Below are 55,566 nucleotides of genomic sequence, written 5' to 3' on the forward strand. Positions count from 1 at the left end.
CGTTTTTTGGTTACTTTTTGTCGCGTTTGACAAAAAGTGACTCGCCGTAAGGGCGAAAAGGTGAGTCAGCGTCGCCATCGCAAATGGACTGTTCGTTGGCTCAAAACAGACGAGTACTGCTTATTGGATGTGGGTATGACTCACCCACATGGGTTACAAATCAGTTCACGCACATAGGTAACAGTTTTTAACTGGCAGGCTCTGCTGCGAACCACGCGGGCGCGGCGCGGTCTGCATAAGCGAAGCGCAGCTTCATACCTTCGCAGGTGGGTTTGCCCCCGCGCTTGTGTCATCATGCTCCGACCGCCGGTGAGTCCTTCTAAAGCCTTCTATGAACAAACCATACGCATTGCTGCTTGCCTTCGCCCTGCTCCAGGGCTGCCAGAGCCTGGCCCCGCAAAAGGCCGAGCCTCTCGTCCCCGAGGCCGGAAAAAGCGAGGCCCAGAAGCCCGTGGTGTATGGCTCGTTCAAGCAGGACACACTCTATAGCCTGCTGGTCGCAGAGCTGGCCGGCCAGCGCAACCGCTTCGACATCGCCCTGGCCAACTACACCGACCAGGCGGCAAAAACCCAGGACCCCGGGGTTTCCGAGCGCGCCTACCGCATTGCCGAATACCTCGGTGCCGACGAGCCGTCGCTGGACAATGCCCTGGTCTGGGCCCGCAACGACCCGCAGAACCTCGATGCCCAGCGCGCCGCTGCCATCCAGTTGGCCCGCGCCGGCCGCTACGATGACTCCATGGCCTACATGGAAAAGGTGCTGCAGGGCCAAGGCGACACCCATTTCGACTTCCTCGCCCTGTCCGCCGCCGAAACCGACCAGAGCACCCGCGACGGCCTGCTGCAAAGCTTCGAGCGCCTGCTGGTGAAATACCCCGACAACGGCCAGCTTGTGTTCGGCAAGGCCCTGCTGCTGAACCAGGACGGCAAGGCCGAAGAGGCGCTGGAGCTGCTCGAGTCGCACCCGGCGCAAAACGGCGAAATTGCCCCGATCCTGCTGCGCGCCCGCCTGCTGCAGGCCCTGGACCGCGGCCCGGAAGCACTGCCCCTGTTGCGCGGGGCGATCCGCGACAACCCGGACGACAAGCGCCTGCGCCTGACCTACGCCCGCACCCTGGTAGAACAGGATCGCATCGCCGACGCCAAGGGCGAGTTCCTGAGCCTGGTCCAGCAATACCCCGACGACGACGAACTGCGCTACTCCCTGGCCCTGGTGTGCCTGGAGAACAAGGACTGGGATGAAGCCGAAGGCTACCTGCAAGAGCTGATCGAGCGTGACAGCAACGTCGACGCCGCACACCTGAACCTGGGCCGCATCCGCGAAGAACGCCACGACCCCGCAGGCGCCCTGCGCGAGTATGCCCTGGTGGGCCCCGGCCCAGACTACCTGCCGGCACAACTGCGCCAGGCCGACATCCTGATTGCCAACGGCCGTGGTACCGACGCCTCACGCCTGCTCGCCGAGGCCCGCGAAGCCCAGCCGGACATTGCCATCCAGCTGTACCTGATCGAATCGGAAAGCTACAGCAACAACAACAAGGACGCCCAGGCCAGCCAGGTGCTGCAGCAAGCCATCCAGCGCTACCCGGACGACCTCAACCTGTTGTACACCCGCGCCATGCTGTCCGAAAAACGCGACGACCTAGCGCAAATGGAAAAAGACCTGCGCGCCATCATCGCCCGCGAGCCTGAGAACGCCATGGCCTTGAACGCCCTGGGCTACACCCTGGCCGACCGCACCACCCGCTACGACGAAGCCAAGGCACTGATCGACAAGGCCCACCAGCTGACTCCGGACGACCCGGCAGTGCTCGACAGCCTGGGTTGGGTCAACTATCGCCTGGGCAACCTCGACGAGGCTGAAACCTACCTTCGCCAAGCCTTTGCCAACTTCCCCGACCACGAAGTGGCTGCCCATCTGGGCGAAGTGCTGTGGGCCAACGGCAAGCGCCGCGAAGCCCGCCAGGTATGGGCCAAAGGCTTTGCAGCCCAGGCCGACAGCCCCATCCTGCGCAAGACCGTTCTGCGCCTGACCGGATCCGAGACCCTTTAACGCCATGTTCCTGCGCCATTGCATTAGCTTCACCCTGATCGCCCTTCTGGCCGGCTGCGCCGGCTTCGGTAGCCGCGAGGCCCTGCAAGGCCACGGCGACCCGCAACAGTGGCGCGCCCATAAAGAGCAGCTGAGCAGCCTTGACGGTTGGCAGATCAACGGCAAAGTCGGTATCCGCGCCCCCCGCGACTCCGGCAGCGGCACGCTGTTCTGGCTGCAACGCCAGGACTACTACGACATTCGCCTGGCCGGCCCGCTGGGCCGTGGCGCCGCTCGCCTGACCGGGCGCCCCGGCGGCGTGGTGCTGGAAGTGGCCAACCAGGGCCGTTTCGAGGCCAGCAACCCGGAAGCGCTGCTGGAAGAACAACTCGGCTGGCAGCTGCCCGTGTCGCACCTGGTGTGGTGGGTTCGCGGCCTGCCCGCCCCCGACAGCAAGAGCAAGCTGACCCTGGACGGCGACAGCCGCCTGGCCAGCCTTGATCAGGATGGCTGGCAGGTACAGTACCTGAGCTATACCGAACAGAACGGCTACTGGTTGCCCGAACGCCTGAAGCTGCACGGCAAGGACCTGGACGTGACCCTGGTGGTCAAGGACTGGCAACCACGCCAGCTGGGGCACTGATTTCATGCATACCCTCACCCTGCCCGCCCCGGCCAAGCTCAACCTGTGGCTGCACATCATCGGCCGCCGCGCAGACGGTTATCACGAGCTGGAAACCGTGTTCCAGTTTCTCGACCATGGGGACGAACTGAGTTTCGCCGTACGTGACGATGGTGTTATCCGCCTGCACACCGAGATAGAAGCCGTACCGCACGACAGCAACCTGATCGTGCGTGCCGCGCGCAAGCTGCAGGAACAGTCCGGCAGCCCGCTGGGCGCCGACATCTGGCTGACCAAGGTACTGCCCATGGGCGGCGGTATTGGCGGCGGCAGCTCGGATGCCGCCACCACACTGCTGGCCCTCGCCCACCTGTGGCAGCTGGACTGGGACGAAGACCGCCTGGCCACACTGGGCCTTGGCCTGGGTGCCGACGTACCGGTATTCGTGCGCGGCCATGCGGCGTTTGCCCAGGGTGTGGGCGAGCTGCTGACCCCGGTCGACCCGGAAGAGCCTTGGTATGTCGTGCTGGTGCCGCAAGTGTCTGTCAGCACAGTAGAAATTTTTTCACATCCACAGTTGACACGTGATTCACTCCCCCTTAAGATGCGCCCCGTTCCCAAGGGAAACAGTCGAAATGACTGCCAACCGGTGGTAGAGCAGAATTACCCGGAAGTTCGCAATGCGTTGAATTCACTGGGGAAATTCACTGAGGCTCGACTAACCGGCACTGGAAGTTGTGTGTTTGGGGCCTTCCCAAGCAAAGCCGAAGCTGATAAAGTTCTGGCCCTTCTTTCAGCGACCCAAACAGGGTTTGTGGCGAAAGGAAGCAATATTTCGATGTTGCATCGCAAGCTGCAAAGTCTGGTCAAGAAGTCGAGCGCATAAGCGTTCGCAGCAACAGATACAGGGGCGTCGCCAAGCGGTAAGGCAGCAGGTTTTGATCCTGCCATGCGTTGGTTCGAATCCAGCCGCCCCTGCCATTTTCCTTATACTCATCCAGGTATACCCTCAGCCTTCAGGTACTGCGCGTGTCCAAGATGATGGTCTTTACGGGGAACGCTAACCCCGATCTGGCTCGGCGTGTCGTACGTCAGCTGCATATCCCTCTCGGTGACGTCTCTGTCGGTAAATTCTCCGACGGCGAGATCAGCACTGAGATCAATGAAAATGTCCGCGGTAAAGACGTCTTCATTATTCAGCCGACTTGTGCCCCGACCAACGATAACCTGATGGAACTGGTAGTGATGGCCGACGCCTTCCGCCGCTCCTCAGCATCCCGAATCACCGCCGTGATTCCTTACTTCGGATATGCCCGCCAGGACCGCCGTCCGCGTTCGGCACGTGTAGCCATCAGCGCCAAAGTTGTCGCTGACATGCTCACTGTCGTAGGTATCGACCGTGTTCTCACCGTCGACCTGCACGCTGACCAGATCCAAGGCTTCTTCGATATCCCCGTCGACAACATCTACGGCTCGCCCGTACTGGTCGACGACATCGAAGACCAGCGTTTCGAGAACCTGATGATTGTCTCCCCGGACATCGGTGGCGTCGTGCGTGCACGTGCAGTCGCCAAGTCCCTGGGCGTCGACCTGGGTATCATCGATAAACGCCGCGAAAAGGCTAACCACTCCGAGGTTATGCACATCATCGGCGACGTCGAAGGGCGCACCTGCATCCTGGTAGACGACATGGTCGACACCGCCGGCACCCTGTGCCACGCGGCCAAGGCCCTGAAAGAACACGGCGCTGCCAAGGTTTACGCCTACTGCACGCACCCTGTCCTGTCGGGCCGCGCGATCGAGAACATCGAGAAGTCGGTACTGGACGAGCTGGTGGTGACCAACACCGTTCCGCTGTCCGCCGCTGCTCAAGCCTGTGACCGTATCCGCCAGCTGGATATCGCACCGGTTGTCGCTGAAGCGGTACGCCGCATCAGCAACGAAGAATCGATCAGCGCGATGTTCCGCTAAGCGGAACACGTGTTGATGTGAAGCGCCCCGCCCCAACCTGTGTTGGGGCGGGGCTTTTTTGCCATCCCCGTCTGGCGCTGGTCGCAAACGCCATTCGGGAGGCTATTTTGGAGAAGTAAAATGACTGATTTCATCCTGAACGCCCAAGCGCGTACTGACCTGGGGAAAGGTGCGAGCCGCCGCCTGCGTCACTCCGCCAGCATCCCTGCCGTAGTTTACGGTGGCGATAAAGAAGCCCAATCCCTGACCATCGTGGCCAAGGAAATCGCCAAACTGTTCGAAAACGAAGCTGCCTTCAGCCACGTTATCGAACTGAACGTCGACGGCGCCAAGCAAAACGTCATCGTCAAGGCCATGCAGCGCCACCCGGCCAAAGGCTTCATCATGCACGCCGACTTCGTTCGCGTCGTTGCTGGCCAGAAGCTGACTGCCGTTGTTCCAGTGCACTTCATCAACGAAGAAGCCCCGGTCAAGAAAGGCGGCGAGATCTCGCACGTTGAATCGCAGATCGAAGTTTCCTGCGAAGCCAAAGACCTGCCTGAGTTCATCGAAGTCGACCTGGCCAACGCTGAAATCGGCACCATCATCCACCTGTCGGACCTGAAAGCTCCGAAAGGCGTAGAGTTCGTAGCTCTGGCCCACGGTGATGACAAAGCTGTTGCCAACGTTCACGCTCCACGCGTTGCTCCAGAAGCAGAAGGCGCTGCCGAGTAATCCACTCGCACGCCGGCGTTGATCGGGTTACAGTGCCGCGCGCCCTGTAACCCACCAACTCCAAGGAAGAGCCCCTGACGTGACCGCCATCCAGTTGATCGTTGGCCTGGGTAACCCCGGCCCCGAATACGAACAGACCCGGCATAACGCAGGGGCTCTTTTCGTTGAACGCATTGCCAGCGCCCAGCGTGTTTCGCTGACCGCTGACAAAAAATATTTCGGCCTGACGGCTAAGTTCAGCCATCAGGGCAACGACGTTCGTTTGTTGATCCCCACCACCTACATGAACCGTAGCGGCCAGTCCGTGGCGGCTCTGGCCAATTTCTTCCGCATCAAGCCGGAAGCAATCCTGGTGGCGCACGACGAACTCGACCTGCCTCCGGGTGTTGCCAAGCTCAAGCGCGGCGGCGGCCATGGTGGGCACAACGGCCTGCGCGACATCATCGCGCAGCTCGGCAACCAGAACGACTTCCACCGCCTGCGGCTTGGCATTGGCCACCCGGGCGACGCCAAACTGGTCTCCAACTTCGTCCTGGGCCGCGCGCCGCGCGCCGAGCAGGAGAAGCTCGACGCCAGCATCGATTTTGCCCTCGGCGTGCTGCCGGACGTGCTTGCCGGCGACTTCGCCAAGGCGATGCGCGAGCTGCACAGCCAGAAGGCCTGATTTCCTAGAGAGGGGAATACCCATGGGTTTCAATTGCGGCATCGTCGGCCTGCCCAACGTCGGCAAGTCCACCCTGTTCAACGCCCTGACCAAGTCTGGCATCGCGGCGGAGAACTTCCCTTTCTGCACCATCGAGCCAAACAGCGGCATCGTGCCGATGCCCGATGCTCGTTTGGCTGCGCTGGCTGAAATCGTCAAGCCAAACCGTATCCTGCCGACCACCATGGAATTCGTCGACATCGCCGGCCTGGTGGCGGGCGCATCGAAAGGCGAAGGCCTGGGCAACAAATTCCTCGCCAACATCCGCGAGACCGACGCCATTGCCCACGTGGTGCGCTGCTTCGAAGACGAGAACGTGATCCACGTTTCCAACAGCGTCGACCCCAAGCGTGACATCGAGATCATCGACCTCGAACTGATCTTCGCCGACCTCGACAGCTGCGAAAAGCAACTGCAGAAGGTTGCCCGCAACGCCAAGGGTGGCGACAAGGAAGCCCTGGCGCAAAAGGCCATCCTGGAAAAGCTGATCCCGCACTTCACCGAAGGCAAGCCTGCGCGCAGCCTGATGAAGAACATGGCTGACGACGAAAAAGCCGTCATCCGTGGCTTCCACCTGCTGACCAGCAAGCCGGTGATGTACATCGCCAACGTTGCCGAAGACGGTTTCGACAACAACCCGCACCTGGACGTGGTCAAGGCCATCGCCGAAGAAGAAGGCGCGGTCGTGGTGCCGGTGTGCAACAAGATCGAAGCTGAAATCGCCGAGCTGGACGATGGCGAAGAGAAGGATATGTTCCTCGAGGCCCTGGGCCTGGAAGAGCCTGGCCTGAACCGCGTGATCCGCGCCGGTTACGAGCTGCTGAACCTGCAAACCTACTTCACTGCCGGCGTGCAGGAAGTACGTGCCTGGACCGTACGCGTGGGTGCCACCGCGCCACAAGCCGCAGGCGTGATCCACACCGACTTCGAAAAAGGCTTCATCCGCGCCGAAGTGGTGGCCTATGACGACTTCATCCAGTTCAAGGGTGAAGGCGGTGCCAAGGAAGCCGGTAAATGGCGCCTGGAAGGCAAGGACTACATCGTCAAAGATGGCGATGTGATGCACTTCCGCTTCAACGTCTAAGCGGTAGCCTGCAGTAACCACAAACCCCTTGAGGCCTGCGCTTCAAGGGGTTTTGTTTTTTGCTGCTTTACAAGGCATGTACCCGACCTTGTAGGAGCGGCCTTGCGTCGCGATGGGCTGCGCAGCAGCCCCGGCAATATGCGCATCTGTGCAGAAAACCGGGGGCTGCTGCGCAGCCCATCGCGACGCAAGGCCGCTCCTACAGGGATCGCATTATGTCGAAAGGTCAGAAGTCCCCACGCAAGCTCAGCATGTAGCTACGCGGCGTGCCGTACGTGGTGCCACGCGTCCAGTAGCCTGTAGAGTCGAAGTACTTACGGTCCAGCAAGTTCTCTACATCCACCCCCACTGTCCAGTGCTGGTCGAGCTTGTACGCCGCTCGTGCATCGAATACCGCCCGGCCACTATTGCTCACGCCGTTGTAGGCGTCGTAATAGTGAGACTGCGCCGACACACCACCACCGACACTGAAGCGGTTCCACTGCCCTGGCAGGGTGTAGTTGGTGTTGACCCGCAACAGGTGCTTGGGTGTTTGCGCCGAGATCGGACCGCCAGTCTCCGACTGGGTGGTGTTGAAGGTGTAGCCCGCCGCCACTTGCAGGCCCGGCAGCAGCTCGCCGCTGGCCTCCGCCTCAAAGCCCTTGCTGCGGCTGATGCCGTCGCTGTTCACGTAGCAACGGCCGGCCACGTCGGTCGGGCAGTTGCCATCGTTCTCGTAGTCGCGGGCGGCGACGTCCTTCTGCTCGATGTAGAACAGCGCAAAGGACAGGTTCAGGCGCTTGTCGAACAACTCGCCCTTGATGCCTGTTTCGTAATTGGAGCCGATGGCGGGGTCGAGCATCTTGCCACCGGCACTGCGATAGCCGGCCTGGGGCATGAAGATGTCGGCATAGCTGGCGTACAGCGACCAGTTGCTGTTCAGGTCATAGATGGCACCGACAAAGGGCGTGAACTCGTGCGCCTGTTCATTGGTGCTTTTCAGGTCGTCACTCCAGGACTCGGTCTTGTACCAGCTCAGGCGCCCACCCAGTACCAGGCTCAGGTCCTCTGTCATGTGCAGGCGGGCATTGAGGTAGGTACCGTAACGGGTATCGAAGGTGTCGTCCTTGTAGTCCCAGCCCTGTCGGGAAGGCTCGGGGACGATACTGTGGTCCGGGTCGAACACGTTGAGCGGGATGGGTGTGTCCAGCCTGACCGTGGCGTCCTTGTCATTCATCTTGCGCCTGGACCAGTTGGCCCCCAGCGACAGCTGATGGCTCAGGCCAAAGGCTTCGAATTCACCATCCAGGTGGCCGTCCACGGCGTTGGCGGTGACATCGAACTTGTGAAAGCTGGTGTCGTTGATCATCGGCCCGGTGGGGCTGCCGTACTCCAGCGTATCTTCCGCGCTCCACTCGATGGCACTGCGGTTGTAGCTGCTTTCAGCGTGCGACAACGCCAGCTTGCCAGTCCAGTTGTCGTTGAAACGGTGGTTCAGGTCCGCGAACACTTCATCAGTGCGGGTTTGCAGCGTGGCCCAGTCCTGGCCCAGGAAGGTGGAACGCTTGAGGTGCGGGTTGCTGCCATCGGGGTTGGTCGGCAGGCCCAGCACGCTGTAGCCGTCGATGCGCGAAGTCTGCCGGCGCAAACCCAGGGCAACGGTGGTGGCATCGCTGAGGTCGCTTTCGACAATGCCGTACAGCAACGGCCGCTTGGACTTGCTGACATCGGTGAAGTAACCACGGTCCTCGTAGGACGCTACCACGCGGCCGCGTAACGAGCCTTCAGGGTTCAGCCTGCCGCTGGCATCCAGGTCCAGGCGGTAATTGTCCCAGGAACCTGCGCGAGTGGTCACGGAGAAACGCGGCTCGCTGGTCGGGCGCTTGCGCACCAGGTTGACCGCCCCGCCCGGGTTGCCCGCCCCCACCAGCAGGCCAGACGCGCCCCGCAGTACCTCGACGCGGTCGAACACCGCCATGTCGGGGATCATCCAGCCGGTGTAGGCATAGGCCTGCCCCGCCACGCCGTCGACCATGTAGCTGTCGTCGGTGATGTCGAACCCCCGGGAGCTGAAGTGGTGGTTGCCATAGCCGCGGTTGGCGCGGGTGATGCCGGGGGTCTGGGCCATCACCTGGTCCAGCGACACCAGGTTCTTGTCGTCCATCAGCTTACGTGTGACCACGGTCACCGACTGGGGGGTACGTCGTAGCGACTGAGGCGTCTTGCCTATGGTCACGGCACCGGTGGTGTAGGAGCCAGAACCCTCGGTGGTTTCACCCAGGCCGACACTGTTGATATTGGTGGCCCCCAGCTCCAGCGCGCCCTTGGCGTCGACCGCCGGCACCACGCTGAAGGTGCCGCTGCCGGTGACGATCAGCTGCAGCCCGCTGCCCGCCAGCGCCTGTTGCACGGCTTGCAGCGCGCTCATCTCACCCTGGATGGCAGGGGCCTGTTTGCCGACGACCAAGGCAGGGTCCAGCGACATCACCTGCCCGCCCTGACGGGCGATGGCGTTGAGGGTTTGCGCCAGGCTGGCGGCGGGGAGGTCGAAACGCTGCAGCTGTTGCTGTGCGAAACCTTCTGCCCGAACAAAGGCCGTGGGGGCGGCGGCCAAGGTGATGGCAAGGGCGAGGGGCCAGGGTTTGAACACGTGGATACTCCTGAATTTTTACTGTTGTCAGGAGAGAGGTGGAACAATCGAAAAAAACCGGACACGCATGATAAAAATTTTCATTCGAAAACCATCCTCAACACAGATGCCGGCCCTGTGGGAGCGGGCGTGCCCGCGAAGCAGGCGCCGCGGTGGATGGCACGGGCTTCGCCCGTGTTCGCGGGCACGCCCGCTCCCACAAGGTCCTGTATGACGCCATCAACGGGCTTCGATCAGGGTCATCCACGCGCCGTAGCGTTCCACGCGGATCGGCATCGTCTCTTCTAGGGCAGCCAAGGTGCGCTCGCTATCATCCAGCGGGAATACGCCCTGCACCCGCAGGTTGCGCACCTGCGGGCTGACACGGATAAGCCCCGGGCGATACGGGCGCAGGGCCTCGATAACCGACGCCAATGGTTCGTCCAGCACGCTGAGATGGCCCTGCACCCAGTCGGCACGGTAAGCCTGGCCAGCCGCCAATGGCTCGATGCTTTGCGCATGCAGCAACGCCGCCTGGCCCTCCCCCAGCTCCAGCCCGGAACCACTGGGCAGAGATACGCGCACAGCATGCTCCAGCACCACCACGCGGGTTGTGCCTACCAGTTGCTCGACCAGAAAACGCGTGCCCAGGGCGCGTATATCACCTTGGTCGCTACGCACGATAAACGGCCGTGCCGGGTCGGCTGCCACCTGCACTACCAGCCCTCCCCTGTGCAGGCGCAACAGGCGACGGCTGTCGGAGAAGGCGAGGTCGACCGCACTGCCTGCGTTCAGGGTCAGCCGGCTGCCGTCAGCCAGCGTAAAGCTACGACGCTCGCCAGTGCCGGTATGCAAATCGGCAGTTAATGCCTGGCCGGTATCGCTACGGGCGGCAAACCACAGGCTGCCAGCCAGCAGGGAAAAACCGCCCAGTGCCCGTAGCACGTCACGCCTGCCCACTTCCGGCTGTAGCAAGGTGTCGCGCAAGGCTCCGGGGGCGCGGCGCACCACCTCAAAGTGGCCACCAAGGCCACGCTGCAACTGCTCCCAGGCCAGGGCATTGGCCGGGTCATGCCCCAGCCACTGCTGGAACTGTGCCTGTTGCCGGGCGTCGTCACGCCCGGAACGCAAGCGCACCATCCAGGCGATGGCCTGTTCGGCGGCCGGGCCGAGTACGGGCCGGCTCATGGTTGCGCCCCGCTCAGGTAGCACTGGCGCAGGGCCTGGGTCATGTAGCGGCCAACCGTACGTTCGCACACCTCCAGGCGCCGGCCTATTTCCGCATAGGTCAGGCCATCGAGCTGGCTCATGAGAAAGGCCTTCTTCACCACCAGCGGTAGCCCGGCCAGGCTACGGTCGATGGCGTGCAAGGCCTCCAGCAGCAGGTGGGTTTCTTCCGGCGAGGGTGCCAATGCCTCCGGCAGCAGCATCAACCGGTCAAGGTAAGCCTGCTCAAGGCGACGGCGGCGGTGGCGGTCGGAGATCAGCCGGCGGGCAATGGTAGAGAGGTAGGCACGCGGCTGCTCGATGGTCGCCGGGTCGACCCGGGCGGCGAGCAACTGGCAGAACGTTTCGGCTGCCGTGTCCTCGGCATCCGGGCGGTTACTCAGCTGCCGTTGCACGTGCCGCAGTAGCCAGCGGTGGTGGTCGCTGAAGAAGAAGCCCAGCTTGCTGGTGTTGGGTGCTGACACGGGCAGGACCAGATGTTAATGAGAATTTGTCGCATTTTATAGATAGCGCACGGGAAGCGCTACAGTCGGCATGCGCAATGCGTCCCCCTGTGCCGGCCTCTTCGCGGGCACGCCCGCTCCCACAGGTACTGCACAGTTTTCGAATAGGGAGGGGATCAGAAGCGTTCTTCGACGACCTTGAACGGGTAGGCCACAGCCTTGTACTTGCCGATCTTGCCGCGCTTGGGCAGCTTCACCAGCTGGTCGCGGGTAATATCCTTGTAGGGAATGCGGCTGAGCAGATGGGTGATGATGTTCAGCCGGGCACGCCGCTTGTCGTTGGAGTGCGCCATGAACCAGGGCGCCCACGCTGTATCCGAGGCCTGGAACATGTCGTCGCGCGCCTGGGTGTAGTCATCCCAGCGGGTGTACGACTTGAGGTCCATCGGCGACAGCTTCCACAGTTTGCGGCCGTCGTTGATACGGTCCTGCAGGCGCCGCGTCTGCTCTTCGGCGCTGACTTCGAGCCAGTATTTGAGCAGGATGATGCCCGATTCGACCATGACCTTTTCGAACACCGGCACACCGGCCAGGAACTTGTCCACTTGCTCGCCAGAGCAAAAGCCCATGACCCGCTCGACCCCTGCCCGGTTGTACCAGCTGCGATCGAAGATCACCACTTCGCCCGCCGCTGGCAGATGGCCCAGGTAACGCTGCAGGTACATCTGGGTCTTTTCCCGCTCGGTCGGTGCGGGCAGCGCCACTACACGAAACACGCGTGGGCTGACGCGTTCGGTAATGGCCTTGATGGTGCCACCCTTGCCGGCGCCATCGCGGCCTTCGAAAACAATGCAGACCTTCAGGCCCTTGGCCACCACCCACTCCTGCAGCTTCACCAGCTCGACATGCAGGTGCTTGAGCGCTTTTTCGTAAGCCTTGCCGCCCAGCTTTTCGGGCTGGTCCTGGGTAGGTTTCTTCCTGGACGGCTTCGACATGACACTCTCCTGAAGGCGAATGAAGAGTCAGTATGGTCGATTCATGACGGTTTGCCGGTTCGCTTGCCAGTTGGGCTGGGGCTGCACCGCAGCCCCGATGAAATCGCTATTTGGCCAGCTTGTTGTAGCTGGTCATCAGGTTGCGGTAGTCCGGGATATGGTTGGAGAACAGGGTCCCCAGCCCTTCGATGTCATTGCGCCAGTCACGGTGCAGCTCGCACGCCACGCCGAACCAGGTCATCAGTTGCGCACCGGCAGCCTCCATGCGCCGCCATGCGGAGTCGCGGGTCAGTTCGTTGAAGGTGCCGGAGGCGTCGGTCACGACGAACACTTCGAAGCCCTCCTCCAGTGCCGACAGTGCCGGGAACGCCACGCACACTTCAGTCACTACACCGGCAATCAACAGCTGCTTCTTGCCGGTGGCTTTTACCGCCTTGACGAAGTCTTCGTTGTCCCAGGCGTTGATGTTGCCGGGGCGGGCAATGTAGGGGGCGTCCGGGAACTGCTCTTTCAGCTCGGGCACCAGCGGGCCGTTGGGGCCGGTCTCGAAGCTGGTGGTGAGGATGGTCGGCAGCTTGAAGTACTTGGCCAGGTCGGACAGCGCCAGGACATTGTTCTTGAAGCGGTCGGGGTCGATGTCCCTTACCAGCGAGAGCAGGCCAGTCTGGTGGTCGACCAGCAGTACGGCGGCGTTGTTCTTGTCCAGACGCTTGTATTGGAAGGCCATGGCGGATCTCCTTGCTTCAGCGGGTTGGGTGTATCAGCGTAGGCAAGGATGGAGGCCGGCAGGGGCCGTCGGTCGGGTTCGGCCGGGTCAGTATTCCCGCCGTTTGCGAAATGCCCAGCGCCCCACCAGCACGGTGAACGTCGCCACCAGTGCCACCAGCACCCAGAAGCCATGGGGGTTTTCCGACAGGGGGACGCCGCCGACGTTCATGCCGAAGAAGCCGGCGATGATGTTGATCGGCAGCGCCAGCACGGTGACCACGGTGAGGGTGAACAGGGTGCGGTTGGTCTGCTCGTTGACCTTGGCGGCGATTTCTTCCTGCAGCAGCTTGATCCGCTCGCCCAGGGCGGTGAGGTCGCTGATGACCAGGGTGAACTCCTCGGTGGCCGCGCGCAGTTGGCGTATGTCCTGTTCCTGCAACCACTCGGGCGGCCGGTTGAGCAGGCGCAGCAAGGCGCCCGGTTCCAGTGCCAGCAGCCGCTGCAACCGCACCAGCACCCGTCGCATGCTGCCCAGTTCGGCACGGTTGTCGCTCAGGCGCTGAGACAACAACTGGTCTTCGATACGGTCGACGCTGGTGGTGGTTTCGCGCACGATCTGGGTCAGTACGTCGCCTTGGTCGCGCAGCAGGTGGACCAGCAGCTCGATGGACGAATGGAAGCGCTCGCCATGCTTCACCGACGAGCGCAGCTTATCCACAGAGTGCAACGGCTGTAATCGCGCGCTTATCAGCAACTGGCTGCTGGCACAGGCCCACAGCGTAGAGATATCCGACGACACCAGGCCAAAATTGAATACCACGTCGTTGACCACTGCCAGCAGTGCCGAGTCGGCGTGCTCGATGCGGGTCGAGCGAGAGCCTTCGTGCAGGGTTTCGAAGAAGGCGTCGGGCAATTGCAGGTGGGTTCGCAGCCACCGCTCGCAGGCCGCGTGGGCCAGGTTCAGGTGCACCCACAGAAACTCACCGGGCTCCAGCGGCTGGCCGAGCATGCGCAGCAACTGCGCCGAGTCGATTTCACGCCCGGGCTGGCCGGGGCGAAAGGCGAAGGCGTAGAGCAGGCCGAACAGGTCGTGGTCCTGTGGCAGGTGTAGCGCGGGATGGCCCATTCGAACTCGCAATGAGGCACGGGGAGATGGCAGAAATGTTGCTGAATATTCGTTGCAGTCGGATGACAGCTGACTTCACCGGCACTGCCAACACAACCCGTGCGAGTTCGCAGCGCGCTTACCTGACGACCCGCCGATACTGCTGTTTGGGGCTTCGAGGTGATTGTGGGTCCGTCATCTCGATCAATCCGGCAGCAAGCGCGGGGCTCAAATAACTCTTGCGGAAGGTGGCGTGATGAGAGAGACCTAATTGATGCATCAGTTCGCTGGTCTTGAATGCGGCACCAGCTGGCATCACGCTCAACAAGCGCGCTACTTGGTCGGTTACTTGGTCGGTTACTTGGTCGGTTACTTGGTCATTTTCTGCCGCATCGGTGAGCGCCCGCAGCAAAGCTGTGAGCATGTAATCGACAAACGGGGTAGCTTCTGCCGCCTGGTCGGCCGCGGCCAGCGCAGCGTAGTAAGCGTCCTGATGCTCACGGATAACTGTTTCGACCGGCAGATACGCCAATACCGGCCGCCACTGACTAAGCAGCAACGTCTGCCACAACCGCCCCATCCGTCCATTACCGTCAGCAAACGGGTGGATGAACTCAAATTCGTAGTGGAATACACAACTGCTGATCAGAGGGTGCCAATTGTTGTTGCCCAGCCAATGCAATAAATCCTGCATCAAGGTTGCTACGCGGCTGGCAGGTGGCGCCATATGCAGCAGGCGCGAGCCCCTGTAGATGCCCACGCCGCCCTGCCGGTAGCGCCCTGAGTCATCAATCAGTCCACGCATAAGCATTCCGTGGGCAGAAAGCAGATCGCTCTGGGAATCGGCACACCAGCCAGGCATCGCATCATAGGTTGCGAATGCGTTGCGCACCTCCTGAATCTCCCGCGGCAGACCCAAAACCCGCTTGCCATCCAGCAAGGCAGTTACCTGCTCTACGCTGAGCGTGTTGTTCTCTATCGCAAGCGATGCCTGGATGGTGCGAATGCGGTTACCTCGGCGCAACTGTGGGGTCAGCGCAGCATCTCGATGGGCAGCCAAAAACCCCACTTGCTCACTGATTTCGGCAACCAGAGCCAGAATGTGGGGTGTCACCGTAAATGGTGGTTGGTAGATACTCATTGCCTGCGGTCCCCGGGAATCAGCCGCCACCTTAATCCACAGATCGCGCGAGGGTAAAGGAAGCACGAAGATCACTTCACAAATTCCTGAACTGATTATTTGCCTCCAGCGATTTGTTGCCTTGCCAACCACCTCCAGAATCGCTTCACCATAATCACAAAAACCGTGAGGCCACTCCCGTGGACCAGACACTCCAGGTGCGGCAAGCCGCCGCCGACCTCGTTGCCGCGTTTGCCAGCAACGATACCGCCCGCTATTTCGCCTGCTTCAGCGAAGACGCCACCTTCCTCTTCCACACTTTGCCGCAACCACTGCTGTCGCGCCGCGCCTACGAAGACCTCTGGGCCCAATGGCAGGCCGAAGGTTTTGCCGTGCTTGCCTGCGAATCAGGCAATGCCCACGTAAGCCTGCAAGGTGAAGTGGCGATCTTCATGCACGACGTGGCCACACACATTCGTATCGCCGGTGAAGAACTGCAATTGAGCGAGCGCGAGACCATCGTCTTCCGCCGCCATGGCGACCAGTGGCTGGCCTGCCATGAGCACCTGTCGGTCGTCTCGCCGGCCTGATCACCTTTTTACGCGGCCCTGCCGCCCTGCCATCGCACCCACAAGAAGGCCCGCGCACTGCGCCGGCTACAACAACCGCGCTGGAGCATCACCATGAGCCACTCGACCGGTATCGAGACCAACGGCGTAGAACAGATCCCCGCCGATCAACGCGACGCCTCCCCACTGGACCTGTTCCGCCTGATTTTCGGCGGTGCCAATACCTTCGCCACGGCCGTGCTGGGCAGTTTCCCGGTGCTGTTCGGGCTGTCGTTCCAGGCAGGCGTGTGGGCGATTCTGCTCGGCGTCGGCGTGGGCGCGCTGATTCTTGCGCCGATGGGCCTGTTCGGGGCGCTGAACGGCACCAACAACGCGGTGTCGTCGGGCGCACACTTTGGCGTGCACGGGCGTATCGTCGGCTCGTTCCTGTCGCTGCTCACGGCGGTGGCGTTCTTCTCGCTGTCGGTGTGGAGCTCGGGGGATGCCCTGGTCGGCGGCGCCAAGCGCCTGGCTGGCCTGCCGGAAACCGACCTCACCCTGGGCCTGGCCTACGGCCTGTTCGCCGTGCTGGTGCTGGTGGTGTGCATCTTCGGCTTCCGCTTCATGCTGTGGGTCAACAAGATTGCCGTGTGGGCTTCGAGCCTGCTGTTCCTGCTGGGCATCGTTGCCTTTGCCGGGCCATTCGACGCCGGCTATGCCGGTAGCGTCAACCTGGGCCAGGCGGGCTTCTGGGCGGCGTTCGTCGGCGCGGCGATCCTGGCCATGAGCAACCCGGTGTCGTTTGGCGCCTTCCTGGGCGACTGGTCGCGCTACATCCCGCGTGAAACACCCAAGGCGCGCATCATGCTGGCGGTGATCGCTGCCCAGGGTGCAACGCTGATTCCGTTCCTGTTCGGCCTGTGCACCGCCACCCTGGTAGCAACCCAGGCACCGGACTACATCGCTGCCAACAACTATGTGGGCGGCTTGCTGGCAGTGGCACCAAGCTGGTTCTTCCTGCCGGTTTGCCTGATTGCGGTGATCGGCGGCATGTCCACCGGCACCACAGCGCTGTATGGCACCGGCCTGGACATGTCCAGCGTGTTCCCGCGCCTGCTCAGCCGCGCCGGCGCCACGTTGCTGATCGGTGTGCTGGCGATCGGTTTCATCTTCATCGGCCGCTTTACCTTCAACCTGGTACAGAGCGTGTCGACCTTTGCAGTGCTCATCATCACCTGCACCAGCCCCTGGATGGTGATCATGATCCTCGGCCTGATCACCCGCCGCGGCTTCTACCACGCCGATGACCTGCAGGTATTCACCCGCGGCCAGCGTGGGGGCCACTACTGGTTCCTGCATGGCTGGAACTGGCGCGGCATGGGGGCGTGGATCCCCAGCGCGGCGGTTGGCCTGTGCTTCGTCAACCTGCCAGGGCAGTTCGTCGGCCCGCTGGGCGACCTGGCCGGTGGCATCGACCTGAGCCTGCCGGTCACCCTTGGCCTGGCTGGCGTGCTGTACCTGCTGCTGCTGAACCTGTTCCCTGAACCTGCTGGCGTGTATGGCCCTCAAGGGCCGCGTTGGGTGCGCTGCAAAAGCACTGCGCACACGCCGGTAACCACTGCCGAAATGGCCTGACTGGAAACCGACCATGACCACTTCCCACTACATCGCCGGCCGCTGGGTCGAAGGCCAAGGCAGCGACTGCATCAGCGTCAATGACCCTGCGCTCGGGCAACCGTTCACCGAGTTCATGGCGGCCAGCGTTGCCCAGGTCGACCAGGCCGTGGCCGCCGCCCGCGGCGCCCTGTCCGCCTGGAAAAGCACCAGCGCCAGTGAGCGCGCCGCTTACCTGCGCGGCTTTGCCGAACAGCTAGGGCAGCGCCGTGAAGCGTTGATCAGCCTGCAAATGCGCAACAACGGCAAGCCACGTCATGAGGCCGAGATCGACCTCGACGATGCCATCGCCACCTTCAGCTACTACGCCGAGATGGCAGAACAGCTGCCATCGAAGAACCGCGATGTGCCGCTGGCCGTGCCAGGCTTCACGGCCCGCACCCGCCTGGAGCCAGTGGGTGTGGTCGGCCTGATCGTGCCGTGGAACTTCCCGCTGGTGACCAGCGCCTGGAAGCTCGCGCCAGCCCTGGCCGCCGGCTGCACCGTGGTGCTCAAGCCATCGGAAGTCACCCCACTGATCGAGCAGGCCTACGGCCAGATCGCCGATGCCCTGGGCCTGCCGGCTGGCGTGCTGAACATCGTCAACGGCAAGGCCGAGACCGGTGCCGCCCTGAGCAGCCACAATGGCCTGGACAAGCTGTCGTTCACCGGCAGCAACAGCGTAGGCAGCCAGGTGATGCGCAGCGCGTCGGCGCAATGCCGACCGGTGACGCTGGAGCTGGGTGGCAAGTCGGCGATCGTGGTATTCGATGATTGCGATGTGGACCAGGCGGTGGAGTGGATCGTTGCCGGCATCACCTGGAACGCCGGGCAGATGTGCTCGGCCACTTCGCGGCTGCTGGTGCAGGACGGTATCGCCGATGCGCTGCTGCCGCGCTTGCAGGCGGCCCTGGAAAACCTGCGGGTGGGCAACCCGCTGACCGAAGAAGCCGATATGGGTCCGCTGACCAGCCAGGCGCAATGGCTGAAGGTGGCCAGTTACTTTGCCACCGCGCGCGAAGAAGGTTTGCAGTGCCTGGCCGGTGGCAAGGCGCTTGACCGTGACGGCTGGTTCGTCAGCCCGACGCTGTATACCGATGTGCCGAAACACAGCCGCCTGTGGACCGAGGAAATCTTTGGCCCAGTGCTGTGCGCTCGCCGGTTTACCAGTGAGGAACAGGCAATTGCCGAGGCCAACGACAGCCGCTTCGGGCTGGTAGCTACCGTCTGCTCCGCTGACCTGGAACGTGCCGAGCGCGTGGCCGATGCGCTGGAGGTTGGCCATGTGTGGATCAACTCGGTACAGGCGGTGTTTGTCGAAACCTCGTGGGGCGGCACCAAAGGCAGCGGGATCGGTCGTGAGCTGGGGCCCTGGGGGTTGTCGGCCTACCAGTCGGTCAAGCATGTGACGCGGTGCCTCGGCTGATATCGCAAGGGGCCGCGTTGCGGCCCATTCGCGGGTAAATCGGACCGCGAAGAGGCCGGCACAAGCAGAACAAAACTGCGCCCCGCGTGACTTTCCCCTTCCCCCGCAAAGTCCCACTTCCTGGTACCCCCACAATCACAACACCAGGCCGGACCACCCATGCACCCTCAACGCACCGCCTTGCACAACGAACTGCACGCCCGCCCGTCGCTGTACTTCGACGGCCCGGCGCACGTCTTCCACCTGGCCCTGCTCGGCGGTGATGCCGCGTGCGCTGCACTGCTGCAACGCTGCTGCCCGGATGCTCTGGACAGTGCCGCGGCCCAAGGCATCACCCGCCTGGACGGCCACCCGTTCAAGTGGGAACGACACACCGAGTTCTTTACCCTGACCCTGGTAGTGCCGTGCAGTAGCACCGGGACAGACTGGCAAACCCTGCCGCCTGTGCTGGCCGAAGCGATTGCCCCGCAGGCGGCGCAGGTAATCAACGCCGTGCAGGTGCTGGTACGTGACGAACAGGATCTGGACCTGGCCCATTACGGCTTCAAGGACCCGTGCGGCTCGTGCGTTGGCGGTGGCGATGCGGTGGTGTGGAGCGACTTCCGCCTGACTGACGATGGCACCAGCCGTTTCCTGTTCATCAACCGTCGCCTCAATGCCTACCGCCAGGGCCGCATGATCCGTCGCCTGCTGGAGATCGAGACGTACCGCATGATGGCCTCGTTGACCCTGACCACAGCCAAGGCCCTGAGCCAGGAACTCGATACCTTCGACAAGACCTTGGTCAGCCTTTCCGAGCGCAGTGCCGGGGGCGATGGGCATGATTCCAAAGGGCTGCTGGAGGCCATCGCCCACCTGTCACGCCAGGTGGTCAGCCGCACGGTGAAAAACCGCCACCGCTTCGGCGCCACGCAAGCCTATGCGCAACTGGTGTTCGAACGCCTGGGCGAGCTGCGCGAAAGCCACGTAGGCGACTGCCAGCGCCTGGGGGTGTTCATCGAGCGCCGGTTCAAACCCACTGTGCGCTATTGCGCAGCAACCGAGCAGCGGCTTGAGCAATTGGCGAAGAACGTGGCGAACCTGGGCGACCTGTTGCAAGCGCGGGTACAGGTAGAGATGGAAGAACAGAACGCCGAGATCCTGCGCAGCCTCAATACCCGGGCCGACGCCCAGGTGAAGATCCAGCGGGCGGTGGAAGGGCTGTCGATCATCGCCATCACCTACTACCTGCTGAACTTGTTCAAGCTGCTGTATGGCGGACTGAATGTGCTGGGCTTGGGGCTGACAGCGCGGGATGGGCTGTTGGCCATGGCGCCGCCTGTACTGTTGGTGTTGCTGGTGATCCTGCTGCGGATCAGGCAGGCCAAGCAGCATTGAATTCGGGGGCGCTTTGCGCCCCCGCTCTTCACACCGACTCGTCAGTGGGGCGAGAGCCCTCCTGGACCAGCACCATACTTTGCGGCGAAGACAGCGGGATGCCCTCGTCGCGCAACCGCCCAAGAATGGTGAACAGCAAGTCACTACGGGTACCCGAAACCTGCCGCGGCCCCGCTACATAACCACTGACCCCAATCACCATCCCACTGCTGGTCAGGTCCTTGAACGACACCGAAGTAGCCGGCGCATCCAGAATCGCCTCATGCTCGTGGTACGCCGCCAGCAACAGCTCACGCACACGGTTGGCATCGGTCTCCAGCGGCAGTGTCAGGGTAATGCCGACCACGCCCAGCGCATTGCCCATGGTCACGTTGCGCACGTTCTGCGAAATGAACTGCGAGTTGGGCACGATCACCGTCGAACGGTCAGACATCTGGATCTCGGTGGCGCGCACGTTGATGCGGCGGATATCACCCTCCACGCCCGCCAGGCTGACCCAGTCGCCCACCTTCACCGGGCGTTCGGTCAGCAGGATCAGGCCGGAGATGAAGTTCTGCACGATCTGCTGCAAGCCAAAACCGATACCTACCGAAAGCGCACTTACCACCCAGGTCAGGCTGGTGAGGTTGATGCGCAAGGTCGACATCACCAGCATGGCCAGGAACAGGAAGCCCAGGTAACCCACCAGGGTCACCAGCGAGGCGCGCATGCCGGCGTCCATGTCGGTTTCCGGCAGCAGGCGATCGCTCAGCCAGCGCTTGACCACGCGAATGGCGAACAAGCCACCGAAGAAAATCCCCAGCGCCAGCAGGATGTCCTGCGGCACGATGTTCAGGTTGCCCAGCAACTTGCCGCCAGTACCATCCCAGTCACCCAGGCTCAGCAGCAACTCGCTTGGGCTGGTACCCGACGGCATCAACACCAGCAACAGCGCCAGGAACAGCACGATAGTGCGGCCGATGCCGGCCAGGATAGTGCTGGCCTGGGCCTGGTGACGAGGCGCCAGTCCCAGGGTGGCGGCCAGCGCCAGCCCGCCGGGCTGACGTGGCGACAGCAGGGTTTCGCACAGGTCGCCGAAGAAGGTCGTCAACAAGTAGGCACAGGTGACCACCAGGCTCACCCACAGCAGCTTGGCTGTAAGGAAATAGGCGAGTGTCAGGTAACCGGTGAGCAGCGCCAGCAGGATCAACGCCAACCAGATGACCATCACGAACGGGATCAGCCCGGCCAGGCCCGTGGGGCGCTCCAGTTCATGCTTGCGCAGCGTGTGACGGTAACGCAGCAGCGCGCCGGCAAAAATGCACGCCACCACCAGCGCGGTCAGGCCATTGACGGCCACGGTCAGCGCCAGGCTGGCGCCGATCACGCTGTTCATGCGCTCCATGGTCATCATGACCATCAGCGCCAATGCCAGCACCTTGGGGAACCAGCCCAGCGCACTGGCGACTTCGTCATGGATCGCCGGCAGCCGCCAGGACGGGCGCTGCAGCATCAGCATGGCGCGGCCAAGGCCGGTGATGAAGGCGCTGAACACCACCAGGGTGAGAATGTGGTTGGTGAGGCTGGCGATATCGGCGCCCAACTCGGCGCTGCTCTCCAGCCCCCAGCGCAGCAGCGACACAGAGCCAGCAATGGTGCCCAGGGTTGCCAGGCTGACGCCCAGGGCCAAGGCGCTGCGGCGCAGTCGGCCCTCGGGCAACCAGCCGACCATGGCATTGGCCAGCAACCGCTCGAGTACGCGCCGCACCAAGGTCCAGACCAGAATCGCCGCCACCAGGCTGGTGAGGAACAGCCAGCGGTTCTCGGCGCTGAAGGCACTGCCGATGGCATCGGCAGCCTCGCCGCGCAGGTCACGCAGGCGCGCCACGTCGTCCTGGGTGGGGCGAATGATGCTTTGCCAGAACGCCGGGCTCAGTGGCGAAGCCGCGCGGCTGGTGATCTGCGAGTTGAACTGGCTGCGGCGCAGGTTGACGATTTGCGTGGACAGGTCCCGGGCCGACTGGGTCAGCTTGGTGGCCTGATCCTGCTGGGCTACCAGGGCCTTTTTCTCGGCCTCCAGCGCTTTGCGTTGCTGGGTCAGGGTGGCGGCCTCGTCCGGCTGGACCGGGCCGATGACCTTCAGCTTGTCGTCGAGCTTGCCTACGTCAGCGGTGCGCTGTGCACTCAGTGCATCCGCCTGGCGTTGCACCTGCATGGCGGCCAGGCGCAGTTGCGACAGCAGGTCGTCGTTGGCTTCGCTGGTGACGCCCTGGCGGATCAGGTCCAGCCGGTCACTCAGTTGTTCAATGCTGGCGTTTTCATCCAGCGCTGGCGCTTCGGCAGCTGCCAGGTTGGACAATGCCGTGGTCGGGGCCGACCAGGCCGGGCTGGCAAGCGCCAACATCAGGACCATAAGGCCTGCGCAATAGCGGGCAAGGCTGACACGCCTCATCGAAGTTTCCTCTTTACAACTCGATTTGGCGGGGGATTCTACGCGGCTTCAGGCAATCAGGAGAGTGCCGTTTCTCGCTTCAGCAGCTGCTGCTTGCGCTCGACACCCCAGCGATAGCCGCTGATGTCGCCGTCGCGGCGCACTACCCGATGACAAGGGATGGCCACGGCGATGTGATTGGCAGCGCAGGCCATGGCCACCGCGCGCACTGCCTTGGGCGCGCCGATGCGCTCGGCGATGTCGGTGTAACTGACCCGGGTGCCTGCCGGCACCTCGCGCAGGGCCTGCCACACCCGCTCCTGGAACGCTGTGCCCTGCACATCCAGCGGCAAGGCCAGGCCCAGCGCCGGGGCCTCGACGAAACCCACCACTTCGGCAACCCGTTGCTCGTAGCCGCTGTCGCCGCCAATCAGGCGGGCTTTGGGGAACTGGTCTTGCAGTTCTTGCAGCAGGGCTTCGGGGTCGTCGCCCAGCAGAATGGCGCAAATACCCTTCTCGCTCTGGGCCACCAGAATCGCGCCCAACGAACACTGGCCTACAGCAAAGTGGATGGTTGCCCCTGTGCCACCGGAGCGGTACTGCCGGGGTCGCATGCCCAGCCGCTGGTCGGCGCTTTCGTAAAAACGGCTGTTGGAGTTGTAGCCAGCGTCGTAGATGGCGTCGGTGACTGAGCGCTGGCCGTCATCCAGGTGCGCACGCAAGCGCCGGGCGCGAAAGGCGGTGGCGTAGGCCTTGGGGGTAACACCGGTTTCAGCCTTGAACAGGCGGTGCAGGTGGAAGGGGCTCACGGCCAGCTGGGCGCTGAGCTGGTCGAGGCTAGGCGCAGGGTCGCTGGTTTCGATAAGGCGGCACGCACGGGTGACCAGTTGGCTATGGCGGGTGGTGCTGGCCTTGGCGATACAGCGTTTACAGGCACGGTAACCGGCCGCTTCGGCGGCAACGGGGGTGTCGAAGAATTCGACGTTGCTGCGCTTGGCCATCCGCGATTTGCAGCCGGGGTGGCAGTAGACGCCGGTGGTGCGCACGGCGTAGACGAAGTGGCCGGTGGCGGTGGTGTCGCGGGACTCTACGGCTTGCCAGCGCTGGTCAGGGGTGGTGTAACGGGTCATGGGTCAGCATCCAGATAAGTTGTCGCCTGTACTGGCCTATTCGCGGGCACGCCCGCTCCCACAGAGATTGCACAATGTCCGCGCCCTGTGGAGTACCTGTGGGAGCGGGCTTGCCCGCGAATAGGCCGGTACAGGCAATGCAAGTGCCTCAGGCCCGCCACAGGTACCAGGCCGCCACCGTGCGGTAAGGCCGCCAGCCGCCACCCAGCGAGCGCATCTGCGCCGGGGTCGGCGCCTTGTCCAGCCCCTTCAGCCGCCGATACCCTTCGCGCACGCCAAAGTCGTCCACCGGCAGAATGTCCGAGCGCTCCAGGCAATAGATCAACAGCATCTCCACCGTCCACCGCCCTACCCCGCGCAAGGCTACCAGGCGCTCGATCAAGGCTTCATCGGCCATGGCCAAAGCCTCTTCCCGCGTTGGCACCCTACCCTCCAGCCGCGCCTGGGCAATGCCCTGCACCGTGGCCAGCTTGCTTGCCGAGAAACCACAGGCACGCAGGGACTCCGGGCTGGCTGCCAACAACTGCTCCGGCGACGGAAATTCAGCCTGTGGGAACAGCGCCAGCAAGCGACCAAGGATCGCCTCGGCGGCACGGGCATGCAGTTGCTGATAGGCAATGGCCCTGACCAACGCCTCGTAAGGCTCACGCCCCGGCGTGGCCTGGTGCAGGCAGGGCCCAACGGCAGCAATGTGCCGCGACCAGTCCGGATCCAGCGCGGCTAGGTAATCGGTAGCCTCGCGGTAGGCCTGTGGCGAAAGGTCGGCAAGAATCATGGCGGCTCCATCACGTTTATTGCAGGTGCAGCTTAGCGCAGCCGTTCATCGGACAAACGCCGGTTCTTGCGCGGCTAATTCCTGGCATACCATTGCCCGACGCCGGTGTACCCGCATAGAATTGAGAAATATTCGCAATCGCACACTACACGGAACCGGGCCTTCGCCAAGATGCAGATCAACGACACGCTCAAGCCGACCGAGGTCGCTCTGCTGTATCAGGCCCACCATGGCTGGCTCCGTGGCTGGTTGCGCAACCGCGTCGGCTGCAGCGAACAAGCCGCCGACCTGGCCCAGGATACCTTTGTGCGGGTGTTGCGGGCCCGCCAGGTGTCGCCGCTGAAAGAGCCGCGCGCCTACCTTAGCAGCATCGCCCGTGGCTTGATGATTGACCAGTTCCGCCGTGGTGCGCTGGAGCGGGCCTACCAGGAAAGCCTTGCCCACCTGCCCGAAGCCGAGGTGCCCAGCGAAGAGCACCGGCTGGTCATTCTTGATGCACTGGACCGTCTTGACCGTGCCCTTCACCAGTTGAAACCACGTGCACGCCAAGCGTTTCTGCTGGCCCAACTGGACGGTTTGAGCATTGTGCAGATCGCCCAGCAGCTGGATGTGTCCCGCGCCACCATCGAGCGCGACCTGGCCAAGGCGTTGGGCGCCTGCTACCGGTTGCGCTATGCCGACGCCTGACATCACGCCGGCGCAGGCGCAGGTCGACCAGGCCATCGACTGGCTGGTAAAACTGCGCTTTGACCGCCCCAGCGCGCGTACCGAGCAACAATTCCAGCAGTGGCTGGCCAGCCACCCACACAACCCGCTGGCCTGGCAACGTGTCAGCCACCTCAGCGACGAAATGGCCGGGCTGCCCAGGGACCTCAGCCGGCGCACCCTGGCCGGCAGCCAGCGCCAACAGGTCAGCCGCCGCGACCACCTCAAACTGCTGGGCGTTCTGGCCATTGGCGGCAGCCTGGGCTGGGCCGCGCGCGAGCCATTGGGCCTGCCGCAGTTGCTGGCCGACAGCAGCACCGCCACCGGTGAACGGCGCCAGTGGCAAGGCAGTGACGGCAGCCGTATCCAGCTCAACACCGCCAGCGCCATCGATCTGCACTACAGTGCCGAGCAACGCCAACTGGAGCTGCTACAGGGCGAAGTCAGCCTGGACAGCAACCCGAATGACAACCGCCCCTTCCGCATCAACACCCGCGTCGGCCCGCTGACCACCCTGGGCAGCCAACTGTTGCTGCGCGAAAACAATCAGGGGCTGCTGCTGTCAGTGCGTCGTGGCGAAGTAACACTGTTCCCCTCCTCTGCCGGTGCGCGGCTGATAGAGCAAGGCGAAACCCTGCAGGTCGCGGCAAACGGCAGTGTCCAGGCGGTGACTTTGCACAGCGACCCCTGGGGTTGGACCGACGGTGTGCTCAGCGTACAGCAGATGCCATTGGCCGAGTTTGTCGCCGAACTCGCCCGCTACCGCCCGGGCCTGTTGCGCTGCGCCCCTGAGGTAGCGAACCTGAAGGTGTCGGGCACCTTCCAATTGGCCGACACCGGGCAGATCCTGCAATTGCTCACGCGCAGCCTGCCCGTGCGGGTCGATTACAGGACGCGCTATTGGGTAAACATCGGCGCAGCCTGAAGCGCGATCACTCCGCTACCGCACGCATCCGCCCCGCACGCCGGTACGACTGGCGGGCAAAGCACACGAACAGCCCTGCCATCAACGCCAGGGCCATGGGCAGGCCGTGCGGCGCAACATCCATCGCCGCGCCACTTAGCAGCGGCCCGATCAGGCTGCCCACACCCCACAGCAACCCCACGCTGGCGTTGGCAGTAACCAGGTCCTGGCCCTTGAAGCGCTGCCCGATCAGCACCAGCGCCAAGGTATAGATACCGCCGGCCACCGCGCCCAGCACCACCAGTAGCGGCCACAGCAGCCAGGTCATGTTCAGCAGCCAAGGCAGGCCGATGCCAATCGCCATCGCCACCAGCCCGCACACCAGGTGCAGCCCGGTGCGCTCAACCCGGTCGGCCAACCAGCCCAGCGGCAACTGGAACAGCATGTCGCCGGCAAACACTACGGTCACCATCAGCGCGGCCACGCCCACGGCAAAACCATGGCTGGTGGCATACACCGGCAGCAGCGACAGCACCACGGCATCGAAGAACGAGAAGAACAGCACCGCCACGCACAACGCCGGCGCCACACGGAAGAACCCGGCCAGGCCGAAGCTCTTCTCCCCCTCTTCATGCTCGACATGGTCGTTGGGTACGGTCAGCACGATGCACAGCAGCGCCAGGCCATAGCAGGCAGTGACCACCCCGGTGATCCACGGGCTGTCAGCCCCCAGCACCGCCAGCATGGCCGGGCCAAGCACCTGGAAGCCGGTGAAACTGGTGGCATACAGGGCCATGATCTTGCCGCGGTTGTGCTCCGGGCACAGTTCGTTGACCCACGACTCGCCGAGGATGATGGCGATGCCCATGCCAAGCCCCAGGCCCAGGCGCAGCAGCGCCAGCAGCCACAGCGAGCCGAACGCCGACTCGAGCAAGGCAATGCTGACCGTGCACAGGCTGAAGCACAGCAAGTAGATGGTACGCCGGGTGAGGTGACGGCAGCAGGCATCGACCAGAAACGCCGAGAGCATCATGCCTGCGGCCGGGATGGCCGAAATGATGCCGATTTCCAGGGTGCCGGCCCCGGCCTCATGCAGGCGCAACGAAACCAGCGGCAGGCTGGCCCCCAGGCTGAAACCCACGACCGAAACGGCGAACAACAGGCCCGCCAGCAAACGCATGTTCATGTACCACTCCTTGCAAACCGAAAAGACGTGCAGACACAGGCGCGCACGCCGGGGTGGCGAGCGACGCAAAAGCGCAGATCAGTTCAGGCGAGGTGTGGCGAGAAGGTAAAGGCGAACAGCACGCTGCGACGGCGCTTGAGCACCGTGTCGCTCGGCCACGCACGGCGCAGGGCCTGGAGGGCAGGCTGGCGGGCGTGTGGGAGGGACTGGGTACGGCGCATTGCGTTGGCTACTTTGTGGGCGGTTGAAAAAGAGGCGGCACTCTAGGCCAACGGTGATCAGGTCGTCAATTGTCGGGGCTGCAAGGCAGCCCCGGCTTTATCAGCGCTTGCCGGTACTCGGCAAGAACACCGCCAACAACCCGAACAACGGCAGGAACGAGCACACCCCATACACATATTCGATGCCACGCAGGTCTGCCACATACCCCAGCAGCGCCGCGCCGATGCCGCCAAAACCGAACATCAGCCCGAAGAAGATCCCGGCGATCATGCCCACACTGCCCGGTACCAGCTCTTGCGCATACACAACGATCGCGGAGAACGCCGAAGCCAGGATAAAGCCGATTACCACGCTCAGCACGGTGGTCCAGAACAGGTCGGCATACGGCAACGCCAAGGTGAACGGCGTCACCCCCAGGATCGAGAACCAGATTACCGCCTTGCGCCCGATGCGGTCACCGATCGGCCCACCAAAGAAGGTACCCGCCGCCACCGCCCCCAGGAACAGGAACAGGTGCAACTGCGAGCTGGCCACCGACACATCAAACTTCTCGATCAGGTAGAAGGTGAAGTAGCTGGTGAAGCTGGCCATGTAGAAGTACTTGGAGAACACCAGCAGGCCCAGCACGATCAGCGCCGCGATGACCCGATTGCGCGAGATGCCATGGGTGGCCTGCACCGCCTTGCGCGCCTTCGCCTGGTTGAGGTGTTCCTTGTACCAGCCACGCAGCATCAGGGTGACGCCCAGGAAGAACAGCGCGGCCAGGCCGAACCAGGCTACGTGGGTCTGGCCGAACGGGATGACGATGGCCGCCGCCAGCAACGGGCCCAGGGCCGAGCCGGTATTGCCGCCCACCTGAAACGTGGACTGTGCAAGGCCGAAGCGCCCGCCCGAGGCCAGGCGTGCAATGCGCGAGGTTTCCGGGTGGAACGTCGACGAGCCGATCCCCACCAGCGCCGAGGCCAGCAAGATCATCGGGAAGCTGCCCACAAAGGCAAGCATCACGATGCCCACCAGCGTGCACACGGTGCCCATCGGCAACAGGTTCGGTGTGGGCCGGCGGTCGGTAAAGAAGCCGACCCAAGGTTGCAGCAGCGACGCGGTGATCTGGAACGTCAGGGTGATCAGGCCGATCTGCGCAAAGCTCAAGTTGTAATTGGCCTTGAGCATCGGGTAGATCGCCGGCAGCACCGACTGGATCAGGTCGTTGATCAGGTGCGCCAGGGCACAGAAACCAATAATACGCATCACCAGCGGCGTGGCTTGGTTTGCCGTTGCGCTGGTGGTTGCGGTGGAGGCACTACTGATGGCCATTTGCCTAAATCTCCGTGCTCAGGTTTGGGATCCGATTATCAGGAAACAAATAGATACATAGCTACCTTTTTTATCCCTCTGTCGCGACGTACTTGAAAATGGTTCTCAATATAATTAGCATCCTTGACTCAAACCCCTGTCATCGTTGGGCGAAACGGCCCCTATCGTGAGCAGACCGACCCCATGAGCCCGATGCCCGCCATGCAGTTGCAGCCAGACCCACAGCAGGAAGCGCTGGAGTGGTTTTCGCTATTGCGCCAACCCGGCTGTGACGAAGCCCAGCGCCAGGCATTCGCGGCCTGGTGCCAGGTACCAGAAAACGCTCACGCCTATGCCGAGCTGGAGACCTTCTGGCAGCAACTGCAACCACCACCCGCGCGCCCGCGCCCACGGCAAGTCACCGTGCGCCGCAGCCACCTGGGCAAATGGCTGGCACTTGTGTTCCTGCTCGTGTTGGGCGCTGCAGCCTACCTGTACTGGCCGCTGATGCAGCGCCTGGCCAGCGAGCTGCACACCGACGTGGGCGAGCGCCGCAGCACCCGCCTGGCAGATGGCACCACGCTGAACATGGACAGCGCCAGCGCCATGAACGTCGACCTGCGTGGCCGCACCCGCCAGTTGCACCTGGTGCAGGGCCAGGTGTTTCTGGAAGTGGTGCTAGACGGGCGGGCCATGGAAGTGGACGTGGGCAACGCACGTATCCAGGTGTTCGGCACCCGTCTGCAGGTCGCCCGCCATGCAGGTCATGATGAACTGGTGGTACTCAGTGGCAAGGCCATGGTCACCCAAGGGGGTGATCAGCGCATGGTCTCTGCAGGTGAGCGGGTCACCTTTGATGACACGCGTATCGACCCGGTACAGAAGGCTGACCTGAAAACCGCCGACAGCTGGCGCAACGGTCGCCTGAAAGCCATCGACATGCCATTGGGGCAAGTGCTGGAACGCCTTGCCGGCTACCAAGGGCAGCGCGTGTGGATGATGGATGATCAAATGGCCCATCGGCGGATAAGCGGTGATTTCAACCTCGATCAGCCTGAGCAAAGCCTGCAATCCCTGGCTGCGGCCCAGCATCTGCAGTTGCAGGGCGTGCTCGGGCACTGGCTTGTGGTGCGCTGAAACCGCGCCCGGCCGCTAAGTTTTTGAAAGCGTGCAAATTTTTTTTGAAATGAGTGTTGACAGGGGGGCCGTTCAAGAGAATAATGCGCGCCATCGGCTACATAGCTCAGTTGGTTAGAGCATAGCATTCATAATGCTGGGGTCCGGGGTTCAAGTCCCTGTGTAGCCACCAAACAAGACGAAGGGCTTACCGCAAGGTAAGCCCTTTTTCTTTGCCTGCGATAAATCCAGAAGATACTGCGCCCCTGTAGGAGCGGCCTTGCGTCGCGACAGGGCCGCAAAGCGGCCCCGGCAATTCATGCATGATGCAGAAATTCTGGGGCCGCTCTGCGGCCCTATCGCGACACAAGGCCGCTCCTACAAGGACCGCACGAAGGCCGGGATCAGAACTCCCACTTCGAACTCAGCATGAAGTTGCGCGGCTCGCCATACGACGCACTGTTGAAGTTGTCATCGAATGAGCTGAAGTACTTCTTGTCGAACAGGTTGTTCACGGTGGCAGTCGCCGACCACTGCCGGGTGAACTGGTAGCGGGCCATCAGGCCAACCGTGGCATAGTCCCCTTGCTTGATCTTCACAGGGTTACTGACCTGCCACGGTGTGGCGGTAAAGTGCATGCCGCTCTGCCAATTCACACCACCGCCAAGGGTCAGCCGCTCCAGGTCACCGGTCAGCTGGTAAGTGGTCCACAGCTTGAACATGTCCATCGGGATGGTGGTCTTGACCCGCTCACCGTCGTTGTCCTTTACCCTGGAATGGGTATAGCTGGCTGCCAGGTTCCAGCCCGGCGCCAGCTCCCCGATCAGCTCCATGTCGATACCGCGGGTGGTGGTCTTTTCCGCACGATAAGCGGTAATCAGGCCATCGCTGCCGGCCACGGTCCCGTCGGCGACGGCATCATTGTCCAGCTTGACTTCATACAGCGCAATGGCGGTGTTCAATCGCCCACCAAAGTACTCGCTCTTCAGGCCGACTTCGTAGTTGTCACCTTCGCGCGGCTCCAGCAACTTCCCGGCCTGGCTACGATAAGGCTGCGGCTTGAAGATGCTGGTATAGCTGGCATAAACCGAGTGCACATCGTTCAGGTCGTAGACCACGCCAGCATAGGGTGTCACTTCACCAGTGGCCTTGACCGAGTCGTCAGTGTCGTAGGGTTGCAGGCTGGCGACGTGGTAGTGGAACAGGGCGTCGTACTGGTAGTTGCTGACCCGTGCACCCAGAATTACCGACAGGTCATCCGTCGGTTTGAGGCGCGTGGCCAGGTAGGCGCCGGTCTGGCGCTGGTCGATATCGTCGTCCTCACGGTTGAAGTTGTAGGACGGCGTCGGGCCTTGGTTATCCCAGGTCCAGATGTTCACCGGCACACCGCTGACACCATTGTTGCTACTGCCGTTGGCCAGCAAGTTGCCAAAGCCGTTGCGGCGGTTCTCGTAGCTTTGGTAATTGAAGCCCATCACCAACTCGTGTTCACGCCCCAGCAACTGGAACGGGCCACTGAGCATCAGATCGACACCGCGCTGCTTCTGCGTGTTGTCACCCTTGGTGGCGGTGTAGCGCAAGCCATCGCCCGTGGCCGGGTTGACCACGCCTGTGGTGGTACCAACGATGACCGAGTCGTAGTCTCGGGTGCCGTACAGGTAATTGGCGGCGAGCTTGAGTGACCAGCCTTCGCCCAACCGCTGCTCAAGCGAGGTGAAGGTGTTCACCGACTCCTGATGGTTGCTGCTATCGCGGCTGGCACCGTTGTACGAGCGCGGCATGCGGTACTGGAAACCACGCCCCGAGCCATCGGTGGCCACAACCGGCAAGCCGGTGGTGGAGAAACCACGCGGGTCGCTGTCCAGGTACTCCACGCCCAGGGTAAACAGCGTGTCCGGCGACAGGTCCATCTCGCTGACGCCGTACACGATAGTCTTCTGTTGCTGCAGGTGGTCGGTGAAACTGTTGCCCTGCTGGTACGCCGCTACTGCACGGCCGCGCACGGCACCGTTGTCGGTCAACGGGCCGGACACATCCACTTCAGTGCGGTACAGGTCCCAGGAACCCAGCCCACCACTGATGTAGCCCCTGAAATGGTCCGTGGGTTTCTTGCGCACCAGGTTTACCGTGCCGGACGGGTCGCCCGCCCCCGTCAACAAGCCGGTAGCCCCCCGCACCACTTCGACCCGGTCGTAGATCGCCATGTCCGAAAGCGCCTGGGGCAGCGCCTGGCTGAATGCGAACGTGGTGGTGGGCATGCCGTCGTACTGGTAGCTGTCGATCGCCAGGCCGCGCGAGAACACATACAGGCGATCACTGCCCGGGCTCTGCACATTGACCCCCGGCGTTTGCTCAAGTACCTGCCCGATGCTGCGCAGGTTCTGGTCTTCCATCCGCTGGCGGGTCATTACACTGACCGACTGCGGCGTCTCGCGCAGGCTGAGGTTGAGCTTGGTAGCAGCGTTGGTGATACCCGTGGTATACGAACCCGTGCCCTCGGTAGTGCTGCCCAGCAACTGGCTGTTGATGGTGGTCGCGCCCAGTTCCAACGCCCCTTCATTGCCCGGCACGCTGACCAGCACGAAGCCGTCGTCACTCCCCTGCGCCTGCATGCCCTGCCCGCCCAGCAGCATGGCGAAGCCTTCATTCACACCATAACTGCCCTGTAAGCCCGCACTATGCCGCCCAGCCACTTGTGTGGCGTCGAACGAAATCGCCACGCCTGCTTGCCGTGCGAAGCTGCTGAGCACATCACCCAAGGCGCCGGCCGGGATGTCATAGCGCTGAACCTGCTGCTGGGCCAGCGCCAGCGGTGCCAGCAGCAGCGGCAGGCTGCCCAGCCCCAGGTGAAGACCTAATGCCAGTGCATTGCGAGGCGTGAAAGGAATGCGCGCGCGCAGTGTAGAAAGCATGTTCCCGATACTCCGTTATGTTGGCTTACGACAAGGACGCACGGAAATCGGGAACTGGAAGCAGGTGGGAATCTTTTTTATCTGAGCTCGGATTCGGGCAGGTAGCGCACCCGCGTGATCCAGGGCGTGTAGTGATCGATGCCCAGCGGCAGGCTGCGTGCCAACAGGCGCAATGCACGCTCGCTATCGTCGGCCGGCAACACGGCGGTCACGCGGATGTTTGCCAGGGCCTTGCGGTCGAACAGCAGGTAGCCCGAATGATTACGACCCAGCTGTTCGAGCACTTCGACCAACGGCCGCTCACGCACCACCAGCTGGTGTCGCGCCCAGGCCTGCTCCACACTCCTGCCGTCGATGGCCTGCACCTCGCCTGGCCCCGTCGCGTCGAAGTACAGTTCCTGGCCTGCCGACACCACCCGCCGCTGGCCATGGCTGTCGACTTCAGTGCTGGACTCGACCATTGCCAGGCGCGAACCTTCGGCCAGTTGCTCCACCACAAAGCGTGTGCCCAATGCCCGCACACTGCCATGCTCGGTCACCACCTTGAACGGGCGCCCGGCGTCCTTGGCCACATCCACCAGGATTTCCCCGCGCAGCAGGTGAACCGTGCGCGTACGCTCATCGAAGTCCAGGTCGACGGCGGACCCACCGTCCAGCCGCAGCAGGCTGCCATCGGGCAACTGCCGCGTGGCCCATTCGCCGCTGCCGGTGCGGATATCGGCCAGCAGGTACACCGGCCCCTGCTGCACGAGCATCCCTAATGGCAGGGCCAGCACGGCAGCCAGCGCGAGCGCCTTCAGGGCGTGGGCCGAACGCCGCTGTTGCTTGAGCGCCCGCAGCGCGCTGCAAGCCGGGGCCTGCTTGAGTAACTGCAAGGGCGCCAAGGTTTCCTGCATGCGCTGGAAGGCGTCCAGGTGTTCGCTGTCCTGCGCCAACCAGGCACGAAACGCTTCACGGTCGCGGCCGCTGGGCTGGTCGTCCAGGCGTACCAGCCATTCGGCGGCTTCATGGAGGACTTCCGGGCTCACAGGCAAGCCTCGGCAGCGGCGTGGCATGCCAGCAGCGCCTGCACCAGGTAGCCCTGCACGCTTTTGGTGGACACTTGCAGGTGCTCGGCGATTTCGCTGTGGCTCAGCCCCTCGAGGTGGCGCAGCACAAACGCCTGGCGTACCCGCGGCTGCATGCGCGATAAGGCACGGTCGATCTGCTCCAGGGCTTGTACGGCGGCGTGAACCTGCTCGGGGGAAGGCGCTTGCTCCATCTGCTGCACATGCAATGCCAACGCTTCGCGATAGGCCTGCTCCAGCTTGTGCCGACGGCCGCGGTCGATCAGCAGGCGCCGCGCCACCGTGGCCAGCAAGGCCCGTGGCTCGCGGGGGGCAACGTAGCTGCCAGCACTGAGTAAGCGGACGAACGTGTCCTGAGCCATGTCTGCCGCGTGCTGCGGGCAGTTCAGGCGTTGGCGCAACCACACCAGCAACCAACTGTGATAGCCCTTGTATAAAGCGTCCAGGCTGTCGGCAACGGCGGCTGGAGTTGTTTTCATCGCGAGGCTTCGCAAATGGGAATTATTCTATTCTAAATGGCCATCACCCCGTCATGCAATCGACACTTCACCGTATCCCGCTTACCGCTACCGCAAGGCCAAGCCCGATCAGCGCCAGGCCGATGGCACGGTCCACCAGCAATTGCCGTTCGATCATGGCCTTGCGCAATGCAGTACTGGAGAAAAACACTGCCACCAGGCTGAACCACAGCCAATGGGCAAAGGACATGAACGCGCCATAGGCGAAATCCAGCGCCAGCGGGCTGCCAGGCTGGACTACCTGGGTGAAGGCACTGATGACAAACAGCATGGTCTTGGGGTTGAGGGCATTGGTCAGAAAGCCCGTGCGCAGGGCCTGCAGCACACCTGCAGCCGAGGGGCCAACCCCGTCAAGGCTGATACGCCGGGTATTGGTCAGTGACTGGTAGCCCAGATAGATCAGGTAGCCAGCACCCAGTACTTTCATGGTGAGGAACAATGGCGGGTTCTGACTGATGATCACGGCAATGCCCAGGACCGTGTACAGCACATGCACCTGCACCCCCAGCGCAATACCCACAGCAGCGGCGAGACCGGCCTTGCGGCCCTGTGCATAACTGCTGCGGGTGACCATGGCGAAATCGGCACCCGGGCTGATGACGGCGAGCAGGGTGAACAGGGCGACGGCGATGAGTTCGGACATGGGGTGGGTCTCGATAGGCGATGGAAATGCACAGACCAGTGGATTATCTAGCGCTTATGGGTGGGGAAAAATCGATTTATAGTGAGGGATATCTGATAGTTTTTCTCACAGAGGTATAGCGCCTGTGCTGGCCTCTTCGCGGGCACGCCCGCTCCCACAGGGATCTCGGCAAACCTGAGAAAAGCGCACTACCTGTGGGAGCGGGCGTGCCCGCGAAGAGGCCGGCACAGGTTAAAAGGGATGCCATGAAACTGCCGCCACTCAACGCCTTCCGCTACTTCGACATCGCCGCCCAGACCGAAAGCTTCGTGCGCGCCGCCGAGCACCTGCACGTCACCCACGGCGCTGTCAGCCGCCAGGTACGCCTGCTCGAAGAGCACCTCGGCGTGGCGCTATTCGAACGCCGCAACCGGGCCATTTTCCTCACCCCTGCCGGCCGTGCCCTGCAAGGCACCACCCAGGCGATTTTCGAACAGCTCGAAGGCGCCGTGCAGCGCCTGCAGGATCAGGCCCGCGACAATGTACTGGTGCTCTCCTGCGAGCCAACCATCGCCATGCGCTGGCTGATCCCGCGCCTACCCCGCTTCCACGCCGACCACCCCGACCTGCAACTGCACCTGGTGGCCGCCGGTGGCCCGCTGGACTTCGCCCGCAGTGGTGTCGACCTGGCAATCCGCCGCGACGACTTCCACTGGGGCAACCAGTTGTACAACCAGAAGATCTGTGACGAATGGATCGGCCCGGTATGCAGCCCCAACGCCGCCACCCAACTGCAAGGCCAGCGCCTGCTGCACAGCGCCACCCGCCCCGCCGCCTGGCCCACCTGGCTGCGCCTGAGCGGCCAGCAGGTGCGGCACTGCGAACGCAGCGACTACGAGCACTTCTACCTGTCGATCCAGGCCGCCAGCGCCGGCCTGGGGCTGGCCATGGCCTCAGCCCTGATGGTGCGTGACGAACTGGACAGCGGCCAGTTGCAGGCACCGTTCGGTTTTGTGCGCGATGGCTCGGCCTACCACCTGCTTAGCCCACACACCCTTGAAGATGACGGCAAGCGCCAGCGCTTCGCCGAATGGGTCACGGGCGAATGCCAGCGTTGCCTGGCTCACTTGGGCTTGATGCAGAACGACGACCCGGCACTGCCATCGCCGCCCCAGGTTCGATAGCCGGCGGTGTCCACATGGATGCGCCCGGACGGGTAGCGCCCCAGGCCCATGCTCCAGGCCTGCCCATACTGCTGCCAGAAGCGGCACAGCGGGTTGGGGTCGGCCCAGGCCGGCAGCAGTATATCGACGGCGAACGCGCGGGTATGGGCACTGTTGGCAGCACCACCTGCGCAGGTATTCAGGCGTGGGTTGCGGTAGGCCGAGACCACTTCAAACTGGCGCAGGATACCTTGCTCATCAAGCGCCTTGATCAGCGAGAGGGTCGATCGTACCGCCGGCCAGTTGCTGGTGGGTGGCACGGCAAAGGGAGACGCCTGGCACAGCTTCCAGTCCGATGCCGAGCGCAATAACTGGTGGATAGGCACTACGCCGTATAGGCGGGCATCCACCAGCATTTCACGGAAGGGCCGGGTTTGATGGTCGCCTGCCCATTGGGCGAACATCCACAGGTCGCGTTCATCGGCGTTAACCATACTGCTTAACGCCAAACCTATTGTCAGCAACCAACTCTTGGCACCGTTCATGTCAGCTCTCCTTTCCAACGTGATCGACGCTGATGTTTCACGCCATTTCATGCGCAACTCCAGGAAATACTATTCCCCGCTATTCATCACCCATGACCCGCCATTGTCAGCCATCATTGCCCTGCAACTGTTCGCCGGATCGTGCTACCCGTTGACCCACTCAGCTACGGTGGCATAATCTCATTTACTACTCAGCCTCGTACGCGATGATTAGGTTCGTCGGCTGTTGGGGTGAAAAAACCGGCCTAGTGCCGGTTTTTTCGTTTTCAGGGAACGTAGCCCTTGCGTACCGCCTGTTTTGTAGACGGCTACAACGTGTTTTATGGCCTCGTGGCAGGCACTAAATACAAGTGGCTGGACCTACCAGCCTTACTGAAGCACATCATTCGCATCGAACAACCTGATAGCGAATTGAAAGCCATCAGCTTTTTCACCTCAGGTGTAAAACCGTCGCTTGCCAGCCGCGGAAACCTGTCCAAGGAAGCGCAGGACACCTATCTTCGGGCCTTGATCGCGAAGGGAGTAAACGTGCATTACGGAAGGCATCAACTTGAGCCGCGCAATGCGCCTCGCTTCGTGAGCAAAGAAACGCCGCCCTCCAGGCTCGATCAGGTCCCCATCTGGAAATTGGAAGAAAAGGAAACTGATGTAAACATTGCCATCAGCATGTATCGGCTCGCAGCCCGGCAAGCTCGACTTCCTGCAGCTGAGCGAATCCGGCAACTGGTCCTGGTTTCTGCCGACACCGACCTGACACCTGCCTTGAGGGCTATCAGGGAAGATTTCCCGGACCTGCGACTGGGTGTCATCCTTCCACATCGTGAGGGTATGAAGCGAACACTGCCCGGATCACTCCGAAACAACGCCCACTGGATGCGCCGAGTAGTCACCGAGGACGAGCTTGGTTCCAATCAGTTTCCCGATCGGGTGCCTACCCAGAAAAAACCGGCAGTCAAACCAGAGTATTGGTGATCGGGAGAGCCGCCCCAGTACTTGCCCCTTGAAGGTTTAATCCTCGAGCAGGGTGCAGGCCATGACCAAGGCGTCTTCGCGACCACCAGCAACCGGATAATAGTCGCGGCGGCGGCCGATTTCGTTGAAACCGTAGCGCTCGTACAAACGATAGGCCGACTGGTTGCTGGCGCGTACCTCCAGGAAGCACTCGCGGCCATTCAACTGGTAAGCCCGGGCCATCAGGTGTTCCAGCAGGCGCAGGCCCAGGCCACGGCCCTGGTTTTCAGGCTTGACGGTGATGTTGAGCAGGTGAGCCTCATCGATGATCACGTTGATCACCCCATGGCCAACCTGCTGCTGGCCGTCGAACATCAGCCAGACTTCGTACGACTTGAGCGCATCCTGAAAAATCCCGCGGGTCCAGGGGTGACTGAACGCGGCATATTCGATCTTAAGTACGGCATCCAGATCCGCCTCGGTCATCGGGCGGAAACTGATCGATTCACTCATTCAACGCTCTTCCAGCGCGCCATCAGCTGGCGCATGGCTTTCCAGACGTCCGCCTTGCGCTGCGGCTCGTCCATCAACAGTTCAAGGCCCGGCAACGCCCAGGCATCGCCCAGGCCGTCGAGCTTCAGGGTTTGGTACCAGGCGTCGGCCTCGGCATTGGCGGCAAAGCGCAGTGCCGGCAGGCCGATAAGCCACAGGCAGGTGCACGGGGCGTCCTCAAGGCGCGCCTGGACAAAGCCTTGAACAAAGTCGCGCGCGGCTTCGGGCCCTTGGTCCATGTTGCCGCGCACCAGCAGCGGCCAGCGCACCGGCTCGCCGATGATCTGCGGGGCGTCGGGCAGGCCCGCGGCGCGCAGCATGTCCTTGAGCAACAGGTAGGACGGATCGCGGCTCTGGAACGGCTGGCCGGTGGCCAGCTCGACCAGCAGCAGGCAGCTGCCGGCGCGCAGCAACTGCAACGCGAAACGCGGCGGCGGCACGGGGACCGGACGTGGCGGTGCGGGTTGCGCCTCGGCCTCGACGGGCTTTGCGGCCGGCTTGGGCGCACTGCCCGGGCGCGGGATCTCGATTTTCGGCCTTTCACCGGAACGGGCCTGGGGCGTAACAGGCGCGTCGTTTGTAGCCTGCGCCGGCCTGACCTCGAAATCGATGTCTTCGACCGGTGCCACCGGTAACAACAGCTCGGGCCGCGACGGTGCGGCGAACGGCAGTTCGGCGCGCGGCAGCCAGTGCACCACTTGCATGGCGGAAAGGAAGGCGCGGCGACGGGGTTCGGTGAGCAAGGTGCGGGGTTCCGAGGGGGTGGAGGCAATTGCGCATTCTAACGCTGTTGGCATTCGAGTGCCGCAACTGGTCGGCGGTTTTTTGTTGCCTGTACCGGCCTCTTCGCGGGCACGCCCGCTCCCACAGGTACTGCACACACCTCAGGCTTTGTGCAGTACCTGTGGGAGCGGGCGTGCCCGCGAAGAGGCCAGTGAATATCCATAAAGAAGAAAAGGTCATCCCCATTACAGACCAAGGGGTGAAAACCTCCCCCCCGGATGCAGTACAATCGCCCCCTTTTTCTTGGCAACGAGTCGAAGCCAATGATCGAACCCAAGCGCGTCCTGCGCGCCCTAGCCGAACACTGGGCCCTGATCGAGCCGCTGTGCGAGCGTTTCGACCAGGGCACCCTGAGCCTGGTCGAGTTGCGCCAGCACGTGGGCCGCCAGCAGCTCGAAAGCACCCCGCAGGACATCACCCAGCTACTCGACGTGTGGATCCGCCTGGACATCCTGGTCCCGGTCGCCAAGAGCCCGAACCGCTTCGAGCTCAACGCGCAGATCCACGACTTCCTCGCCTACCTGCGCCGCGAACACCGGCTGGGCCTGTGCCTGGAGATCGAAGCCTACCTGCGTCACCTGGAGCGCCTTGCCGGCCACATCCAGGACGCCTTCGACAACCGCGACAGCGACGACCTGGCGCGCCAACTGCGCCTGCTCGACATGCGCGTGCGCGATGTGCTTAAAAAACTCGACAATGACGAGCAGGCACTGGTGGCCGTGGCTGAACGCGCCAAGACCAGCAACCGCCAGATCCCGCTGCGCCAGCGTTACGCCGAAGTGCTGGCCACCTGGGACGAATACGTCGAGCCGATGATCCAGCTGGTGAACGCCGACGGCGCCTTCGAACAAGGCGTGCGCAAGGTCGAGACCGTGCTGCTGAAGCTGCTGGGCGAACAGGCCCGCCTGGGCCACCTGGTCGACGACGACATGCTGCTGCGTACCCACGCGCGCATCCTGGAAATGCAGACCAGCGCTCAGCTCACCCTGCGCCACGCCCGCGAACTGCTGTTGCCGCTGCGTGAAGAAGCCCGCCGTCACAACGCCGTGACCCGTGGCGCCGCACTGGCCCTGTCGGTGATCCGGCGCAAGGGCATCGATGCCGTGCCGCAAGCGGCCATGCCAATGTTCACCCGCCCGCAAAGCACCTTCCTTGGCAGCGCCAGCCAGGTCGAGGCCTATGTTTACGCCCTGGCGCGCTTCGAGCCCAAGCCGGCGCGTTTCCCCAAGGCCCACAAGCCCCAGTCCGGCGCCCTGCCCCGCGCACCGCGCACGGTCAAGGAAATGGCCGAGCGCTGCGAACAGGCCCTGCCGCTGCCCGACCTGATGGTCTGGCTGCTGGAGCAGGAACCCGAAGGCGCCACCGACGAGCTGCTGTACTGGTTCTCGCGCCTGTCGCGGGAAAAGCGCTTCAAGCGCGAACGCCTCGACCGCCGCGAGTACACCACCCAGGAACACCTGGTCAGCCTGCGCTCGTTCGCCCTGACTTCCAGCCGCGAAGACGCCACCAGCGCGCCTACCGAATCCAACGCGAGCCCAGCCCATGCATCTTGATCTTTCCGAACTGTCCCAGCTCGCGCCGATCTTCCGCGAGCTGTTCAAAGGCTTCCACGTCAGCCGCCGCGACCCCGAGCTGTACGCCCAGCTGTCGAACTTCCAGGACCAGTACCGCACCTTGTTCAAAGCCCTGGGCTTCGAGCTGGTGTGCGACACCCGCGGGTTCTACTACTTCGTGCCGGACATGACCGCCGCGCAAGTGAACAAGACCGCGCAGCGCCTGTCGCTGTTCACCTTCATCCTGGTCGAGCACCTGGCCGACCAGGGCCGCGACCCGATGGCCGTGCTCGACGGCGGCAGTATCGGCCGTGACGAGCTGCCCTCGCTGCTGGACAAGTACCGCGACCTGTTCCTGCAGGCCGAAGTGCAGACCGTGGACGAGCTGGAAGAAAAAATCCTGCGCCGCATGACCCAGCTCGGCTTTGCCCATGAAGAAGGCGGCATCTACCGCTTCCTTCCGCCGATGCACCGCTTCCTCGATGTGTGCCTGTCCGTGCAACAAGACCGCGACCTGGCTGCCACCCTGCACAGCGACCTGCCGCTGCCCACCCCGGTACTGGTCGAGGAAGAAAGCCCCGAAGAACTCAACCGCACCGACGACCCGCTCGACCTCAGCCCGTTCGACGGCGAGGAAAGCGAAGAGGACGCCCTGGCCCGGGCCATCCGCGAAGAGCAACAGGAGATTGACGCATGAGCCAGGAACGCTACGGCATTCGCCGCTTTGCATTGCTCAACACCGCCGGCTACAGCCTGGGCTTGTTCCCGCTGGAGCACCCGCTGTCGGTCTACGGTGCCAACAACCTGGGTAAATCGGCGTCGATCAACGCCTTGCAGTTCCCGATCCTGGCACGCATGTCGGACATGAGCTTCGGCAAGTACAGCCTCGAGCAGTCGCGCCGCTTCTACTTTGCCAGCGACACCTCGTACATTCTCTGCGAACTTAGCCTGCCCCACGGCCCGCACGTGATCGGCGTAGTCGGCCGCGGCCCGGGTGGCGGTTTCGGCCACCAGTTCTTCGCCTACAAGGGCGAACTGGACCTGGCCCACTACCAGAAGAACGACACCTGCCTGCGCCAGAAAGAGTTGTTCACCAACCTTGAGCGCCTGGGGATCAAGGCCTACGAGCTGAAGCCGGACGAACTGCGCCGCCTGCTGGTTGGCGGCCACACTTCGGTGCCGCTGGACCTGACCATGATCCCGCTGCGCTCCACCAGCGAGCAAAGCCTTAAAACCTTCCGCGCGCTGTTCATCAACCTGCTGCACATGCGCGAAATCACCGCCGCCAAGCTCAAGCAGCTGTTCCTCGACGCGTTCGAGCACAGCCTGCGTTCGGGCAGCGTCGACTACATTGCCGCGTGCGAGGAAGCCTTCCGCGACGTGCGCCGCATGGAGCAGGACTACAATGCCCTGGTTGCCGCCGGCCCGCTGGTCGAGGCCTTGGCCGGTGGAGTGGCCCAGCGCGACATCCTGCGCGGCAAGCTGCACCGCATTTCGCCCGTGCTCGACACCCTGCTGGGCACCTGGCAGGAATACGCCATGGCGCGCAAGGAAGAGCTGGTCATCCAGTCCGAGCACTACCGTGGCGAACAGGACCGCTTGCAGAACGACCAGCGCGGCGGCACCCAAGAGCTGATGCGCCTGGAGCGCGAAATTACCGGCATCCAGCGTTGGCTGGGTGAATTGTCGGTGCTCAAGCACCGCTTTGCCCTGGTCGATGACGTCAAGGTACTGGAGCAGCAACTGCTGGCAGCCAAGGATGCCCACGACGAACTGGCCGGTGCCCTGGCCCAGTCGCGGCAGTTCAGCGCCGAAGACCTGGACGAGCGCGTCCGCGACCTGGAAAAGCGCCTGAAGCAGGTCAAGCAGCAGCTGGACCACGCCGACAACAACAGCTATGCCCGCCTGCGCGAAGAGTTCTCGCAGCAGGATGTCGATCGCCTGATGCGCCTGTTCAACGGTGCGCTGTTCAGCTTGCCGCTGGGCGACCGCGGCATCGAGCTGGACGACAGCGACGTGTGGGTAAAATCGCTGGAAGCGGTACTCGACGGCTTCAAGGGCGAGCGCTTCGAGGCCCCGGGCCTGTCCATCGACCTCACCCACATCGACCCGCCGGCCCTACAGGCCCTGGCCGATCGCGCCGCCCTGCGCGACCAGAAAGAGCGCCTGGAAAAAGAGCTGAAGCAGCTCAAGACCCAGCAGGCCGTGACCGCCGACCGCACCGCCTCAAAGGCGCAGACCGAGACCCTGTACCAACAGGTGCTGGACGCGCAAAAGGCGCTGGAAGACTTCCGCCGCAGCGAGACCTTGAGCGCCGAAGAGCCGGAAAAACTCGAGCAGCTGTCGCAGCTGGAGGCCGCCCAGGACGAACTCAAGCGTTCCAGTGATGCCTTCACCGAGCGTGTCCAGCAGCTGTCGGCCAAGCTGCAACTGGTTGGCCGGCAAATCGGCGACCTCGAGTCCAAGCAGCGCACCCTGGAAGACGCCCTGCGCCGCCGCCAGCTGCTGCCGGCCGACCTGCCCTACGGCACGCCGTTCATGGAAGCCATCGACGACTCGATGGACAACCTGCTGCCGCTGCTCAACGACTACCAGGACAGCTGGCAGGGCCTGCAGCGGGTGGATAACCAGATCGAGGCGCTGTACGCCCAGGTGCGCCTGAAAGGCGTGGCCAAGTTCGACAGCGAAGACGACATGGAACGCCGCCTGCAACTGCTGGTGAACGCCTATGCACACCGCACCGAAGAAGCCCTGACCCTGGCCAAGGCACGCCGCGCAGCGGTCACCGACATCGCCCGTACCCTGCGCAACATTCGCAGTGACTACGACAGCCTCGAACACCAGCTGGCCCTGTTCAACCGCGAAATCAACAAGCGCCAGGTCTCCAACCTGGAAAGCTTCCGCGTCGTGCTGGCGCCGAACAAGGAAGCGCTCAAGCACATCGACCAGATCATCCACAGTGCCGGCCAGTACGAAGAAGGCGAAACCCTGTCGGTGTTCGACCTGACCCAGAGCGCCGAGCAGGACAACAAGAACGAAGAGGCCAAGGAGTACCTGGCCCGCCTGGTAGCGGCCAACCACAACCAGCTGGGCCTGAAGGACCTGTTCGAGCTGGCGTTCGAGATCACCAAGGTCAACGGCCAGCCGATCATCCACGCCGACATCGACGGCGCTGCGTCCAACGGCACCACCATGACCATCAAGGCGCTGACCAACATGTACCTGTTGCTGCACCTGATGGACCGCGACCTGGCCGGGCGCATTCGCTTGCCTTACTACCTGGATGAGGCGGCGGACATCGACGAACGCAACCAGGCCGCACTGCTGGAGACCAGCTTGCAGCTGGGCTTCGTACCGATTCTGGCGAGCGTGAAGCCACAGGTCTCGGCGCACGTGGCGATCGACCTGGAAGGGGGTAGCGGGCCGAATGGCATCTACATCGATGAGGCGGACTGGAAGTTCATCAGCCGGCTGGATGTGGTGAAGGCGGTTGTGCGTGAGGATCAGACCGAAGAGTTGGCCTGAGGAATCTGGGGCCGCTCTGCGGCCCTTTCGCGACACAAGGCCGCTCCTACAGGGATCCGCGTTCCCCTGTAGGAGCGGCCTTGTGTCGCGATGGAGGCCAAAGGCCTCCCCCGCGATCTACCAGGCTATCAGTGAGCCCAAGGCAGGATCGGTATAGCGGTCACCGCATTCTGCGGGCTACCTTCGACAATGCGGTCGCTGTACACCAGGTACACCAGCGTATTGCGCTTCTTGTCCAGGAAGCGCACCACCTGCATGGTCTTGAAAACCAGCGAGGTGCGTTCCTTGAACACCTCCTCGCCGTCTTTCAACTCACCCTTGAAGTTGATCGGCCCAACCTGACGGCAAGCAATCGACGCCTCCGCACGGTCCTCGGCCAGCCCCAACCCACCCTTCACTCCGCCAGTCTTGGCCCGCGACAGGTAGCAGGTCACGCCCTCGACCTTGGGGTCGTCAAACGCTTCGACGACAATGCGGTCGTTCGGCCCGAGGAACTTGAACACAGTGGACACCTGGCCAATTTCCTCGGCCCCGGCCAGCATTGGCAGCGCCAGCGCCGCCACGGCAATCACCCGCTTGAACACGCTCATACCAGCACCAGATTGTCGCGGTGTACCAGCTCAGGCTCAGCGCTGTAGCCAAGGATCGACTCGATAGCGTCGGACGATTGACCAATGATCTTCTGCGCCTCCAGGGCGCTGTAGTTGGCCAGGCCACGGGCCACTTCAACACCATCCGGGCCGACGCACACCACCATCTCGCCGCGACGGAAGCTGCCCTGCACAGTCTTGACGCCAACCGGCAGCAAACTCTTGTTGGCTTGGCGCAGCGCCTGCACGGCACCGGCATCCAGCACCAATGTGCCACGGGTCTGCAGGTGGCCGGCAAGCCACTGTTTGCGCGCAGCGAGCATGCCGCGCTCGGGCGACAGCAAGGTCCCCAGGCGCTCACCCGCCTTGAGGCGGTCCAGCACGCGCTCGATGCGGCCACCAATGATGATGGTGTGAGCACCGGAGCGGGCAGCCAGGCGCGCAGCGCGCAGCTTGGTCTGCATGCCACCACGGCCCAAGGCACCACCGGTGCCACCGGCCACGGCGTCCAGCGACGGGTCGTCGGCACGGGCTTCGTAGATCAGCTGCGCTTCGGGGTTGTTGCGTGGGTCGGCGTCGAACATGCCATCGCGGTCGGTGAGGATCACCAGCAGGTCGGCCTCGACCAGGTTGGCCACCAGTGCCGCCAGGGTGTCGTTGTCGCCAAAGCGGATCTCGTCGGTGACCACGGTGTCGTTCTCGTTGATCACCGGTACCACACCCAGGTCGACCAGCGTACGCAGGGTGCTGCGGGCGTTCAGGTAACGCTTGCGGTCGGACAGGTCGTCATGGGTCAGCAGGATCTGCGCGGTGTGCTTGCCGTGCTCGCCGAAGCTCGACTCCCAGGCCTGCACCAGGCGCATCTGGCCGAGCGAGGCAGCCGCCTGCAGCTCGTTCATCGCGCTCGGTCGCGTGGTCCAGCCCAGCTGGCTCATGCCGGCAGCCACGGCCCCGGAAGAGACCAGTACCAACTCCACGCCTGCCTCACGCAGCGCGACCATCTGCTCGACCCAAACGGCCATGGCACCGCGGTCGAGGCCCTTGCCATCGGCGGTCAGCAGAGCACTGCCAATCTTCACGACCCAGCGCTTGGCGCCCGTCACCTTGCTTCGCATCTTCTTCCAACCTATGTCGAATCTGTAGATACCGTGGATACAAAAACGCCGCTCCAGAGAGCGGCGTTTAGTGTACTGCAACCGGTCAGTCGCGCACGTAAATGATTTCCGGGCCGTCTTCGTCGTCCTCGAAATCGTCGTCCCAACCGTCATCGTCGCCGATGTCGTGCACGCTCTTGACGCCGGTACGGCGCAGAGTGCGCGCGTCGTCCAGGGCCTGCAGCTGGGCACGGGCTTCGTCTTCGATGCGCTGGTCGAGGTCAGCCAGCTCTTCGGCGTAGGCCGGGTCGTTGGCCAGGCGATCGGCGCGGTCTTCAAGGTAGCGCATCAGGTCATGGCTGAGCTTTTCGGTGCCCTGCTTGGAAATGGCCGAAATCACGTAGACCGGGCCTTCCCACTGCAAGCGCTCGACCACTTCCTGGACGCGCTCGTCGCGCTCGTCTTCCATGACCATGTCGGCCTTGTTCAGCACCAGCCAGCGCTCACGCTCGGCCAGCGACGGGCTGAAGCGGGTCAGCTCGTTTACGATCACTTCGGCGGCATCGGCCGGGCTGCTTTCGTCCAGCGGCGCCATGTCGACCAGGTGCAGCAGCACGCGGGTACGTGCCAGGTGCTTGAGGAAACGGATGCCCAGGCCGGCACCGTCGGACGCGCCTTCGATCAGGCCGGGGATGTCGGCGATGACAAAGCTCTTCCAGCGGTCGACGCTGACCACACCCAGGTTCGGCACCAGGGTGGTGAACGGGTAGTCGGCTACTTTGGGCTTGGCTGCGGAAACCGAGCGGATGAAGGTGCTCTTGCCGGCGTTCGGCAGGCCCAGCAGGCCCACGTCGGCCAGCACTTTCATTTCCATCTTCAGGTCGCGCTGGTCACCTGGCTTACCCGGGGTGGTCTGGCGCGGCGCACGGTTGGTGCTGGACTTGAAGCGGGTGTTGCCCAGGCCGTGCCAGCCGCCTTGGGCGACCATCAGCTTCTGGCCCGGGGTCACCAGGTCACCGATCACTTCCTGGGTGGAAGCATCGATCACGGTAGTGCCGACCGGTACGCGCAGGAACAGGTCGTCGCCTTTCTTGCCGGTGCAGTCGGTGCTGCCGCCGTTGGCGCCACGCTGGGCTTCGTGGTGACGGGTGTAGCGGTAGTCGACCAGGGTGTTCAGGTTTTCGTCGGCAACCATGTACACCGAGCCACCATCACCGCCGTCACCGCCGTTAGGGCCGCCGTTCTCGATGAACTTCTCGCGACGGAAGCTCATGCAACCGTTGCCGCCGTCACCGGCCTTGACCCGAATCGATACTTCGTCAACAAACTTCATTAAAACCGCCTCTCGTCGGCAGACGAGCTGAATGACTCAAAAACATGAGGCTCTTGCAAAAATGAGCGCGGCGGCCCCGTACGACCGTAGAAACCAACGCCGGCAACCCAGACAAACAGCTTTGCAAGAGGCTCACCACAAACGAAAAAGCCCCGTCGCATGACGGGGCTTCTGGAGCGACGTCGCGATTAAGCGGCGACGATGCTCACGTAACGGCGCATGAACTCGCCTTTTTTCTCGAACTTGATCACGCCTTCGATCTTGGCGAACAAGGTGTGGTCCTTGCCCATGCCAACGCCGTAGCCAGCGTGGAATTCAGTGCCGCGCTGACGGACGATGATGTTGCCTGGCTTGATAACCTGGCCGCCATACATCTTCACGCCAAGGCGTTTAGATTCTGAGTCGCGACCGTTACGAGTACTACCACCAGCCTTCTTGTGAGCCATGGTTCAATTCTCCAAATAAATTCAGGGGATCTAGGGGATTAAGCCTGGATGCCGGTGATTTTGATCTCGGTGAACCACTGGCGGTGGCCCATACGCTTCATGTGGTGCTTACGACGACGGAACTTGATGATGCGAACCTTGTCGTGACGGCCTTGCGAAACGACTTCGGCCACTACTTTAGCGCCAGCAACAACTGGAGCGCCGATGGTGACTTCTTCACCGTTGGCGACCAGCAGAACGCGATCGAAGGTCACGGATTCGCCAGTGGCGACTTCCAGTTTTTCGATCTTGAGGAATTCACCTTCAGCGACTTTGTACTGCTTGCCGCCGGTAACGATTACTGCGTAAGACATGGTATTTCTCCGATAATCCTGCTCACCCAGCGCTTTATATGATGAGTATTGGCTGGCATGGCTGCACAGGGCTGGAACGGCCCGGTGCAATTGCGTAAGGCAGGTGCTGCCCAGGAAGTTAGGGTGCGCGATTGTACGCAACACGGGTTTTGCTTGCAAGTGCCGCCCCCGGCCAGCCGGCACCGCGCCTTGACACACCGGGACCTGCGACCTAGCATGCCGCGCAACCTCACTGGAGCAGCCGATGCAACCCCAAACCTTCTACCGCGCGGTGGCTGATGATTTCAGCGCCGTCGACGAGATCATCAAGAAGCAGCTGACCTCGCGCGTGCCGCTGGTATCGAAGATCGGCGACTATATCACGTCCGCCGGTGGCAAGCGCCTGCGCCCACTGCTGGTGCTGCTGTGCGGCAAGGCCCTGGGCCGCGATGGCGACGACCTGCGCCTGCTGGCTGCCACCATCGAGTTCCTGCACACCGCCACCCTGCTGCACGACGACGTGGTCGACATGTCCGGCATGCGCCGTGGCCGCTCCACTGCCAATGCCCTGTGGGGCAACGCACCGAGCGTACTGGTGGGCGACTTCCTTTATTCGCGCTCGTTCGAAATGATGGTCGAACTGGGCTCGATGCCGGTCATGCAGATCCTGTCCAAGGCCACCCGTGTGATTGCCGAAGGTGAAGTGCTGCAGCTGTCGCGGGTACGCGACGCCAGCACCACCGAGGAAGTCTACATGGAAGTCATCCGCGGCAAGACCGCGATGCTGTTCGAAGCCTCGACCCACAGCGCCGCGGCGCTGGCCGAAGCCACTGACGAGCAGCGCGAAGCCCTGCGCACCTTCGGTGACCACCTGGGCGTGGCCTTCCAGCTGGTCGACGACCTGCTGGACTACAAGGGCGATTCGCAAACCCTGGGCAAGAACGTCGGTGACGACCTGGCCGAAGGCAAGCCTACCCTGCCGCTGATCTACACCATGCGCGAAGGCACTGCCGAGCAGGCTGCGCTGGTACGCCAGGCGATCCAGAAGGGTGGCCTGGAGGACCTGGAGCAGATTCGCGTGGCGGTCGAGGAATCGGGCGCACTGAAGTACACCGCAGAGCTTGCGCGTGACTACGTGAAGCGTGCCATTGCCTGCCTGGAAGTGCTGCCAGCCAGCGAGTACCGGGATGCGCTGGTAGAGCTTAGCGAGTTTGCTGTAGCCCGTACTCACTGATAGACCGAGTCGCCTTCTTCGCGGGCTTGCCCGCTCCCACAGGTTGATACTGTCCCTGTGGGAGCGGGCAAGCCCGCGAATGCTTTTGTCCGGACATAATCCCTTCTGCAGAAATACCTTTTACAATGCAGGCCTTTAACCGCCCGTCTGTTTGTTTGAGGAACCCAAGTGAGCACTCTGCCACCCTGCCCGAAATGCAACTCCGAATACACCTATGAGGATGGCACCCAGCTGATCTGCCCTGAATGCGCCCACGAGTGGTCGGCCAGCGGCGACGCCGAGGCGGCCAGTGACGACGTGGTGAAAAAGGATTCGGTCGGTAACATCCTGCAGGACGGCGACACCGTCACCGTGATCAAGGACCTCAAAGTCAAAGGTTCTTCCCTGGTGGTCAAGGTTGGCACCAAGGTCAAGAACATCCGCCTGTGCGACGGAGACCACGACATCGACTGCAAAATCGATGGCATCGGCGCCATGAAGCTGAAGTCCGAGTTCGTGCGCAAAGTCTGATTACACAAAAATCTGCCAATTGGCGCTTGCTATTCTGATAATAAGAATTATTCTCATTGGAACTGCTATCCAAGGAGAATAGCCATGACTTATCTGATCGACGCCTGGCTGGACCGCCCTCACCCCTACCTGCGCATTCTTCATCGCGAAACGGGCGAAGTGTGCGCTGTGCTTGAAGAAGAAGCACTCGACGAACTGCGTGACCAGGGCGACCTGGACATGAGCGGGCTGAATTCGAGTGAACCGGGGGTGCTGAAGGAGCTGGTGCGGAACCTGTTTCTGTTTTGCTATGCGCGGGCGTTGCGCCCGGCCGGGACAGACTGGAACTGATCGACCTGGCGAGGGCTTCGCCCTCGATCGCGACACAAGGCCGCTCCTACAGGGGAATGCATATCCCTTGTAGGAGCGGCCTTGTGTCGCGAATGGGCCGCAACGCGGCCCCACCGGTATTACAGAACGTCGAGCAGCTCGACGTCGAACACCAGTACGCTGTGCGGCGGGATGCTGCCAACGCCTTGGGCGCCGTAAGCCAGCTCGCTCGGCACGTACAGGCGCCATTTGCTGCCAGCGTTCATCAGCTGCAGGGCTTCGGTCCAGCCAGCGATCACGCCACCCACCGGGAATTCAGCCGGCTGGCCACGATCGTAGGAGCTGTCGAACACAGTACCGTCGATCAGTGTGCCATGGTAGTGCGTGCGCACGTTGTCTTCGCGGGTCGGCTTGGCGCCTTCACCTGCGGTCAGCACTTCGAACTGCAGGCCCGAAGCCAGGGTGGTGATGCCTTCGCGCTTGGCGTTCTCGACCAGGAATTCCTTGCCAGCGGCAGCAGCGGCTTCGGCCTTGGCAGCAGCTTCGGCTTGCATGATGTCGCGGATCACTTTGAAGCTGGCCGACAGGTCGGCTTCGCTGACGCGGCTGTCGGCGCCATTGAAGGCGTCGGTCAGGCCGGCCAGGATGGCTTCCAGGCTGACGCCTGGTGGCGGGTTGTCGCGCAGCTGGCCGCCCAGCTGACGGCCGATGCCGTAGCTTACGCGGGTTTCGTCGGTGGACAGGTTGAGTTCGGACATTGTCGTGCTCCACTGCAGGGCGCAGTGCAGCCGCGCCCTTGATGAAAAGGGCGAGCAGCCTAGCACACTGGGGCGCGGCGAGCAGCTACCAGGCCGAACGCTGGGAAATCGGCACCTTCAGGTCTTCTTCCGGGTGTGTGCCCATGCCACACATTTCGTCCTGCACCGACCAGTGCACCAGGTTCATCGAAACCATGGGGATGGTTTGCAGCAACTTGCGCGCATCTTCTACCGAACGTACACGCAAGCGTTCACCACGGGTGTCTGCCAGCGGGTGGGCATGCCCTTTTAGCCGGGCCTCGATAAGATAATCGCCGCCTTCGATGGCGATCAGGTTCACTTCGTCGACGTGGCCGGCCCTGGCCTCAATATTCAGCTGATGCAGGTTCATGAGAGCACCTCGCGATGGGAACCACGCATGAGAGCTCATTTTTTGTACAGGCGGGCAGAAAGCACAAGCCAGAAACAACACCGCCCGTCCGTTTCACAACGGACGGGCGGTGTTGGCAGCAACCGGACTCAGTGCTTGGTCAGCTTGTCCAGATAACCCATGCAGAACGCTGAAACCACGAAGGTCATGTGGATGATCACGTACCACATCAGGTAGTCGGTGGAGATGTTCTGTGCATCCATGAACACCCGCAGCAGGTGGATGGAGGAAATTGCCACGATCGACGCGGCCACCTTCATCTTCAGCGACGAAGAGTCCATTTTGCCCAGCCAGTTGAGCTTTTCCTTGCTGTCGTCGATATCCAGTTGCGAGACGAAATTCTCGTAGCCGGAAATCATCACCATCACCAGCAGGCCGCCCACCAGCGACATGTCGATCAGCGACAGGATCACCAGGATCAGGTCGGCTTCGCTCAAGGCGAAGACGTTGGGCAGGACGTGAACCACTTCCTGGAAGAATTTGAGCGCCAGGGCCAGCAGGCCGAGGGACAGGCCGAAGTAGATGGGTGCGAGCAGCCAGCGCGAGGCATACATCGCATTTTCAAGAATACGTTCCATGGAGGGTTTGGGACTCGTCAGGTGACTGGAAAAACGACCGCGAGTATAGCCAGCCACCTGTTACAGCAAAAGCCCGTTGAATGGGGGCTGCTTTGCAGCCCATTCGCAGCACAAGGCTGCTCCTACACAAGAGACCGCGATCCCCTGTAGGAGCGGCCTTGTGTCGCGATCGGGCCGCAAAGCGGCCCCGGCATTCGTTCAGGTCTCCGGATGAAACTGGTAATCCCCCAGGTTCCGACACCGCTCGCCATTGATCTTGCGCAGCTGCGCCTGCAAATGCAGGCACCAGATCTGCGGGTCTTCGGCCACCTGGTAGCCGTGCAACGTCAGGCTGTCGACAATGGCATTGAGCACCGACTCGGCCACCATCGGCCCATGAAACGGCCCTTGGGCCTTGATTGCGGAAGGTTGTTCACCGGCCATGCCGGCGGCAAACAGCAGCGTCCACATGCCGTTATCCCCGGCCAGTGGGCGGATGCTGCATTCGATGCGGGTCACCAGGCCCAGGCACTGGCGTGTGAGGCTGAGGTTGCGCATGGCCGCGTCCCCTCCAATAAGCCTTGTTCAGCCTGAACCCAGGCTGTTTCCATCCTGAACGCTGATGCAGTCCTTAAGTTCCATCATAGAAGAACCGTGTAAAAAGATGGAAAACCGGCGCTGAACGGTAGCACATAGCCGCTAGCGCCGGTTTATTGACTCAGGCCGGTTTGGCCTGGGCAATCACCTCTTCCAGGCGCTCCTTTTCAGCCTTCTCGATGTCTTCCTCGCTGATCATCTCGGCAATTTCGCGCAGGCGTTCCACCACCCGGGCATTGACGCTTCCCTCGGTAAACAGGCCTTGGTCATCAAGCACACCGGCCTCCTCGCCCACCAGCAGGCTCAGTGCCTCATCAGCCTGGCTGACCGCGTAGACGTGGAACATGCCGTTCTCCACCGCCTGCAGCACGCGCTCGTCGAGCATCAGGGTGGCGACGTTGGCACGCGGTATGATCACCCCCTGCTCGCCGGTCAGGCCACGCGCCTCGCACAGGCGGAAGAAGCCCTCGATCTTCTCGTTCACCCCACCCACTGCCTGCACTTCACCAAACTGGTTGATCGAGCCGGTGATGGCGAAGCACTGCTTGAGCGGCGTGCGCGACAAGGCCGAGATCAGCGTACAGGCTTCGCCCAGCGAGGCGCTGTCACCGTCCACATAGCCGTAGGATTGTTCCAGGGCGATGCTCGCAGAAATCGCCAGCGGGAATTCCTGGGCATAGCGGCTGCCCAGGTAACCGGTAAGGATCATCACGCCCTTGGAGTGGATCGGCTGGCCAAGGTTGACCTCGCGCTCGATGTCGACGATGCCACTGCCGCCTGGGTACACGGTGGCAGAGATACGCGCAGGCATACCGAACGCCGAGTCCCCTACTTCCAGGACGGTCAGGCCGTTGCACTTGCCAATGGCCGCACCTTCGGTGTCGATCAGGATGATGCCGGCGAGCATATCGTCGAGCACACGCTGGGACACACGCCCGGTGCGGGTGGCCTTGGCCTTCAGCGCACGCTCGATGTGCCCGGCGTCGGTCATTTCGTCACTGGCCAGCTGGCGGATGAAATCGGCTTCGCTGACCAGCTGGAACAGGTCGCCGATACGCGCCGACAGGCGCGACTGGTTCTCTGCCAGGCGGGCGCTGTAAGTGGCCAGGCGCGCCACCGCATCGCTGGTCAGCGGCGCCATGCCCTCTTCGTTGGTGCGGGTGCGCAACAGCTGGGCAAACTGCTCCAGGTTCTCGTCGACCATGGGCATGTCTTCGTCGAAGTCCACCAGCACCCGGAACATCTCCTGGAAGTCCGAGTCGTGGTCCTGAAGTGCGTAGTACAGCTGGCGCGAGCCAATAATCACCAGCTTGACGTTGAGCGGAATCATCTGCGGTTGCAGGCTCACGGTGGCGACTCGGCCCAGCTCACCGATCGCTGACTCCATCTTCAGCTTGCGCGACTGCAAGGAACGCTTGAGCGCATCCCACACGAACGGCTCGCCCAGCATCTTCTCGGCTTCAAGAATCAGGAAGCCGCCGTTGGCACGGTGCAACGCGCCCGGGCGCAGTTGGCGGTACGAGGTGTACAGCGCGCCCTGGTCGGTGCTGTATTCGATACGGCCGAACAGGTTGTCGTACGTCGGGTGCGGCTCGAACACGACCGGCGCGCCACCGGCGGCATGGTGGCCGACCACCAGGCTTGGGGCGTACTGCTCTTCAAGCAGCTTGCGCGCAACGGCGTCGGTCTTGCTGTCGTCAACCAGTTGCTCGACCACGGTGCGTAGCAGGTTCAACTGCACCGACTGCAGGTAGGCGCACACCGCGGCATTCTCGGCGTACTTTTCCGACAGCGGGGCCAGCAACGGCTGCAAGGCCAGGGTAATGGTCTCTTCGTTGAGCTGGCGCAGCTGGTTGTTCGACTCGCGCTTCCACTGCGGCAGGCTGGCCAGTTCTTCGTTCAGCTGCTCCTCAAGCAGGGCAATGTCCTCGTGGAACTGCTCGCGCACTTCTTCCGGCAACTGGGCGAACTCGGCTTCGTCCAGTGCCTTGCCGTCAGCCATCGGCGTGAAGGCGACGTTACTGGCATCGCGGTACAACGCCACGTCCTTTTCCAGCGAGGCCCGCTCGATGACATCCAGGGCACGGTCATAACGCTGGTTGAAGGCACGGTCGATAGCGCCTTTCTTCTGCTGGTACGACGGGTGTTCGAACACGGCCGGGAAGGTCGACAACAGGTTGTCGATCAGCCCGCTCATGTCGGCGATGAATGCCCCTGCGCTGCCCGATGGCAACTCCAGGGCCCGGGGCTCGCGGGTGTCGTCGAAGTGGTTGACGTACACCCAGTCGGCCGGGGTTTGCTGGCGCTTGCCCTCGGCCTTGAGGTAGCGCTTGACGAACGAGAAGCGCCCGGTGCCGGGCTCGCCCATCACGTATACGTTGTAACCGGGGCGCGGCATGGCCACGCCGAACTGCAGGGCTTCGACAGCACGCTCTTGGCCCAGGACTCCGCGAAACGGCTCCAGATCGTCGGTATTGGTAAAGGCAAACTGCTCGGGGGAGAAACGCCGGGTCAGGGCTTCAGGCGCAAGACGCAGGCGCGCAGCGACAGGATCGGGCATTGGGTTTCCTTACTTCGACGGGGCAGATACGCAGCATTCTGGCGCTGCCCAAGCGCGCCTTGCAAGGCTCTGCGGGACTTTATATCGCGCCGGTCGCAGCTGGCGCAGGTCACGTAACAGCAAATTTTTCGCAATCAACAACGCAACCTTTAGATCGTGCCTAAACTCCAAGCTGCGCGGGTGGGTGAAATGCTTTCCCGACCTGGCAACCGAGTTGCCAGAAACCCTGACCCTTGGTTAAGACAAAGAGAACAAATGCTATGAAACGGATTCTTCTGGGTACTCTGTTCACCGTGGTCTCGCTGAACGCCATGGCCGAAGCGCCAGGCGGCCCGAACTGCGGCTGGGGCAACATGCTGTTCGAAGGCCAGCGCGGCACGCCGGCGCACTTCCTGGCTTCCACCACCAACGGCACCTCCGGTAACGCCACCTTCGGCATGACCTCCGGCACCAACGGCTGCTCCACCAAGGCTTCGCTGACCTACGGCGGCAAGTCGTGGTTCGCCATGAACGGCATGATGAACGAGCTTTCCGAAGACATGGCCATG

Annotated in this window: 54 protein-coding genes and 2 tRNA genes (1 of these 56 only partly in view); 26 read left to right on the top strand and 30 right to left on the bottom strand. The window is 62.7% G+C overall.

The window, feature by feature from the left end:
* The first annotated feature begins 331 nt into the window (after positions 1-331).
* The 8 genes from ACQKPZ_RS19295 (at position 332) to ychF (ending at position 7,126) form a co-directional block, all read left to right on the top strand.
* Complete coding sequence (locus tag ACQKPZ_RS19295) at positions 332-2,053, top strand: tetratricopeptide repeat protein (protein WP_391124115.1); 1,722 nt, start codon at positions 332-334, stop codon at positions 2,051-2,053.
* 4 nt (positions 2,054-2,057) lie between these two features.
* On the top strand, positions 2,058-2,675 hold the full coding sequence (gene lolB, locus ACQKPZ_RS19300) for a lipoprotein insertase outer membrane protein LolB (protein ID WP_427541152.1): 618 nt from the start codon (positions 2,058-2,060) through the stop codon (positions 2,673-2,675).
* A gap of 4 nt (positions 2,676-2,679) precedes the next feature.
* On the top strand, positions 2,680-3,540 hold the full coding sequence (gene ispE / locus ACQKPZ_RS19305; RefSeq protein ID WP_391124109.1) for a 4-(cytidine 5'-diphospho)-2-C-methyl-D-erythritol kinase: 861 nt from the start codon (positions 2,680-2,682) through the stop codon (positions 3,538-3,540).
* Positions 3,541-3,560: 20 nt separating this feature from the next.
* Positions 3,561-3,635 (top strand) — tRNA-Gln (locus tag ACQKPZ_RS19310).
* Between the two features lie 48 nt (positions 3,636-3,683).
* On the top strand, positions 3,684-4,625 hold the full coding sequence (locus ACQKPZ_RS19315; RefSeq protein ID WP_003247410.1) for a ribose-phosphate pyrophosphokinase: 942 nt from the start codon (positions 3,684-3,686) through the stop codon (positions 4,623-4,625).
* Between the two features lie 120 nt (positions 4,626-4,745).
* Entirely contained in the window at positions 4,746-5,339 is a 594-nt protein-coding gene (locus tag ACQKPZ_RS19320) for a 50S ribosomal protein L25/general stress protein Ctc (RefSeq protein ID WP_391124104.1), read from the top strand.
* Positions 5,340-5,418: 79 nt separating this feature from the next.
* Positions 5,419-6,003, top strand: a complete 585-nt coding sequence (pth, locus tag ACQKPZ_RS19325) for an aminoacyl-tRNA hydrolase (protein ID WP_012270476.1) — start codon at positions 5,419-5,421, stop codon at positions 6,001-6,003.
* A 22-nt stretch (positions 6,004-6,025) separates the two neighbouring features.
* Entirely contained in the window at positions 6,026-7,126 is a 1,101-nt protein-coding gene (ychF, locus tag ACQKPZ_RS19330) for a redox-regulated ATPase YchF (RefSeq protein ID WP_016484859.1), read from the top strand.
* 226 nt (positions 7,127-7,352) lie between these two features.
* Here ychF and ACQKPZ_RS19335 read toward each other — a convergent pair whose 3' ends face one another.
* The 7 genes from ACQKPZ_RS19335 to ACQKPZ_RS19365 all read right to left on the bottom strand — a co-directional run bounded on the left by ACQKPZ_RS19335 (position 7,353) and on the right by ACQKPZ_RS19365 (position 15,353).
* Positions 7,353-9,755: a TonB-dependent siderophore receptor gene (locus ACQKPZ_RS19335; RefSeq protein ID WP_427541155.1), complete on the bottom strand. Its 2,403-nt coding sequence runs from the start codon at positions 9,753-9,755 to the stop codon at positions 7,353-7,355.
* 219 nt (positions 9,756-9,974) lie between these two features.
* Entirely contained in the window at positions 9,975-10,922 is a 948-nt protein-coding gene (locus tag ACQKPZ_RS19340) for a FecR domain-containing protein (protein ID WP_427541158.1), read from the bottom strand.
* Entirely contained in the window at positions 10,919-11,425 is a 507-nt protein-coding gene (locus ACQKPZ_RS19345; protein ID WP_391124094.1) for a sigma-70 family RNA polymerase sigma factor, read from the bottom strand. Before ACQKPZ_RS19345 ends, ACQKPZ_RS19340 begins: the two co-directional genes overlap by 4 nt.
* A gap of 155 nt (positions 11,426-11,580) precedes the next feature.
* Positions 11,581-12,399, bottom strand: coding sequence for a polyphosphate kinase 2 (ppk2, locus tag ACQKPZ_RS19350; protein WP_427541161.1), 819 nt, complete (start codon positions 12,397-12,399; stop codon positions 11,581-11,583).
* Positions 12,400-12,505: 106 nt separating this feature from the next.
* Positions 12,506-13,126 (bottom strand): isochorismate family cysteine hydrolase YcaC, encoded by a 621-nt coding sequence (ycaC, locus tag ACQKPZ_RS19355; RefSeq protein ID WP_010951959.1) that lies wholly within the window; start codon positions 13,124-13,126, stop codon positions 12,506-12,508.
* 87 nt (positions 13,127-13,213) lie between these two features.
* Complete coding sequence (locus ACQKPZ_RS19360; RefSeq protein ID WP_427541164.1) at positions 13,214-14,233, bottom strand: transporter; 1,020 nt, start codon at positions 14,231-14,233, stop codon at positions 13,214-13,216.
* Between the two features lie 118 nt (positions 14,234-14,351).
* Complete coding sequence (locus ACQKPZ_RS19365; protein WP_427541256.1) at positions 14,352-15,353, bottom strand: Fic family protein; 1,002 nt, start codon at positions 15,351-15,353, stop codon at positions 14,352-14,354.
* Positions 15,354-15,532: 179 nt separating this feature from the next.
* Between ACQKPZ_RS19365 and ACQKPZ_RS19370 the strand changes: the two genes are divergently transcribed.
* From ACQKPZ_RS19370 to ACQKPZ_RS19385, 4 genes are all read left to right on the top strand, one after another.
* On the top strand, positions 15,533-15,922 hold the full coding sequence (locus ACQKPZ_RS19370) for a YybH family protein (RefSeq protein ID WP_427541167.1): 390 nt from the start codon (positions 15,533-15,535) through the stop codon (positions 15,920-15,922).
* Positions 15,923-16,015: 93 nt separating this feature from the next.
* Complete coding sequence (locus tag ACQKPZ_RS19375; RefSeq protein ID WP_427541170.1) at positions 16,016-17,515, top strand: purine-cytosine permease family protein; 1,500 nt, start codon at positions 16,016-16,018, stop codon at positions 17,513-17,515.
* 13 nt (positions 17,516-17,528) lie between these two features.
* The gene (locus ACQKPZ_RS19380) at positions 17,529-18,959 is read left to right on the top strand and encodes an aldehyde dehydrogenase family protein (protein WP_427541173.1); all 1,431 of its coding nucleotides are present in this window, start codon (positions 17,529-17,531) and stop codon (positions 18,957-18,959) included.
* 159 nt (positions 18,960-19,118) lie between these two features.
* On the top strand, positions 19,119-20,336 hold the full coding sequence (locus ACQKPZ_RS19385; protein ID WP_427541176.1) for a DUF3422 domain-containing protein: 1,218 nt from the start codon (positions 19,119-19,121) through the stop codon (positions 20,334-20,336).
* Positions 20,337-20,364: 28 nt separating this feature from the next.
* Here ACQKPZ_RS19385 and ACQKPZ_RS19390 read toward each other — a convergent pair whose 3' ends face one another.
* The 3 genes from ACQKPZ_RS19390 to ACQKPZ_RS19400 all read right to left on the bottom strand — a co-directional run bounded on the left by ACQKPZ_RS19390 (position 20,365) and on the right by ACQKPZ_RS19400 (position 24,651).
* Entirely contained in the window at positions 20,365-22,767 is a 2,403-nt protein-coding gene (locus ACQKPZ_RS19390) for a DUF3772 domain-containing protein (RefSeq protein WP_427541179.1), read from the bottom strand.
* A 56-nt stretch (positions 22,768-22,823) separates the two neighbouring features.
* Positions 22,824-23,876, bottom strand: a complete 1,053-nt coding sequence (gene ada / locus ACQKPZ_RS19395) for a bifunctional DNA-binding transcriptional regulator/O6-methylguanine-DNA methyltransferase Ada (protein WP_427541182.1) — start codon at positions 23,874-23,876, stop codon at positions 22,824-22,826.
* A 148-nt stretch (positions 23,877-24,024) separates the two neighbouring features.
* Complete coding sequence (locus ACQKPZ_RS19400; protein WP_427541185.1) at positions 24,025-24,651, bottom strand: DNA-3-methyladenine glycosylase family protein; 627 nt, start codon at positions 24,649-24,651, stop codon at positions 24,025-24,027.
* Between the two features lie 171 nt (positions 24,652-24,822).
* Between ACQKPZ_RS19400 and ACQKPZ_RS19405 the strand changes: the two genes are divergently transcribed.
* Positions 24,823-25,338 carry a sigma-70 family RNA polymerase sigma factor gene (locus ACQKPZ_RS19405; protein WP_427541188.1) on the top strand — a complete coding sequence of 172 codons (516 nt, stop codon included), beginning with the start codon at positions 24,823-24,825 and terminating at the stop codon, positions 25,336-25,338.
* Complete coding sequence (locus ACQKPZ_RS19410; RefSeq protein ID WP_427541191.1) at positions 25,325-26,281, top strand: FecR domain-containing protein; 957 nt, start codon at positions 25,325-25,327, stop codon at positions 26,279-26,281. The genes ACQKPZ_RS19405 and ACQKPZ_RS19410 overlap by 14 nt, the downstream gene beginning before the upstream one ends.
* A 7-nt stretch (positions 26,282-26,288) precedes the next feature.
* On the opposite strand, the gene ACQKPZ_RS19415 is transcribed toward ACQKPZ_RS19410, so the two are convergent.
* From ACQKPZ_RS19415 to ACQKPZ_RS19425, 3 genes are all read right to left on the bottom strand, one after another.
* Positions 26,289-27,446 carry an MFS transporter gene (locus ACQKPZ_RS19415; RefSeq protein WP_427541194.1) on the bottom strand — a complete coding sequence of 386 codons (1,158 nt, stop codon included), beginning with the start codon at positions 27,444-27,446 and terminating at the stop codon, positions 26,289-26,291.
* An 83-nt stretch (positions 27,447-27,529) separates the two neighbouring features.
* Positions 27,530-27,667 carry a hypothetical protein gene (locus ACQKPZ_RS19420; RefSeq protein ID WP_019437911.1) on the bottom strand — a complete coding sequence of 46 codons (138 nt, stop codon included), beginning with the start codon at positions 27,665-27,667 and terminating at the stop codon, positions 27,530-27,532.
* A 100-nt stretch (positions 27,668-27,767) separates the two neighbouring features.
* Positions 27,768-28,982: an MFS transporter gene (locus ACQKPZ_RS19425; protein ID WP_427541197.1), complete on the bottom strand. Its 1,215-nt coding sequence runs from the start codon at positions 28,980-28,982 to the stop codon at positions 27,768-27,770.
* A 192-nt stretch (positions 28,983-29,174) separates the two neighbouring features.
* Between ACQKPZ_RS19425 and ACQKPZ_RS19430 the strand changes: the two genes are divergently transcribed.
* Positions 29,175-30,098 carry a FecR family protein gene (locus ACQKPZ_RS19430; protein ID WP_427541259.1) on the top strand — a complete coding sequence of 308 codons (924 nt, stop codon included), beginning with the start codon at positions 29,175-29,177 and terminating at the stop codon, positions 30,096-30,098.
* A 95-nt stretch (positions 30,099-30,193) separates the two neighbouring features.
* A tRNA-Met gene (locus ACQKPZ_RS19435) sits at positions 30,194-30,270 on the top strand.
* A gap of 211 nt (positions 30,271-30,481) precedes the next feature.
* Here the strand turns inward: ACQKPZ_RS19435 and ACQKPZ_RS19440 are convergent.
* The 4 genes from ACQKPZ_RS19440 to ACQKPZ_RS19455 form a co-directional block, all read right to left on the bottom strand.
* Entirely contained in the window at positions 30,482-32,989 is a 2,508-nt protein-coding gene (locus ACQKPZ_RS19440; protein WP_427541200.1) for a TonB-dependent siderophore receptor, read from the bottom strand.
* 77 nt (positions 32,990-33,066) lie between these two features.
* A complete protein-coding gene (locus ACQKPZ_RS19445; protein ID WP_427541203.1) occupies positions 33,067-34,017 on the bottom strand; it encodes a FecR family protein in 951 nt (316 codons plus the stop codon).
* On the bottom strand, positions 34,014-34,535 hold the full coding sequence (locus ACQKPZ_RS19450; protein ID WP_427541206.1) for a sigma-70 family RNA polymerase sigma factor: 522 nt from the start codon (positions 34,533-34,535) through the stop codon (positions 34,014-34,016). Before ACQKPZ_RS19450 ends, ACQKPZ_RS19445 begins: the two co-directional genes overlap by 4 nt.
* 67 nt (positions 34,536-34,602) lie before the next feature.
* On the bottom strand, positions 34,603-35,217 hold the full coding sequence (locus ACQKPZ_RS19455) for a LysE family translocator (protein WP_427541209.1): 615 nt from the start codon (positions 35,215-35,217) through the stop codon (positions 34,603-34,605).
* Positions 35,218-35,462: 245 nt separating this feature from the next.
* Here ACQKPZ_RS19455 and ACQKPZ_RS19460 point away from each other — a divergent pair, with 245 nt between their 5' ends.
* Positions 35,463-36,380, top strand: coding sequence for a LysR substrate-binding domain-containing protein (locus tag ACQKPZ_RS19460; protein WP_427541212.1), 918 nt, complete (start codon positions 35,463-35,465; stop codon positions 36,378-36,380).
* Here the strand turns inward: ACQKPZ_RS19460 and ACQKPZ_RS19465 are convergent.
* Positions 36,320-36,904 carry a D-Ala-D-Ala carboxypeptidase family metallohydrolase gene (locus ACQKPZ_RS19465; protein WP_427541215.1) on the bottom strand — a complete coding sequence of 195 codons (585 nt, stop codon included), beginning with the start codon at positions 36,902-36,904 and terminating at the stop codon, positions 36,320-36,322. The genes ACQKPZ_RS19460 and ACQKPZ_RS19465 overlap by 61 nt on opposite strands.
* Here ACQKPZ_RS19465 and ACQKPZ_RS19470 point away from each other — a divergent pair.
* Complete coding sequence (locus ACQKPZ_RS19470; protein ID WP_427541217.1) at positions 36,903-37,082, top strand: hypothetical protein; 180 nt, start codon at positions 36,903-36,905, stop codon at positions 37,080-37,082. The genes ACQKPZ_RS19465 and ACQKPZ_RS19470 overlap by 2 nt on opposite strands.
* 104 nt (positions 37,083-37,186) lie before the next feature.
* Positions 37,187-37,876: an NYN domain-containing protein gene (locus ACQKPZ_RS19475; protein ID WP_427541220.1), complete on the top strand. Its 690-nt coding sequence runs from the start codon at positions 37,187-37,189 to the stop codon at positions 37,874-37,876.
* Positions 37,877-37,912: 36 nt separating this feature from the next.
* Here the strand turns inward: ACQKPZ_RS19475 and rimI are convergent, their stop codons facing one another.
* Entirely contained in the window at positions 37,913-38,368 is a 456-nt protein-coding gene (rimI, locus tag ACQKPZ_RS19480) for a ribosomal protein S18-alanine N-acetyltransferase (protein WP_012316291.1), read from the bottom strand.
* Entirely contained in the window at positions 38,365-39,150 is a 786-nt protein-coding gene (locus tag ACQKPZ_RS19485; protein WP_427541223.1) for an energy transducer TonB, read from the bottom strand. The genes rimI and ACQKPZ_RS19485 overlap by 4 nt, the downstream gene beginning before the upstream one ends.
* Positions 39,151-39,453: 303 nt before the next feature.
* On the opposite strand from ACQKPZ_RS19485, the gene mksB reads away from it, so the two are divergent.
* The 3 genes from mksB to mksF are packed head-to-tail and all read left to right on the top strand — an operon-like array spanning position 39,454 to position 44,268.
* Positions 39,454-40,743 carry an Mks condensin complex protein MksB gene (gene mksB, locus ACQKPZ_RS19490; protein WP_427541226.1) on the top strand — a complete coding sequence of 430 codons (1,290 nt, stop codon included), beginning with the start codon at positions 39,454-39,456 and terminating at the stop codon, positions 40,741-40,743.
* Positions 40,733-41,440, top strand: coding sequence for an Mks condensin complex protein MksE (mksE, locus tag ACQKPZ_RS19495; protein ID WP_346643362.1), 708 nt, complete (start codon positions 40,733-40,735; stop codon positions 41,438-41,440). Before mksB ends, mksE begins: the two co-directional genes overlap by 11 nt.
* The gene (gene mksF, locus ACQKPZ_RS19500) at positions 41,437-44,268 is read left to right on the top strand and encodes an Mks condensin complex protein MksF (protein WP_427541229.1); all 2,832 of its coding nucleotides are present in this window, start codon (positions 41,437-41,439) and stop codon (positions 44,266-44,268) included. The genes mksE and mksF overlap by 4 nt, the downstream gene beginning before the upstream one ends.
* 128 nt (positions 44,269-44,396) lie before the next feature.
* On the opposite strand, the gene ACQKPZ_RS19505 is transcribed toward mksF, so the two are convergent.
* From ACQKPZ_RS19505 to rplU, 5 genes are all read right to left on the bottom strand, one after another.
* Complete coding sequence (locus tag ACQKPZ_RS19505) at positions 44,397-44,858, bottom strand: CreA family protein (protein ID WP_427541232.1); 462 nt, start codon at positions 44,856-44,858, stop codon at positions 44,397-44,399.
* On the bottom strand, positions 44,855-45,973 hold the full coding sequence (gene proB, locus ACQKPZ_RS19510) for a glutamate 5-kinase (protein ID WP_427541235.1): 1,119 nt from the start codon (positions 45,971-45,973) through the stop codon (positions 44,855-44,857). The genes ACQKPZ_RS19505 and proB overlap by 4 nt, the downstream gene beginning before the upstream one ends.
* An 85-nt stretch (positions 45,974-46,058) precedes the next feature.
* A complete protein-coding gene (gene cgtA, locus ACQKPZ_RS19515) occupies positions 46,059-47,285 on the bottom strand; it encodes an Obg family GTPase CgtA (protein ID WP_391132269.1) in 1,227 nt (408 codons plus the stop codon).
* Between the two features lie 188 nt (positions 47,286-47,473).
* A complete protein-coding gene (rpmA, locus tag ACQKPZ_RS19520) occupies positions 47,474-47,731 on the bottom strand; it encodes a 50S ribosomal protein L27 (protein WP_003247464.1) in 258 nt (85 codons plus the stop codon).
* Positions 47,732-47,769: 38 nt separating this feature from the next.
* Complete coding sequence (rplU, locus tag ACQKPZ_RS19525) at positions 47,770-48,084, bottom strand: 50S ribosomal protein L21 (protein WP_003247466.1); 315 nt, start codon at positions 48,082-48,084, stop codon at positions 47,770-47,772.
* A gap of 244 nt (positions 48,085-48,328) precedes the next feature.
* Here rplU and ACQKPZ_RS19530 point away from each other — a divergent pair, with 244 nt between their 5' ends.
* The 3 genes from ACQKPZ_RS19530 to ACQKPZ_RS19540 all read left to right on the top strand — a co-directional run bounded on the left by ACQKPZ_RS19530 (position 48,329) and on the right by ACQKPZ_RS19540 (position 50,137).
* Entirely contained in the window at positions 48,329-49,297 is a 969-nt protein-coding gene (locus ACQKPZ_RS19530; RefSeq protein ID WP_427541238.1) for a polyprenyl synthetase family protein, read from the top strand.
* A 168-nt stretch (positions 49,298-49,465) separates the two neighbouring features.
* Positions 49,466-49,807, top strand: a complete 342-nt coding sequence (locus tag ACQKPZ_RS19535) for a zinc ribbon domain-containing protein YjdM (protein ID WP_010951939.1) — start codon at positions 49,466-49,468, stop codon at positions 49,805-49,807.
* 84 nt (positions 49,808-49,891) lie between these two features.
* A complete protein-coding gene (locus tag ACQKPZ_RS19540) occupies positions 49,892-50,137 on the top strand; it encodes a hypothetical protein (RefSeq protein WP_016713350.1) in 246 nt (81 codons plus the stop codon).
* A gap of 119 nt (positions 50,138-50,256) precedes the next feature.
* Here ACQKPZ_RS19540 and ACQKPZ_RS19545 read toward each other — a convergent pair whose 3' ends face one another.
* From ACQKPZ_RS19545 to ACQKPZ_RS19565, 5 genes are all read right to left on the bottom strand, one after another.
* Positions 50,257-50,874, bottom strand: coding sequence for an FKBP-type peptidyl-prolyl cis-trans isomerase (locus ACQKPZ_RS19545; RefSeq protein ID WP_391132273.1), 618 nt, complete (start codon positions 50,872-50,874; stop codon positions 50,257-50,259).
* An 85-nt stretch (positions 50,875-50,959) separates the two neighbouring features.
* A complete protein-coding gene (locus tag ACQKPZ_RS19550) occupies positions 50,960-51,265 on the bottom strand; it encodes a DUF6482 family protein (RefSeq protein ID WP_427541241.1) in 306 nt (101 codons plus the stop codon).
* Between the two features lie 128 nt (positions 51,266-51,393).
* Positions 51,394-51,882, bottom strand: a complete 489-nt coding sequence (locus tag ACQKPZ_RS19555; protein ID WP_016501546.1) for a TIGR00645 family protein — start codon at positions 51,880-51,882, stop codon at positions 51,394-51,396.
* A 198-nt stretch (positions 51,883-52,080) separates the two neighbouring features.
* Positions 52,081-52,419, bottom strand: a complete 339-nt coding sequence (locus tag ACQKPZ_RS19560) for a hypothetical protein (RefSeq protein WP_403198411.1) — start codon at positions 52,417-52,419, stop codon at positions 52,081-52,083.
* Between the two features lie 160 nt (positions 52,420-52,579).
* Positions 52,580-55,018, bottom strand: coding sequence for a Lon protease family protein (locus ACQKPZ_RS19565; protein WP_391132279.1), 2,439 nt, complete (start codon positions 55,016-55,018; stop codon positions 52,580-52,582).
* A gap of 260 nt (positions 55,019-55,278) precedes the next feature.
* Here ACQKPZ_RS19565 and ACQKPZ_RS19570 point away from each other — a divergent pair, with 260 nt between their 5' ends.
* Positions 55,279-55,566: the 5' portion of a DUF3015 domain-containing protein gene (locus ACQKPZ_RS19570; protein WP_391132281.1), read on the top strand. It continues 201 nt past the right edge of the window; 288 of the gene's 489 nt are visible here — the first part of the coding sequence; the start codon lies at positions 55,279-55,281; its stop codon lies beyond the right edge, outside the window.

Origin of the sequence: Pseudomonas sp. NPDC089547, assembly GCF_050280665.1 — a bacterium.
In the GTDB taxonomy this organism is placed as follows: domain Bacteria; phylum Pseudomonadota; class Gammaproteobacteria; order Pseudomonadales; family Pseudomonadaceae; genus Aquipseudomonas.

What these genes read in the sequence shown, in the direction of transcription:
- ACQKPZ_RS19295 (WP_391124115.1), top strand. Translation starts at nt 332, where the DNA reads ATGAACAAACCATACGCATTGCTGCTTGCCTTCGCCCTGCTCCAGGGC.
- lolB (WP_427541152.1), top strand. Translation starts at nt 2,058, where the DNA reads ATGTTCCTGCGCCATTGCATTAGCTTCACCCTGATCGCCCTTCTGGCC.
- ispE (WP_391124109.1), top strand. Translation starts at nt 2,680, where the DNA reads ATGCATACCCTCACCCTGCCCGCCCCGGCCAAGCTCAACCTGTGGCTG.
- ACQKPZ_RS19320 (WP_391124104.1), top strand. Translation starts at nt 4,746, where the DNA reads ATGACTGATTTCATCCTGAACGCCCAAGCGCGTACTGACCTGGGGAAA.
- ychF (WP_016484859.1), top strand. Translation starts at nt 6,026, where the DNA reads ATGGGTTTCAATTGCGGCATCGTCGGCCTGCCCAACGTCGGCAAGTCC.
- ACQKPZ_RS19340 (WP_427541158.1), bottom strand. Translation starts at nt 10,922, where the DNA reads ATGAGCCGGCCCGTACTCGGCCCGGCCGCCGAACAGGCCATCGCCTGG.
- ppk2 (WP_427541161.1), bottom strand. Translation starts at nt 12,399, where the DNA reads ATGTCGAAGCCGTCCAGGAAGAAACCTACCCAGGACCAGCCCGAAAAG.
- ycaC (WP_010951959.1), bottom strand. Translation starts at nt 13,126, where the DNA reads ATGGCCTTCCAATACAAGCGTCTGGACAAGAACAACGCCGCCGTACTG.
- ACQKPZ_RS19360 (WP_427541164.1), bottom strand. Translation starts at nt 14,233, where the DNA reads ATGGGCCATCCCGCGCTACACCTGCCACAGGACCACGACCTGTTCGGC.
- ACQKPZ_RS19365 (WP_427541256.1), bottom strand. Translation starts at nt 15,353, where the DNA reads ATGAGTATCTACCAACCACCATTTACGGTGACACCCCACATTCTGGCT.
- ACQKPZ_RS19375 (WP_427541170.1), top strand. Translation starts at nt 16,016, where the DNA reads ATGAGCCACTCGACCGGTATCGAGACCAACGGCGTAGAACAGATCCCC.
- ACQKPZ_RS19380 (WP_427541173.1), top strand. Translation starts at nt 17,529, where the DNA reads ATGACCACTTCCCACTACATCGCCGGCCGCTGGGTCGAAGGCCAAGGC.
- ACQKPZ_RS19385 (WP_427541176.1), top strand. Translation starts at nt 19,119, where the DNA reads ATGCACCCTCAACGCACCGCCTTGCACAACGAACTGCACGCCCGCCCG.
- ACQKPZ_RS19390 (WP_427541179.1), bottom strand. Translation starts at nt 22,767, where the DNA reads ATGAGGCGTGTCAGCCTTGCCCGCTATTGCGCAGGCCTTATGGTCCTG.
- ada (WP_427541182.1), bottom strand. Translation starts at nt 23,876, where the DNA reads ATGACCCGTTACACCACCCCTGACCAGCGCTGGCAAGCCGTAGAGTCC.
- ACQKPZ_RS19400 (WP_427541185.1), bottom strand. Translation starts at nt 24,651, where the DNA reads ATGATTCTTGCCGACCTTTCGCCACAGGCCTACCGCGAGGCTACCGAT.
- ACQKPZ_RS19405 (WP_427541188.1), top strand. Translation starts at nt 24,823, where the DNA reads ATGCAGATCAACGACACGCTCAAGCCGACCGAGGTCGCTCTGCTGTAT.
- ACQKPZ_RS19410 (WP_427541191.1), top strand. Translation starts at nt 25,325, where the DNA reads ATGCCGACGCCTGACATCACGCCGGCGCAGGCGCAGGTCGACCAGGCC.
- ACQKPZ_RS19415 (WP_427541194.1), bottom strand. Translation starts at nt 27,446, where the DNA reads ATGAACATGCGTTTGCTGGCGGGCCTGTTGTTCGCCGTTTCGGTCGTG.
- ACQKPZ_RS19420 (WP_019437911.1), bottom strand. Translation starts at nt 27,667, where the DNA reads ATGCGCCGTACCCAGTCCCTCCCACACGCCCGCCAGCCTGCCCTCCAG.
- ACQKPZ_RS19425 (WP_427541197.1), bottom strand. Translation starts at nt 28,982, where the DNA reads ATGGCCATCAGTAGTGCCTCCACCGCAACCACCAGCGCAACGGCAAAC.
- ACQKPZ_RS19430 (WP_427541259.1), top strand. Translation starts at nt 29,175, where the DNA reads ATGCCCGCCATGCAGTTGCAGCCAGACCCACAGCAGGAAGCGCTGGAG.
- ACQKPZ_RS19440 (WP_427541200.1), bottom strand. Translation starts at nt 32,989, where the DNA reads ATGCTTTCTACACTGCGCGCGCGCATTCCTTTCACGCCTCGCAATGCA.
- ACQKPZ_RS19450 (WP_427541206.1), bottom strand. Translation starts at nt 34,535, where the DNA reads ATGAAAACAACTCCAGCCGCCGTTGCCGACAGCCTGGACGCTTTATAC.
- ACQKPZ_RS19455 (WP_427541209.1), bottom strand. Translation starts at nt 35,217, where the DNA reads ATGTCCGAACTCATCGCCGTCGCCCTGTTCACCCTGCTCGCCGTCATC.
- ACQKPZ_RS19460 (WP_427541212.1), top strand. Translation starts at nt 35,463, where the DNA reads ATGAAACTGCCGCCACTCAACGCCTTCCGCTACTTCGACATCGCCGCC.
- ACQKPZ_RS19470 (WP_427541217.1), top strand. Translation starts at nt 36,903, where the DNA reads ATGTCAGCTCTCCTTTCCAACGTGATCGACGCTGATGTTTCACGCCAT.
- ACQKPZ_RS19465 (WP_427541215.1), bottom strand. Translation starts at nt 36,904, where the DNA reads ATGAACGGTGCCAAGAGTTGGTTGCTGACAATAGGTTTGGCGTTAAGC.
- rimI (WP_012316291.1), bottom strand. Translation starts at nt 38,368, where the DNA reads ATGAGTGAATCGATCAGTTTCCGCCCGATGACCGAGGCGGATCTGGAT.
- mksB (WP_427541226.1), top strand. Translation starts at nt 39,454, where the DNA reads ATGATCGAACCCAAGCGCGTCCTGCGCGCCCTAGCCGAACACTGGGCC.
- mksE (WP_346643362.1), top strand. Translation starts at nt 40,733, where the DNA reads ATGCATCTTGATCTTTCCGAACTGTCCCAGCTCGCGCCGATCTTCCGC.
- mksF (WP_427541229.1), top strand. Translation starts at nt 41,437, where the DNA reads ATGAGCCAGGAACGCTACGGCATTCGCCGCTTTGCATTGCTCAACACC.
- ACQKPZ_RS19505 (WP_427541232.1), bottom strand. Translation starts at nt 44,858, where the DNA reads ATGAGCGTGTTCAAGCGGGTGATTGCCGTGGCGGCGCTGGCGCTGCCA.
- proB (WP_427541235.1), bottom strand. Translation starts at nt 45,973, where the DNA reads ATGCGAAGCAAGGTGACGGGCGCCAAGCGCTGGGTCGTGAAGATTGGC.
- cgtA (WP_391132269.1), bottom strand. Translation starts at nt 47,285, where the DNA reads ATGAAGTTTGTTGACGAAGTATCGATTCGGGTCAAGGCCGGTGACGGC.
- rpmA (WP_003247464.1), bottom strand. Translation starts at nt 47,731, where the DNA reads ATGGCTCACAAGAAGGCTGGTGGTAGTACTCGTAACGGTCGCGACTCA.
- rplU (WP_003247466.1), bottom strand. Translation starts at nt 48,084, where the DNA reads ATGTCTTACGCAGTAATCGTTACCGGCGGCAAGCAGTACAAAGTCGCT.
- ACQKPZ_RS19530 (WP_427541238.1), top strand. Translation starts at nt 48,329, where the DNA reads ATGCAACCCCAAACCTTCTACCGCGCGGTGGCTGATGATTTCAGCGCC.
- ACQKPZ_RS19540 (WP_016713350.1), top strand. Translation starts at nt 49,892, where the DNA reads ATGACTTATCTGATCGACGCCTGGCTGGACCGCCCTCACCCCTACCTG.
- ACQKPZ_RS19545 (WP_391132273.1), bottom strand. Translation starts at nt 50,874, where the DNA reads ATGTCCGAACTCAACCTGTCCACCGACGAAACCCGCGTAAGCTACGGC.
- ACQKPZ_RS19550 (WP_427541241.1), bottom strand. Translation starts at nt 51,265, where the DNA reads ATGAACCTGCATCAGCTGAATATTGAGGCCAGGGCCGGCCACGTCGAC.
- ACQKPZ_RS19555 (WP_016501546.1), bottom strand. Translation starts at nt 51,882, where the DNA reads ATGGAACGTATTCTTGAAAATGCGATGTATGCCTCGCGCTGGCTGCTC.
- ACQKPZ_RS19560 (WP_403198411.1), bottom strand. Translation starts at nt 52,419, where the DNA reads ATGCGCAACCTCAGCCTCACACGCCAGTGCCTGGGCCTGGTGACCCGC.
- ACQKPZ_RS19565 (WP_391132279.1), bottom strand. Translation starts at nt 55,018, where the DNA reads ATGCCCGATCCTGTCGCTGCGCGCCTGCGTCTTGCGCCTGAAGCCCTG.